The organism is Paenibacillus sp. 3LSP (genome assembly GCF_032465655.1).
GTDB lineage: Bacteria > Bacillota > Bacilli > Paenibacillales > Paenibacillaceae > Fontibacillus > Fontibacillus barengoltzii.
The window spans coordinates 1-57,671 of sequence record NZ_JAWDJI010000072.1; the positions used below are offsets into that span (position 1 = coordinate 1).

At 51.1% G+C, this 57,671-nt stretch carries 50 protein-coding genes; 11 read left to right on the forward strand and 39 right to left on the reverse strand.

Features of this window, described 5'->3' with window-relative positions; all coding sequences use genetic code 11:
• Nucleotides 1-158, reverse strand: a 158-nt coding sequence (locus tag RW092_RS05325; RefSeq protein WP_028537956.1) for a transposase, incomplete at its 3' end; no start/stop codon positions are given.
• Nucleotides 159-484: 326 nt separating this feature from the next.
• On the opposite strand from RW092_RS05325, the gene RW092_RS05330 reads away from it, so the two are divergent.
• Nucleotides 485-661 (forward strand): YjfB family protein, encoded by a 177-nt coding sequence (locus RW092_RS05330; protein ID WP_016313137.1) that lies wholly within the window; start codon nt 485-487, stop codon nt 659-661.
• A 4-nt stretch (nt 662-665) separates the two neighbouring features.
• Here RW092_RS05330 and RW092_RS05335 read toward each other — a convergent pair whose 3' ends face one another.
• The 3 genes from RW092_RS05335 to RW092_RS05345 all read right to left on the reverse strand — a co-directional run bounded on the left by RW092_RS05335 (nt 666) and on the right by RW092_RS05345 (nt 3,174).
• Nucleotides 666-1,109, reverse strand: a complete 444-nt coding sequence (locus RW092_RS05335; RefSeq protein WP_316009712.1) for an ASCH domain-containing protein — start codon at nt 1,107-1,109, stop codon at nt 666-668.
• Nucleotides 1,110-1,145: 36 nt separating this feature from the next.
• Nucleotides 1,146-1,943, reverse strand: coding sequence for a patatin-like phospholipase family protein (locus RW092_RS05340; RefSeq protein WP_316009713.1), 798 nt, complete (start codon nt 1,941-1,943; stop codon nt 1,146-1,148).
• Between the two features lie 145 nt (nt 1,944-2,088).
• The gene (locus tag RW092_RS05345; protein WP_316009714.1) at nt 2,089-3,174 is read right to left on the reverse strand and encodes a stalk domain-containing protein; all 1,086 of its coding nucleotides are present in this window, start codon (nt 3,172-3,174) and stop codon (nt 2,089-2,091) included.
• A 725-nt stretch (nt 3,175-3,899) separates the two neighbouring features.
• Here RW092_RS05345 and RW092_RS05350 point away from each other — a divergent pair.
• The gene (locus RW092_RS05350; RefSeq protein WP_316009715.1) at nt 3,900-4,571 is read left to right on the forward strand and encodes an SOS response-associated peptidase; all 672 of its coding nucleotides are present in this window, start codon (nt 3,900-3,902) and stop codon (nt 4,569-4,571) included.
• Between the two features lie 74 nt (nt 4,572-4,645).
• Here RW092_RS05350 and RW092_RS05355 read toward each other — a convergent pair whose 3' ends face one another.
• Entirely contained in the window at nt 4,646-4,918 is a 273-nt protein-coding gene (locus tag RW092_RS05355) for a DUF6171 family protein (protein ID WP_316009716.1), read from the reverse strand.
• A gap of 6 nt (nt 4,919-4,924) precedes the next feature.
• A complete protein-coding gene (locus RW092_RS05360; protein ID WP_316009717.1) occupies nt 4,925-6,421 on the reverse strand; it encodes an alpha-N-arabinofuranosidase in 1,497 nt (498 codons plus the stop codon).
• Nucleotides 6,422-6,608: 187 nt separating this feature from the next.
• On the opposite strand from RW092_RS05360, the gene RW092_RS05365 reads away from it, so the two are divergent.
• Nucleotides 6,609-7,514: an ArsR/SmtB family transcription factor gene (locus RW092_RS05365; RefSeq protein WP_028539569.1), complete on the forward strand. Its 906-nt coding sequence runs from the start codon at nt 6,609-6,611 to the stop codon at nt 7,512-7,514.
• A gap of 90 nt (nt 7,515-7,604) precedes the next feature.
• On the opposite strand, the gene RW092_RS05370 is transcribed toward RW092_RS05365, so the two are convergent.
• The 12 genes from RW092_RS05370 to RW092_RS05425 form a co-directional block, all read right to left on the reverse strand.
• Entirely contained in the window at nt 7,605-9,851 is a 2,247-nt protein-coding gene (locus RW092_RS05370) for a glycoside hydrolase family 95 protein (protein WP_410055512.1), read from the reverse strand.
• 53 nt (nt 9,852-9,904) lie between these two features.
• Complete coding sequence (locus tag RW092_RS05375) at nt 9,905-10,924, reverse strand: zinc-binding alcohol dehydrogenase family protein (protein ID WP_316009719.1); 1,020 nt, start codon at nt 10,922-10,924, stop codon at nt 9,905-9,907.
• Complete coding sequence (locus tag RW092_RS05380) at nt 10,921-11,886, reverse strand: aldo/keto reductase (protein ID WP_316009720.1); 966 nt, start codon at nt 11,884-11,886, stop codon at nt 10,921-10,923. Before RW092_RS05380 ends, RW092_RS05375 begins: the two co-directional genes overlap by 4 nt.
• Before the next feature lie 4 nt (nt 11,887-11,890).
• Complete coding sequence (locus tag RW092_RS05385; RefSeq protein WP_316009721.1) at nt 11,891-12,736, reverse strand: amidohydrolase family protein; 846 nt, start codon at nt 12,734-12,736, stop codon at nt 11,891-11,893.
• 18 nt (nt 12,737-12,754) lie between these two features.
• A complete protein-coding gene (locus RW092_RS05390) occupies nt 12,755-14,863 on the reverse strand; it encodes a glycoside hydrolase family 36 protein (protein WP_316009722.1) in 2,109 nt (702 codons plus the stop codon).
• A complete protein-coding gene (locus RW092_RS05395; RefSeq protein WP_085278401.1) occupies nt 14,860-15,600 on the reverse strand; it encodes a response regulator transcription factor in 741 nt (246 codons plus the stop codon). Before RW092_RS05395 ends, RW092_RS05390 begins: the two co-directional genes overlap by 4 nt.
• The gene (locus RW092_RS05400; protein WP_316009723.1) at nt 15,581-17,332 is read right to left on the reverse strand and encodes a sensor histidine kinase; all 1,752 of its coding nucleotides are present in this window, start codon (nt 17,330-17,332) and stop codon (nt 15,581-15,583) included. The genes RW092_RS05395 and RW092_RS05400 overlap by 20 nt, the downstream gene beginning before the upstream one ends.
• Nucleotides 17,333-17,465: 133 nt before the next feature.
• The gene (locus RW092_RS05405) at nt 17,466-19,037 is read right to left on the reverse strand and encodes an extracellular solute-binding protein (RefSeq protein WP_016313152.1); all 1,572 of its coding nucleotides are present in this window, start codon (nt 19,035-19,037) and stop codon (nt 17,466-17,468) included.
• A 63-nt stretch (nt 19,038-19,100) separates the two neighbouring features.
• Nucleotides 19,101-19,982: a carbohydrate ABC transporter permease gene (locus RW092_RS05410; protein ID WP_016313153.1), complete on the reverse strand. Its 882-nt coding sequence runs from the start codon at nt 19,980-19,982 to the stop codon at nt 19,101-19,103.
• 16 nt (nt 19,983-19,998) lie between these two features.
• Nucleotides 19,999-20,982 carry an ABC transporter permease gene (locus RW092_RS05415; RefSeq protein ID WP_016313154.1) on the reverse strand — a complete coding sequence of 328 codons (984 nt, stop codon included), beginning with the start codon at nt 20,980-20,982 and terminating at the stop codon, nt 19,999-20,001.
• Between the two features lie 151 nt (nt 20,983-21,133).
• Complete coding sequence (locus RW092_RS05420) at nt 21,134-22,555, reverse strand: family 43 glycosylhydrolase (RefSeq protein WP_316009724.1); 1,422 nt, start codon at nt 22,553-22,555, stop codon at nt 21,134-21,136.
• Nucleotides 22,552-25,005, reverse strand: coding sequence for a glycoside hydrolase family 31 protein (locus RW092_RS05425; protein ID WP_157268828.1), 2,454 nt, complete (start codon nt 25,003-25,005; stop codon nt 22,552-22,554). Before RW092_RS05425 ends, RW092_RS05420 begins: the two co-directional genes overlap by 4 nt.
• Nucleotides 25,006-25,120: 115 nt before the next feature.
• On the opposite strand from RW092_RS05425, the gene RW092_RS05430 reads away from it, so the two are divergent.
• Complete coding sequence (locus RW092_RS05430) at nt 25,121-26,011, forward strand: helix-turn-helix transcriptional regulator (RefSeq protein WP_127575905.1); 891 nt, start codon at nt 25,121-25,123, stop codon at nt 26,009-26,011.
• Between the two features lie 102 nt (nt 26,012-26,113).
• Here the strand turns inward: RW092_RS05430 and RW092_RS05435 are convergent, their stop codons facing one another.
• The 6 genes from RW092_RS05435 to RW092_RS05460 all read right to left on the reverse strand — a co-directional run bounded on the left by RW092_RS05435 (nt 26,114) and on the right by RW092_RS05460 (nt 34,280).
• Nucleotides 26,114-27,256, reverse strand: coding sequence for a glycoside hydrolase family 88 protein (locus RW092_RS05435; protein ID WP_085278404.1), 1,143 nt, complete (start codon nt 27,254-27,256; stop codon nt 26,114-26,116).
• A gap of 22 nt (nt 27,257-27,278) precedes the next feature.
• Nucleotides 27,279-29,099 (reverse strand): heparinase II/III domain-containing protein, encoded by a 1,821-nt coding sequence (locus RW092_RS05440; RefSeq protein ID WP_316009725.1) that lies wholly within the window; start codon nt 29,097-29,099, stop codon nt 27,279-27,281.
• Nucleotides 29,100-29,146: 47 nt separating this feature from the next.
• Nucleotides 29,147-31,012 carry a DUF2264 domain-containing protein gene (locus RW092_RS05445; RefSeq protein ID WP_316009726.1) on the reverse strand — a complete coding sequence of 622 codons (1,866 nt, stop codon included), beginning with the start codon at nt 31,010-31,012 and terminating at the stop codon, nt 29,147-29,149.
• A gap of 34 nt (nt 31,013-31,046) precedes the next feature.
• Complete coding sequence (locus RW092_RS05450) at nt 31,047-31,886, reverse strand: carbohydrate ABC transporter permease (protein ID WP_016313161.1); 840 nt, start codon at nt 31,884-31,886, stop codon at nt 31,047-31,049.
• A gap of 12 nt (nt 31,887-31,898) precedes the next feature.
• The gene (locus RW092_RS05455) at nt 31,899-32,837 is read right to left on the reverse strand and encodes a carbohydrate ABC transporter permease (protein WP_085278407.1); all 939 of its coding nucleotides are present in this window, start codon (nt 32,835-32,837) and stop codon (nt 31,899-31,901) included.
• A gap of 99 nt (nt 32,838-32,936) precedes the next feature.
• Complete coding sequence (locus RW092_RS05460) at nt 32,937-34,280, reverse strand: ABC transporter substrate-binding protein (RefSeq protein WP_085169911.1); 1,344 nt, start codon at nt 34,278-34,280, stop codon at nt 32,937-32,939.
• A gap of 331 nt (nt 34,281-34,611) precedes the next feature.
• Between RW092_RS05460 and RW092_RS05465 the strand changes: the two genes are divergently transcribed.
• Together RW092_RS05465 and RW092_RS05470 are read left to right on the forward strand one after the other, a co-directional pair.
• Entirely contained in the window at nt 34,612-36,333 is a 1,722-nt protein-coding gene (locus tag RW092_RS05465; RefSeq protein ID WP_316009727.1) for a cache domain-containing sensor histidine kinase, read from the forward strand.
• A gap of 53 nt (nt 36,334-36,386) precedes the next feature.
• A complete protein-coding gene (locus tag RW092_RS05470; RefSeq protein WP_316009728.1) occupies nt 36,387-38,009 on the forward strand; it encodes a response regulator in 1,623 nt (540 codons plus the stop codon).
• Here RW092_RS05470 and RW092_RS05475 read toward each other — a convergent pair whose 3' ends face one another.
• The 11 genes from RW092_RS05475 to RW092_RS05525 all read right to left on the reverse strand — a co-directional run bounded on the left by RW092_RS05475 (nt 38,010) and on the right by RW092_RS05525 (nt 49,143).
• Nucleotides 38,010-38,981, reverse strand: coding sequence for an ABC transporter permease (locus RW092_RS05475; RefSeq protein WP_164744137.1), 972 nt, complete (start codon nt 38,979-38,981; stop codon nt 38,010-38,012). It abuts the gene before it with no gap.
• A gap of 421 nt (nt 38,982-39,402) precedes the next feature.
• Complete coding sequence (locus RW092_RS05480) at nt 39,403-40,491, reverse strand: Gfo/Idh/MocA family protein (RefSeq protein WP_016313166.1); 1,089 nt, start codon at nt 40,489-40,491, stop codon at nt 39,403-39,405.
• The gene (locus tag RW092_RS05485; protein ID WP_016313167.1) at nt 40,488-41,522 is read right to left on the reverse strand and encodes an AraC family transcriptional regulator; all 1,035 of its coding nucleotides are present in this window, start codon (nt 41,520-41,522) and stop codon (nt 40,488-40,490) included. Before RW092_RS05485 ends, RW092_RS05480 begins: the two co-directional genes overlap by 4 nt.
• A 38-nt stretch (nt 41,523-41,560) precedes the next feature.
• Nucleotides 41,561-42,550, reverse strand: a complete 990-nt coding sequence (locus tag RW092_RS05490) for a Gfo/Idh/MocA family protein (protein ID WP_316009729.1) — start codon at nt 42,548-42,550, stop codon at nt 41,561-41,563.
• Between the two features lie 242 nt (nt 42,551-42,792).
• Nucleotides 42,793-44,412 (reverse strand): chaperonin GroEL, encoded by a 1,620-nt coding sequence (gene groL, locus RW092_RS05495; protein ID WP_016313169.1) that lies wholly within the window; start codon nt 44,410-44,412, stop codon nt 42,793-42,795.
• Nucleotides 44,413-44,469: 57 nt separating this feature from the next.
• Entirely contained in the window at nt 44,470-44,751 is a 282-nt protein-coding gene (gene groES, locus RW092_RS05500) for a co-chaperone GroES (RefSeq protein WP_016313170.1), read from the reverse strand.
• Nucleotides 44,752-46,137: 1,386 nt separating this feature from the next.
• Nucleotides 46,138-46,896, reverse strand: coding sequence for a twin-arginine translocase subunit TatC (tatC, locus tag RW092_RS05505; RefSeq protein WP_016313172.1), 759 nt, complete (start codon nt 46,894-46,896; stop codon nt 46,138-46,140).
• A 107-nt stretch (nt 46,897-47,003) separates the two neighbouring features.
• Complete coding sequence (locus tag RW092_RS05510) at nt 47,004-47,225, reverse strand: twin-arginine translocase TatA/TatE family subunit (protein WP_016313173.1); 222 nt, start codon at nt 47,223-47,225, stop codon at nt 47,004-47,006.
• A 168-nt stretch (nt 47,226-47,393) separates the two neighbouring features.
• Nucleotides 47,394-47,879, reverse strand: a complete 486-nt coding sequence (locus tag RW092_RS05515) for a MogA/MoaB family molybdenum cofactor biosynthesis protein (protein WP_009226288.1) — start codon at nt 47,877-47,879, stop codon at nt 47,394-47,396.
• Between the two features lie 135 nt (nt 47,880-48,014).
• Entirely contained in the window at nt 48,015-48,479 is a 465-nt protein-coding gene (gene moaC, locus RW092_RS05520) for a cyclic pyranopterin monophosphate synthase MoaC (RefSeq protein ID WP_036625173.1), read from the reverse strand.
• Nucleotides 48,466-49,143 (reverse strand): 5-formyltetrahydrofolate cyclo-ligase, encoded by a 678-nt coding sequence (locus RW092_RS05525; protein WP_316009730.1) that lies wholly within the window; start codon nt 49,141-49,143, stop codon nt 48,466-48,468. The genes moaC and RW092_RS05525 overlap by 14 nt, the downstream gene beginning before the upstream one ends.
• A gap of 264 nt (nt 49,144-49,407) precedes the next feature.
• Between RW092_RS05525 and RW092_RS05530 the strand changes: the two genes are divergently transcribed.
• From RW092_RS05530 to RW092_RS05545, 4 genes are all read left to right on the forward strand, one after another.
• Nucleotides 49,408-51,375 (forward strand): ABC-F family ATP-binding cassette domain-containing protein, encoded by a 1,968-nt coding sequence (locus RW092_RS05530; RefSeq protein WP_316009731.1) that lies wholly within the window; start codon nt 49,408-49,410, stop codon nt 51,373-51,375.
• A gap of 547 nt (nt 51,376-51,922) precedes the next feature.
• Nucleotides 51,923-52,804: a hypothetical protein gene (locus RW092_RS05535; RefSeq protein WP_316009732.1), complete on the forward strand. Its 882-nt coding sequence runs from the start codon at nt 51,923-51,925 to the stop codon at nt 52,802-52,804.
• Nucleotides 52,805-52,965: 161 nt separating this feature from the next.
• Nucleotides 52,966-53,910: a cysteine synthase A gene (cysK, locus tag RW092_RS05540; protein ID WP_016313178.1), complete on the forward strand. Its 945-nt coding sequence runs from the start codon at nt 52,966-52,968 to the stop codon at nt 53,908-53,910.
• Between the two features lie 48 nt (nt 53,911-53,958).
• Nucleotides 53,959-54,309 carry a rhodanese-like domain-containing protein gene (locus RW092_RS05545; protein ID WP_016313179.1) on the forward strand — a complete coding sequence of 117 codons (351 nt, stop codon included), beginning with the start codon at nt 53,959-53,961 and terminating at the stop codon, nt 54,307-54,309.
• Nucleotides 54,310-54,410: 101 nt separating this feature from the next.
• Here RW092_RS05545 and RW092_RS05550 read toward each other — a convergent pair whose 3' ends face one another.
• Nucleotides 54,411-54,950, reverse strand: a complete 540-nt coding sequence (locus RW092_RS05550) for an NAD(P)H-dependent oxidoreductase (protein WP_316009733.1) — start codon at nt 54,948-54,950, stop codon at nt 54,411-54,413.
• A 227-nt stretch (nt 54,951-55,177) separates the two neighbouring features.
• Between RW092_RS05550 and RW092_RS05555 the strand changes: the two genes are divergently transcribed.
• Nucleotides 55,178-55,558, forward strand: a complete 381-nt coding sequence (locus RW092_RS05555; RefSeq protein WP_316009734.1) for a winged helix-turn-helix transcriptional regulator — start codon at nt 55,178-55,180, stop codon at nt 55,556-55,558.
• Between the two features lie 15 nt (nt 55,559-55,573).
• On the opposite strand, the gene RW092_RS05560 is transcribed toward RW092_RS05555, so the two are convergent.
• The 3 genes from RW092_RS05560 to RW092_RS05570 are packed head-to-tail and all read right to left on the reverse strand — an operon-like array spanning nt 55,574 to nt 57,413.
• On the reverse strand, nt 55,574-56,383 hold the full coding sequence (locus RW092_RS05560; protein WP_016313182.1) for an AAC(3) family N-acetyltransferase: 810 nt from the start codon (nt 56,381-56,383) through the stop codon (nt 55,574-55,576).
• Between the two features lie 21 nt (nt 56,384-56,404).
• Nucleotides 56,405-56,953, reverse strand: a complete 549-nt coding sequence (locus RW092_RS05565; RefSeq protein WP_028540181.1) for a pyridoxamine 5'-phosphate oxidase family protein — start codon at nt 56,951-56,953, stop codon at nt 56,405-56,407.
• A gap of 46 nt (nt 56,954-56,999) precedes the next feature.
• Nucleotides 57,000-57,413 carry a DUF6157 family protein gene (locus tag RW092_RS05570; RefSeq protein WP_028540182.1) on the reverse strand — a complete coding sequence of 138 codons (414 nt, stop codon included), beginning with the start codon at nt 57,411-57,413 and terminating at the stop codon, nt 57,000-57,002.
• Between the last annotated feature and the right edge of the window lie 258 nt (nt 57,414-57,671).

The window sequence follows — 57,671 nt, forward strand, 5'->3', positions numbered from 1 at the left end:
ATCTCCACTCCCTTGTATTTGCACAGACGCTTAAATATTTCGATCAAATCTCTCCTCACTTGATTATAGATCTCTTTCCGTCTATACTTCGGGGTGAACACGATATGGTATTTGCACATCCACTTCGTGTGAGCTAAACTATAGCTCTTGTTTGCCATCTAAGACCATTCCTTTCTTGAATTGAGCCTGAACATCTCAATTTTTTGGGAATGGTCTTGTTGGTCAAACCTTCGTTCCTCCACCCGCATAGCGGGTGGTTTTTTGTTTCGCACGCTTCGCGAGCTCAACTGGCTAAAGCCATAAAACGGAAGAAGCCACCCCTGGTACGGGGTGGCTTCTTCATATCTATATCAATTAAAGAAGAGGGAGTATCTAAAGAATAGCACCCGTATCTTAAAGGAACATTACAGAAACCTGAAGATCAGCTTAAAATTAATTATCAATTGAACTCCGTTTACCGATATAATTCCCAGGAGGTGACAAAATGGATATTGCAGCATTGTCTACGGCCATGAGCCAAAGCGCGCTTTCCCAAGCCGTAAGCATCCGTGTGTTAAGTATGGCTAAGGATCAGGCTGAAATTCAAGGTCAAAATCTCGTACAAATGATGTCCCAAAGCCAGCATCCGACGCTTGGCAAGCACCTAGATCTGAAAGTATAACCTATCAACGGTTCCATAAGCCTTGTTTGCCCAGGGCAGGAATCGGCTCTCTGAGCCGGCGTAATTCCGTTAGTTCCCAAGCGTATCGTCCCAGCGCATAATCGCCAAATCGGTATTCTTGCCCTGCGGCTTCCAAGCGTCGCTCCCCTGCCTCCAACCATGCGGTTCGCCCGTCGTTTTGCACGACAGGGAGGCAGTCATTCAGCCGACAAACCGCTACGATTGCACCCATCGGCAATTGATCAACAGATCGATATCCGTGCTCCGCTAAGAGAGATCGAATCGGCTCCGTCTCACAAGCCTTCCGATCCACTTGCTTGCCAGCGTGAATGCCAAGCTCCCCGCGGTAATTCGTTCTCCAGCTTCTCGTTTCCAACCGTTTAGCCCCAATCGCAATCAATGTTGCCCATGGCTGTCGTATCGTGATGCAGCGCATTAAATCCCCCATTTTCGTTCTATGATCCTCTGTCAAATCCTATCATCTTCAAGTGAAGTCCGGCTTTACTCGCTTTACCTCTGCCTTGAGCTCAACCATCATGCCCTCGGCCGCTTCTTCTCCTGCCTTGATGCAATCAGCCATTTTGGAGAAATCAAACGCAGACACATGCCCCACATCCGGTCGGATGACGATATCCGCCAGCCGCAGGCTGGTATGCTTCCGTTCAGCGGTCATCAAACTGTAGGAGCGATACACGACCTCAATCATATTGCGGGGCGGCTTCTTCTCATGCTCGCGCGTCACATCCACCGCAATAATCAGCCCTACGTCCTTCCGCTTCAGTTCCTGTACGGGCAAATTGTTAAGCACCCCGCCGTCAACCAACACTTGTTCCTCTCGTACCAGTGGCGCAAATACCCCTGGGAACGCCGTCGTTGCCCGCAGTGCCGTCCCTAAATCGCCCTTATCCAAAATCACCTGCTTGCCTTGCATCAAATCCACAGCAACCGCCTTAAATCGAATGGGGAAATCCTCGATCTTTAGCCCATCCTTCCCATGTTGTCGCAAAAGATCGTTGACGGTTTGGTAGATTTTGTTCCCGCCGATTAGCCCGCGTTGGCGAATGCCTAGATCCATCAGCCGGTATTTGGGCGTGTGATATAACAAATCCTCGATGTCCTTTGCAGGAATACCTGCCGCATACAGGCCTCCGATCGCACCGCCCATGCTCGTGCCAACGATCGCGTCCACCGGGATTCCATGCCGTTCGAACGTCTTCAACACGCCCAGATGAGCGAGTCCCCGCACGGCTCCGCCGCCTAACACCAAACCCACTTGTTCCATGGATGATCTCCCCGCTTGTCGTCGTTTTACTAAAAATACATATTCTTTAGCATAGGCGGAAGTTCCTTCCGGTTAAACACGACAGCCCCGAATCGATAAAGGCATCGACCCGAGGCTGAACGAAAACCTGCTTCAACTGAAGTAATTATTGAAAGGCTGAATAAGGAATAACAAATTCCGGCATTCCCGCCGCATAAGGTGTATATTCATATTGCGTAAAGTAAACAACCACCCCGTTCCGGTTCAGGAAAAAGTCGCGATCCGCTTCAATCGTTTCAAACGGGGTAATTAGTTCCAGCTTGCGTTCTTTGATTTGCTCCTTAATCTTGCTGTTTATGATCGATACATAATTCGCGTTGTTTGCGACTTCTTTCAAGGTCAGCACATTGCCAGTCGAGAGATCGAAGGTGTACGGTACACGGGAAGTCACACCATGCGCCCCGCCAAAGTCCACATAGTAATCGACATAAAGGCTCAGACGACCTTTCTCGTTATAAGTCACCGTAAAGCGGCCATCCACGCTGAGCTGACGGTTTGATGCGCTCGAGTTCGGGTCGAGCGTTTGATCATTTTCTTTTACAGCAAGACCAACTTCCTTCGCCGCCGCAGCAACATGCTGATCCGCCTCTTTTTTAAGGAAGGCATTGATTTTCTCTTGAGCGCCGCTGTCAGCCAGTCCGGAAAGGACCGGATAGTACACCCGCAGCGCCTTCCCGTTCCCCTCTGCTGCAATCGCCTTCGCGCTAATCTTCACCTCGTTCTCTTGAATGCCTTGAAGGGCAATTAACTTCGTAGCAGAATCATAACCAACTACATATCCCATTTGTTCAAGAATAAAACGCAGCGGCAAATAGGTCGTGTTATCTTGAACCACAAGCTGCGGTCCCCATAGGAGCTGGTCGTTTAGTTTAAAAGAAGAAGCCTTTAAATTGATCTCCAGCAATCGATTCTTGCCGGTCACCTTCGCCACCTGGGCAGCTTTATCGAAATCGATGCCCAGCCCAAGACCATTGCTCAAATCCCGCAGGGCGATATACGTAGTGCCGTCCAGATTGATGGTTTTGATCGTGGTTTGGACTCCAGCAATGCTAAAATTCTGAGGAGACACTGTATATTTGGCTTTCGTTGCAGCTTCCGCCGACTGAGCCGGGAACGACACGGCCAAAGGGGCAGCTAGAATGGCAGCAGCTAACGTGAAGTTCATCCATGTGGTGCGTTTGCGTTGATTCATGGTTCAAGATCCTTTCTGGTGTGGGTTGTATTTCTTTTCTTCGAACTTGATAACACTGGAATAAACGAAGCAGAAGTTGGAAAAGTTGCGTCTGAGTTGTGAGATATAGCAGAAAGAAGTTTGCGAGATGTAAAAGTGCATTTTGAACTTTAGCCATATCGCGCCTGTTGGTCACCTTGAGATGTAAAAGTGCAGCTCAATTCAGTCCAATCGTGCTTAAGGTCACCTTGAGACGTAAAAATGCAGTTCATTTCAGTCCAATCGTGCTAGGATCTCTTTGAGATGTAAAAGTACAGTTCATAACTACCAAAATGCGCATTTTGACCTCCTTAAGCTGTAAAAGTGCAGTCAAAAACTTGCTAAACACCCGGAAATTGCTCAAATACGCCAAAATGAACTGTACTTTTACATTTAAGTCGCCTGAAAACCCGCTTTTGAGGAAAATGAACTGCACTTTTGCATTTAGGTGAACGAAATAAGCGACTTTAGTGACTTTAGTGGCTTTAGCGAGCTAAACGACATAAGTAACATCAGCGACTTTAGCGATTAGCGACATTGGAGGCAAATAGTGACACTAGCGTCATTAGCAATGAGCAGCGTACTTCAAGTGTGACTGGCAGGCCCGCAGGCAAATCGATTACAATGATTACATCCAAATACGTCTTGCGAAACGAGTCCGAAGAACTTGAATAGCACAAATAGATCCTTACGATGGAGGTCTCCTTATGTGCGGCCGCTTTACGATTACACTTCCTCTGGACGAGCTGATTGTCCGGTATCTCATCATGGAAAATCGGCTGGCGAAATTCGCCCCAAACTATAATGTAGCCCCGATGCAGTTCATCCCCTCCATTATTGAAGGCAAGCAGGGCAACCGGCTGGGTGAGCTGCGCTGGGGCCTGGTGCCGTCCTGGGCGAAGGAGGACAAGATCGGTGCCAGCATGATCAACGCCCGCGCTGAGTCGCTTCCAGACAAACCGGCGTTTCGAAAGCTGCTGACGACCCGGCGCTGCCTCATCCCTGCCGACGGATTCTACGAATGGCAGCAGCGGGCCGGAGGCAAGCAGCCGTATCGGATCGTCATGAAAGACGGGAGCCCCTTCGCCTTCGCCGGTCTGTATGACATTTGGACCGGTCCGCAAGGCAACAAGCTGGCGACCTGCACGATCATCACCACAGAGCCCAACTCGCTGATGGCCGAGATTCATAGCCGGATGCCCGTGATCCTGCGACCTGAACACGAAGCCGAATGGCTTGCCCGGGACAACACGGATACGGACTCGCTGCTAAAGCTGCTGCAACCTTACGATGCCGCGAAAATGCGGGCGTACCCGGTCTCGTCTGCCGTCGGGAACGTGCGCAACAATACAAAGGAATTGTTGGAGGAAGCGAAATAGTTCTAAAAAAAAGGCTCCGCCTTTATGCACAAGCAAGGAATCACCCTGCTGCCATAAAGTCGAAGCCTTTCCTATTACGTCTCAATGCTCGCCCACAATCCTCCGCCCGGCAGCGGACAATGCCGTTCCTTGAGCCAGGCGATTACCGGAATGATACAACCGCAGACTGTGCAAGTCATCCCGTCCATCAGCTTCGGACACGCTTCGCATGCGCGAAGTCTGTCCTGATACTGCACCTCACTCACCCTGCGTTCGGGCGCAAACGCCGTCGTTTTCAGCAAACGTTGGATCTGCTCCTCCGTCACCCGGTAATCGTCCCGGCACGCTTTGCATGAGGTATCCGCCATGTAACGTTATCCCCTCGCAGCCAATTTCAGCGTCGTCACCGATTTCGCCGGCAAATCAACCGTCAGCTTACCGCCATCCAGTTTAAATGCTTCAAACGGCTGCGGCTTCACGACTTCAGGCTGCGCAAACGTATTATGGGCGTCAATCGAATCGCCGGTTAATGTGGTGCCAGTCACCGCCAAGCTGTTGCCGGCCAAGCCCCGGATGTCGATCGTCACCTGTGTATTCGCATGAGGCTGCAGGTTACAGAAGCTGAGATGGATTTTGCCTTCTGCATCCCGCGATGCGGTAGCCGTCACCGCCGGAATTTCGCTGTCTTCCAGCTTGTAGCTGCCTGTTTCCAGCGACAGATCCAGCAGCTCAGCGTCCTGGTGAACCTTATACATATCGAACACATGGTACGTTGGCGTCAAGATCATTTTCTCGCCTTCCGTGAGGATGACGGCCTGAAGCACGTTGACGGTTTGAGCGATGTTCGCCATCCGTACGCGCTCGTTATGTTTGTGGAAGATGTTCAGTGTAAGTCCGGCGACAAGCGCATCGCGCATCGTATTTTGCTGATACAAAAATCCAGGATTGGTCCCCGGCTCCACGTTGTACCAGGTTCCCCATTCATCCACAATCAAACCGACTCGGCCCTCCGGATCGTATTTATCCATGATCGTGCGGTGACGAGTGATGAGCTCATCCATGCGAAGGGCTTTTCGCAACGTGGCAAACCAGGCAGACTCGTCGAACCCGGTCGCCGCCCCTTTATCCTGCCAATTATCGTTGGGCAGCGTATAGTAGTGCAGCGTGATGGAGTCCATAAACCGTCCGGCTTCCCGCATCAACACATCCATCCAATTATAGTCGTCCGAATTTGGACCACAGGCGATCCGGTGAATTCGATTATCCCCATAGTTACGGACGTACGTCTGATACCGGCGATACTCGTCAGCATAATATTCCGGGCGCATGTTGCCGCCGCAGCCCCAGTTCTCATTGCCAACGCCGAAGTAGGTCACCTTCCAAGGCTCCTTGCGTCCGTTTTGCGCCCGCAGCTCAGCCATCGGCGATACGCCGTCAAAAGTCAGATATTCCACCCACTCCGACATTTCCTGAACGGTTCCGCTGCCCAGGTTGCCGTTAATGTAAGGCTCGCAGCCCAGCTGCCGGCAAAGCTCCATAAACTCGTGGGTCCCGAAATGGTTATTTTCCACCACGCCGCCCCAATGGGTATTGACCATCCGCTTACGGGCTTCCTTCGGCCCGATGCCGTCCTTCCAATGATATTCATCGGCAAAACAGCCGCCCGGCCAGCGCAGCACCGGAATTCGAATTTGTTTAAGCGCTTTCACAACATCGTTGCGAATGCCATTGGTATTTGGAATCGGGGAATCCTCTCCAACCCAAAATCCCTCGTAAATACAGCGACCTAAATGCTCAGAGAAATGACCGTAAATATTGCGATTAATCGTTCCTTTGCCGGAATCGGCATTTAACACTCCATGCAGTGGCATCTGTCATTTCACTCCTTATTTAATATAAATATTAATTAAATAACTACTTACTTAATATTATAGGCAAACGACCATAACCCCGTCAATTATTCTACCAAATTTTACAACTACATGGAAGATGCTTGTCAAACAATACATTTCTCGTTAATATAATGATTAACTAAAATTCGGGTGAGGTGAAGGCATCTTGAAGCTTGATTTATCTGAACAATCGCTGCCCGTGTATGAGGCACTGGCAAGTCCAGTTCGTCTGCATATTCTGCGTCTGTTAGCCAACCGCCCGATGAACATTAAGGAGTTAGCCGCAGCCGTAGGGCTATCCAGCGCGATTATGACCATGCATGTGCGCAAGCTGTCAGAATGCGGTCTCGTCGCCACCCATATGGCGCCTGGCAAGAGCGGTTTGCAGAAGATTTGTTCACTCGCTGTCTCCGGCGCAGAAATTCAGTTTCCTGCCCAAACGGCAGTCGAGCGCAAAAGCCACCGGGTTGAAATCCCGGTTGGCCATTACTCCGATTTTCACATCGAGCCAACCTGCGGCATTGCAACAACTGACAAAATCATCGGCAGCTTTGACGATCCTCGGTATTTCTGGGACCCGGAGCGGATTCATGCTGCGATTCTCTGGTTTGGCACGGGGTATATCGAATACAAAACCCCTAATTACTTGCTGTCTTCCCAGAAGCCCGAGGAGCTGGTCTTTACGATGGAAATCGCGTCCGAAGCTCCCGGAACCAAGGACGATTATCCTTCGGATATTACGTTTACCTTGAATGGCAAGGTTTTGGGCATCTGGACGAGCCCTGGCGATTACGGAGAGCTGCCTGGAAAATATACCCCTGAGTGGTGGCCAAGACAGGCGAATCAATATGGCCTGCTGAAACGTCTACGAATTACGTTGGACGGGACGTATATGGACGGCTTGAAGATGTCCGACGTCACCCTTCACGACATTGACATTCGGCAGAAGCAATGGACGCTGCGTCTATCCGTGGAGCCGGACGCCCGTTATCCAGGCGGTTTGACGTTATTCGGCAAGGGCTTCGGGAACTATGGTGAGCATCCAAGCGCGGAAGTGTTTTATGTGGAATAACATCATATCCCATATATCCCCCTCATGGATGTTGATGCTCCGGCAGCTCGTTATCCACCCGCCGGAGCATCACATTATTCGCCCTTCGCCTTATTGCCGAAATACGTAAGTTCGCCCTGCCTCCCCTGCAAATGTCACAGGTTCAAGACCAGGGGCAACCAAACGACATGTCCCTGTTACAGAACACGTGACCTGTGCTTCCGTCACTTTGCCCGCTGCCCAAGTGAAATCAACTGTAAATCCTCCCCGGGCCCGAAGTCCGCTTACCTTCCCCTCATTCCAAGCCTCAGGCAACGCAGGTAATAACTGAATAACTCCTTCATGACTTTGCAACAGCATCTCGGCAATCCCTGCGGTTCCACCGAAGTTCCCATCAATCTGAAACGGAGGATGATTGTCGAACAGATTAGGTAAAGTGGAGTGTTTAAGCAACTCTTTTACATTTTCAAAGGCCTTCGAGCCATCTCGCAGTCTGGCCCAGAAGTTAATGATCCACGCCCGACTCCAACCCGTGTGTCCTCCGCCATGAGCTAATCTGCGTTCCAGCGTTTTTCTTGCAGCCGCAGCAAGTTCCGGTGTCCGATCCACGCTAAAGCCTTCACCCGGATAAAGGGCGAATAGATGGGAAATATGACGATGCCCTGGCTCCAGTTCCTCGTAATCCTCCATCCACTCTTGAATTTGTCCATATTTGCCAATTCGCGGCTCAGGCAGCCGTTTCAGTGTAGTAACAAGTTCCTCGCGAAACGCCTCGTCCCGTCCAAGGATTTCCGAACTGCGGATGCAAGCTTCAAACAGCGCTTCAATAATCTGAAAGTCCATTGAAGCCCCGGAGCAGAGCACGCCCGTTTCCCCGTTCGGCAGCTTATAGCTGTTCTCCGGCGAGACCGAAGGACAGGTGATCAGACGCCCTTCTTCGTCTTCAACTAAATAATCGAGCAGAAACAACGCCGCTTCCTTCATCGTCTCATAGGAACGCTCCAGAAAGGAGGCATCTTGGCTGAACCGGTAATGCTCCCATAAATGCAGGCACAACCATGCGGCGCCCATTGGCCAGAAAGAAGCTGGAAGGTACGTGTCCTGCGGAGCGGTGTCAGCCCAAATATCTGTATTGTGATGCGCCGTGAATCCGCGACAGCCATACATCGTGCGGGCTGTCACCCGTCCGGGCTCTCTCATCCGTTCAATCAAATCGAACAGCGGTTCATGACATTCAGCCAAGTTGCAATTTTCAGCCAGCCAGTAGTTCATTTGGGCGTTGATATTAATCGTGAACTTGCTGTCCCAAGGTGGGGTGAAGCTGTCGTTCCAGATGCCCTGAAGGTTAGCTGGCAATGATCCGGGCCGACTGGAGGAGATCAGCAGATAACGTCCAAATTGGAAATAGGTAGCGATCAGTCCATGGTCCTCTCCCCCCTTCCGGAGACGGTCCAGCCTCTCATCGGTAGGCAGTGCTTGAAGTTCCGGGCTCTCCGGAAGCTCCAGATTTACTCGCCCATACAGTTCCTGATAATTTGCGATATGCCGGACTCGCAACTCCGGATAAGTGAACCGACTCAGTTCAGTCAACTGTTGTTTGCAGGAAAGCTCCGGATCGGGCTGGCGGAACGTTGTACCCGCCGCGAGCAGCAGAGTGATCGCGTCGGCCCCTTCCACTAACAAATATTCTCCCAAAGTCCGGCAAGTCCCGCCTTCGGGAAGCGCCTTCAATACAGCGCAAAAAGAGCTGCCTCCTTTACCACCGCACTCCCCTCGCATCACTAACCCGTTTTTCTCCCATTTGGCTGTCTGCTCCAAATATCGCCATTCCCGGCGATTAAATCGGGCTTTGAGTGATACAGCCGCCTCCTTGTCCGCGGACACCCGAATGATGATCGCCTGATCCGGATAACTGGCAAACATCTCACGAGTATATCGCACCCCGCCAATTCGATAGCTGACCCGGGCTACCCCGTGCTCCAAATCCAGCTCCCGTACATAGTCCTCGGCATGCTCCCCATGATGACCGAAAGAAAGGAGTAAATCCCCAAGCGGCAAATAGTGTCGCTGCGCTTCCGGCGTTCCGGCCATCGTCATCGCCGCCAGTTCTTCAGCCTTCTGAAGTTGCCCTTCCAGAATCAACCTGCGAACTTCAGGCAAATGAGGCAAAGCATCCTCATTATTTCGATTGCGAGGCCCACCGTACCATACGGAATCCTCGTTAAGCTGCAGCTTCTCCTCCGCTATACCTCCAAAAATCATTGCACCTAGTCTGCCGTTGCCGATAGGTAAAGCCTCGTTCCATTCTGAGGCGGGCTTACCGTACCACAATCGGTGCTTCTGTTCCGTACTAGCCATGCTCGTCATGCTCTTCCTCCTGTCCGCAGAATGTGCGAAAGTGCTTCATTCGGTTATTCCAGCTCCACCAGTGCTTTAATCACCCCGGATTCAGGCTGGAGCCATTTCTCGAAATGATCGATCATCTCTTCAAATGCACAACGGTGGGTGATATAAGAGCCGATGTCAATGCTGCCTTCAGACACCGCCGCAAGCACGCGCACAAAGTCCTCTCTCGTCGCGTTTCGACTGCCCTGTACGGTCATTTCGCGCGCGTGAAAATCGGAATCGTTGAAGGTGATCGTGTTTTTTACCAATCCGACAAATGTTAAGGTTCCACCATGGCCGACAAGTCCAAAGGCGCTTTCCATGGACGCAGCATTCCCGGTGGCATCGATCACAAAGGCTGGAAAATTGCCATCCGTATGGTTAGCTAACCATTCCTTTGGTGCCTGCAGCGCATTTACGGTATGTTCAGCTTTTGCCCACACCTTGCAAAACTCAAGACGTTCTTCGTTCACATCCATCGCAATCACCTTCGCACCGGCATAACCAGCCATGGCCATAACGCCTAACCCGATCGGACCAGCACCGATGACCAGCACTTCATCGCCTGCCTTTAGTCCTGAACGTCTGACGGCGTGAGCGCCAATCGCAAGCGGTTCCAGCATCGCGGACTGATCCAACGTTAGTCCTTCCGTTCGAATCAGATGTGATATCGGGACTGCCACTCTTTCCCGCATTCCGCCGTCAAGATGAACGCCAAGCACCTTCATTTGTAAGCAGCAGTTCGTTTTGCCGCTGCGACAGGCACGACATTGGCCGCAATGAAGGTACGGAATTACACTTACCTGATCCCCGGCTCGAAACCCTTCCCGATTCTCCCCAATGTGCTCAATCGTTCCTGACAACTCATGCCCTAATATCCGCGGATACGTAAAATAAGGCTGGTTCCCCCGGTACGCATGCAGATCGGTTCCGCAAATCCCCACTCTACGGATCTTCACAATCGCCTCCCCTTCCCCGATTTGCGGCTCCGGAAGGTCTTCTCGAACAACGAACCGTCCGATATCTTCGCAGATGATCCCCTTCATGAAGTTCGCCCCCCGTTCTGATGTGCAGGCGCTCCGCCCCATTCCGGGCTCCCGCTTGACCAAGTTTTACCGTCAATTGGCTTCAGGATCTCCAGAACCTCCTTCAGCAAGGATTCATCCAGGGGTTCTTCCGTCCACATAATGTTGTTGCGAATATTTTCCGGATTTGCCGTACTAACCAGCGTCGTCGTGATGCGTTCATTTGCCGTCGAATACTGAATGGCCAGCTTGGCGATATCCGTACCTTGACTTCGGCAAAACTCAGCAGCACGTCGGCATACCGCTTTGATCTCCTCGCTCGCAGGATGCCATTCCGGCACATCCCGATTGCTCAGCAATCCCATAGCTAACGGCGAAGCATTGATCAAACCAACGTCTTGCTGTTCCAGCAGTGGAAGCAGTTCTAGCAGCGTAGAGTCGTTCAAGGAATAATGACAGTACGATAAAATCACGTCCAGCGTCGTATGGGACAACACCATATTAAAAATATTCAAAGGCAGCCCTGATACGCCAAAGAAGCGAATTTTCCCGGATTGCTTCAGCTGTTCGAGTGCGGGAATCCCTTCCTCCAGCACTTGCTTCACCGAACCAAATTCGATGTCATGCAGCAACAGAATGTCGAGATAGTCCGTCCCAAGGCGCCGCATGCTTTCCTCCGCACTTTGAATCACCCGATTCGCCGAAAAATCAAACTCGTCTTGTCCATAACGCCCTGCTTTGGTGGACAACACATAACGGTCCCGAGGAACCGATCTCAGCGCTTCCCCCAGCACCGTTTCCGCTTGAGTCAAGCCGTAATAGGGAGAAACGTCAATCAAGTTGATTCCCATATCGATGGCGGTATGAACCGTACGGATTCCCTCCTCCTTCTGAACGTCTCGAAATACACCCCCAAGCGAAGAAGCTCCAAAACTTAACGCCGATACGTCCAATCCCGTCTTTCCCAGCTTCCGGTATTGCATCGCGTCACCCTCCCATGGATAACAACTTGTAAAATTTCGCAGCGTTGCCGCCAAAGACCGCTTCAGTCTCTTCCGGTGTCAGCCGATCCCGCACGGTATACCGGAACAAGTCCACCACCTCATCATAGGTCGCTGCCAGAAGACAGACCGGCCAATCGCTGCCGAACATGATACGTTCCGGGCCGAATAAATCGAGAACTTCGTTGACATATGCGGTAAAATCTTCTTTCTTCCAGAATTCTCGGTTCGCCTCCGTCACCATACCAGAGAGCTTGCAGTAGATGTTTGTATGCTTCGCAATTTCAGCCATTTGGCTTCTCCACGGCTCAATTTCCCCTGAAGCGATGAGCGGCTTCGCCAAATGATCCACAACTCCTCGAAGATGCGGAACCCGCTCCAGCAATTGAACAAGCTGCGGCAATTGGTGAGAAAGGACCAGTAAATCAATCGGTACATCCTGATCCGCAAAATAAGAGAGCGCTTCAAGATAAGCGGATGATAATATGGTGTTCGGGTCCTCCATGTCCTGTATCATCACGCGAAATCCTATAAATTTAGGATGTTGGGCAAAGCGCTCATATTGCTCCCTGTAAGACGGCGCCTCAAGATCCAGCCAGCCCACGACGCCAGCGATAAAATCCGCGGTTTCACTTAATTGAAGAATAAATTCAGTTTCCTCTAGAGTTGGGGCCGCCTGGACCAATATGGTCTTATCGATTTGATGCTTATGCAAAGACGGTTCAAGATCGGTGGGCAAAAAATCACGGTAAAGGATCGGCAGTTCCGGTGTGATCCAGCCATAATCGCCGCGATCGATCTTCCAGAAATGCTGGTGCGCATCAATACGCATTTCATCACCTCATTCCTTTCATTCTGCATCGGACTTTTCCGTAAGAAGTAAACAGACGGCAGAAAAGGGTTGACTTAAGCGACAAATGAGCTCGCTGCCCTCCACGTTGACATCCGCGTTTCCATCTGAAAAGACCTGCTTGATTTGGTAGTGCCCAGCTCCAGGAAGCGGAAGTCTGATCCATTCCGGATTGTCGCCTCCAAAGGTATGAATGACCGCCAGCAATTGAGATCCGTCTACAGAGGTGCGTGTGATCCCTTGCCATCCTCGAGGATGGCGATAGCTGGGCACCCGAGGTCCGAAACGATTCGTCGTTCCTTCCTTAATGATTGGAGATACAAGCTTATAGAAGGAAATCGCCTCATCTACCTTATTCCACTGTTCCGGATTCAGCTCATGAATGTCGCCGGATAAGCACATTCTGCCAAGCATTGTACTGGCGAGCGAGTATACCAATCGCTGCAAACTGTCATTTTTCCTGAGCACAGCCCAGATCTGACTTTGTCTCGGTAAAATCACTCTATGCATATTTGCCGCAATGATCGGGATTTCCTCACATTCGTGTGCATCCGAGAAGGACGACATGCTTGTTAATCCAACCATGGTAGGCTCCAGACGGTGTCCACCAGAGGCACAATTTTCAATGACAAGATCCGGCACTTCCTGTTTGATTAACCGGAAGAAGTCCTGGACTGCCTGCATCTGCTGACGCAATCCTTCACCAAGCGATTCTGCACCGTCACAACCGATCCCGAGGCTATCGTTATAGTCGATTTTCAGATATCCGAAGCCATAATGTTTGATGAGACCAATCACTTTCTCTTTCAAATAGGCAAAGACAAAGGGATCTCGGAAGTCCCAGAACCGCCGCCCCCCCGTCGTAATCGGCAATCCATCACGTTTAAGAAGATGATCCACCCAATGGAATGCCGTGGACTCCGCACCACATACCTCGATCTCGAACCAGATCCCGGGAATCATCCCGCATTTTCGAATATGTTCGACAGTGGGCTTGAATCCTTCGGGAAATGCGATGGGGCTGATATCCCAATCCCCCATACTGTTGTACCAGTTCGTTCCTTCTTTCTTATACCAGCCGCTGTCGATCACAAGATAACGAATCCCTTTATCTTTGAGTTGTTCGGCTATTTGATGAAGATTTTCGGCTGTCGGGGAGCCCCAGGTTGTGCAATACTCGTTAAAGATAATCGGTAAATCTTCTTCCACAGCCGGACCATGGAGTAGTGAACGGGCTTGAATCCCGGTTAATCGCGCGGCAGCACGGTCCACACCGCCTGCTACGGTTGTAAGATAAGCACTGGGGGTTTGAAACGTCTCACCTGGTTCGAGCGTCTTGGTCCAATGGCCAAATTCTCTGTCCGCCAATCCACCCGACATTGATAAAGCCTGATCTGTTCTTCCGACTTCGATCTGCCAAGAGGCAGGATGAGCGATTTGAACGCCCCAGGTTACGCCGGAACCGGTATCTTCCATAAATGCAACCGGGAAATATCCGCGTACTGGCATGGAACCTACTTGGCCGAATCGCAGGCATCGTGTTCCAAACGGTGCCCAAGCCGGTTCAAGATTCAAATCTTCAATGGCGCTGGACACGAGACGTCCTTCCGCAGACCATGAGCTTAATAAACGGTGAAAGAAGAGAGTTTCAGGAGCATCATCTTCTGCAAACGGAGTGAGTCCTGTGATCGAAAAGGAGGAGAGCATTTCTAAGGTCACGGGCACCTCGCTGTCGTTCCGGATGACCGTGTAAGACTCCAATGCGTGATATCCTTCATAATGGAGTAAGTGATGTTCGATCCTGCATGAATTGGAGCTGCGCCATCCAGCAACGACGGTTGTGCCGTCGTCGCGCCCAATTTCACGGAACTCTTCAAACTTCAGCCCGTCGATCGTTCCGCTGCCTCGCATGGAATGACCGTGAGCAAAAGCACCAGGATACGCATCTCCGACAAATTTGAGTTGCACTAATGGATCGATCTTAAATTTCTTTGGGCGTACCTGCGATACTGTCGTTTGCGGTAATAACATTAACCCGACTTGCTCCGTATGTTCATCTTTCACATAGCGCGCAATCATATCGCCGAAAGTATGATCTTTCAAGATCATGATTCCATCCCCCCTTCAATAAGACCTAAGTGCTCGCTATTTCGATAGGCGCCCGGCGTCGTGCCTGTATACTTCTTGAACACCTTCGTAAAGTAATGCTTGTTATCATATCCGACCTGTTGCCCAATGGCACTAACCGGAAGGTCACGTTTTGCCAATAGCAGCTTCTGGGCCTCTTTAATCCGGAGCATATTCAGATAATTCACGAAGGTGTGGCCGGTTTCTTTTTTGAACAAACTGCTGATATAGTTCGGGTGAAGATTCATCATATCCGCTAGATGGTCAAGTGAAAGATCCTTCCTGAAATGCGTTTTCATGTACGCCAGAATACGTTGGGCATGGCAAGTGTATTCCGCATCAGTTTCACTTGGCAGTTCTCCCTGGACACGCTCCAGTAAAGAAGCGATTTCAACCTTGTCAATCGGTTTAAGCAAGTAATCAACCACTCCGGCACGCAGCGCTTTACGTACGTATTCAAATTCATCGTAGCCCGTTAGGATAATGAAACGATCGCACCATCCGCACTGTTTGGCTTCCTCAATAAGCTGAAATCCATTCTTCTCAGGCATATTGAGATCGGTTATCGTAACATCCGGCACAAAGTCCTTCATTAACGCAAGCGCTTCATACGCATTTAGCGCTTCTCGCACTTCAGTCCCTGAAGGCGCAGCTTCCCGGATGATCTTGACTAATCCGTTTAGAATCAATGGTTCATCATCAACCGTCAATATTCTCATCGTTAGCCTCCATCCTTTTCGTGATGAAGATCCAGAGACTCGTCCCTTTTCCCGGTTCACTCGAGATCTCGATCCTTGAATCACCGCCAAAGAAAGACTTGATTCTCTCATTCACGTTCATAAGCCCCACCCCTCCTTCGGACTGGGCTTCTGTTGCCACGTGATGACCTGATAGCCGAGACTGTATGACAGCTAACTTCTCCGCAGAAATTCCATTCCCGTTATCCTGAAGAACGATCCGTATCTCTCGTTCGTCCTCGCTGGCATGAAGACGGATGTGTACTGGGCGTATAATGGCGGAAGCCCCGTGGATGACACTATTCTCGATCAACGGCTGTAAAATAAACCGGGGGCAAACGATAGAATCCGCGTTGACAGCAACATCAATCTCGTAAGTTAACCTGCTTTGTAGCCGCATTTGATGAATATTGAGATAAAAAGTGACCATTTCAATTTCCTTCTCGAGAACGGTTACATCTTGCTCGGACGTGAGACTATAACGCATCAGCCGCCCGAACCAAAAGGAAATATCGGCTACTTCTTTGTCATTGTTGGACTCAGCAATCATTCGAATCGTTTCCAGGGTATTGTAGAGAAAATGCGGTTTAATTTGAGCTTGCAGCACTTTGTAAGCGGCTTCTTTATTTCGTAGCTCAGCACGATGAACATTGTTAATCAGTTCATCCATCCGCTGGAGCATCGCATTGTACGTTTCCGTCAAGAAACCAATCTCATCATTGGAGTTAAGCCGATCATGCTTGATCATACGCTGCTTCAGATTTTCATCATCTAAGTTGCGCATATGTCGAGCCAATCTTAAAATGCGCTTGGTAATGTTGGTAGCCAGCATATAATAAGTTACTGACAACACAAGCAGCAGCAGTACAATGATCATCACCATGACTTGCTCTCTCTGCTTGATGGATTGAAATACGTTGTGAACTTCCCCAATGACAAACAGGCGAACCCCAAGCTCATCTATTTCAAGTTGGTTGATAATCGTCTTCCGATCAATCGAGAACGGACTCTCCTCTGCTTGTAATTGCCGCAGTGTCTTCTCGTTGAAATTGATTCCACCTATGTTCGCAATCCGCGGTTCGCCTTCCTTGGGGAGGAGTACGGCTGCCCAGTTCCCTTCAACACCTGCCCCTTTATAAAAATCAGCAATGAGGCGGCTGCTGACCCGCATCTCCAGAAGTCCGATCCTCTCCGTGTATTGAGTATTGTATAAATATTGATAATAGATCAACTCCGACGTATTCGAATCAGCAAAGACCCATATCCCGCTCCCCGCCTTCAAATCGCGGACAATCTCCTCCCTCTGCGGGTCGAGTTGGGATCGGTCCAAAAAATGATCCGGAATGGGGAACACATCGTCCTTCATATTGTAGATCTCAATCGATTTGATTTCCGGATGGGCAAAAAACAACTGGGTATATAACGGACGGATATAACGAAGAAACACATAAACGTTTTCAGCATCTGTCTGGTATATCCCATCCAGGTAATCTGTGACATACGGGTTGTATTGGAGCATTCGTTGCACGGATTGAATACGGGTAAAATCCGTTTTGAGATTGGCATAAGCCTGCTCTAGTATTTTCTGTCGGCTTTCAACAAATTGCTTCGTCAAGTTGTTATAGATTTGAGAATAGTATAGGTAACCAAAGACAATGACCGGAATAAAGATCAGAATCACATAACCGAAGATCATCTTACGCATGATGCTCATGGCCCCATTCTCCCCTCACGCAATGAAACTGCACTGTAATGTTACCTTACCATGAGCATTTCATTTCAGGAAGAAGTCTGCAGCAGATAAAAGTGCGGTAGGGACATTAAGTCCCTACCGATAACTCACATTATTAGAACAAATCCTTTTTCTTCTGATAGATTTCATTCGCCCAATCAACCAGTTCCTGAAGTCCCATCGATTCAGCCGTTTTTATCATGTTCTGATAATTAGCCACGGCTTCCTCTTCGGAATTGGCGAGGTAAATCTTCACTTTTTCGTTCTTGATCATCTCGTCTATTTTGGTTTTCGTTGTCTTCTCCTTGGAATCCGGTTGCGTCTGGATCAATCCAATTTGAGGTTTGTAGATCGTAATCTCTTTTCGTTCCATTAAGGCTTGCGTCTTTTGGGTACCTGGAACATAGCTTTGCAATCCCTCCATAACGCCATCGTTGTACAAGTACCACCACTTGATACCATTGCTATTAATGAAATCTGCGTCCGATGGGTCATACTTCAAGTCCGGGTATCCTTCTTCATTCCAAGTCCAATGCTCACCTTCGATACCAAACATCGTTAATTTCTTGCCTTCGTCGCTGGCTAAATATTGAAGGAATTTAATCGATTTTTCTGGATCTTTGTTTTTCTTGGTAATAAAGGTACCCGCAAAGCCAAGTCCCGTACTGACGATTTTCGCATTTTCTGACAAAGCGCTAGGCAACATTTTGAACTTGTATGGTTTCCCATTATTTTGCGCTTTAATATTATCCGCGTCCGCTACACTAACGGTATGACTATGAGCAAATGCCTTTCCGTTTAGGGCGTATTCATCATCAAGCTGATCATTCGTATAGGTATAGTTTTCAGCGAGAATATACCCATTTCGATAAAGACTGTTCATAAATTTGAAGAATTCCAGCATCTCCGGTTGTCTGATGGCATAATCCACTTTGCCGTCACGTTCATACCATCCATCCAACAGCGCCTCGACGCCAAACTGTTGCAGGAAATATTGCTCGAGCCAGTCCTTATCCATAATGAGAGGAACCATGTCAGGGTACTTCTCTTTAACCATACCCAGTACTTTGACGAAATCATCCAACGAGTTAATCGGCGGATTGCCAAGCTCTTGCAGGATATCCTCGCGAACAGCAATACCAGGGTTTCCGTCGCTGCCGATGGCGTATTTGTTCTGTTCCATTTCTTCCTGTGTCGCAAAGGAGTTGCGCACAGTATAGAAATTGCCATCATCCATGGTATGGATGGCAATACGAGTTTTATCAATTTGGAAATCCGGCGCATATTTCTCGATCAGCTCGTTCCACGGATAGGAGAGCTTCGAATCCGACATCCGGTCAATATTGGCATAAGTAAAGACGAGATCCGGGAGGTCGCCGGAAGAAATCATCAGCGGAAGTTGCTTATCGTCCGTAGCAACGGTTACTTTCAGTTTGACTCCTGTTTTTTCCGTGATTTTCTCAGCTATCGGTCCCTTCCATTCTTTGACTGGATACCATGATGCATCAATAAATAATGAAAGCTCTGTGACTTCATCAGACTTCGCAGATGACGATGTATTGGTAGAACCACCTTCTTGCTGACTGCTGCTATTCTCTTTACCACCACCGCATGCAGACAGCAAAGCGATGACCAACACAAAGGTCAGCGATAATAGTGTAAATCTCTTGCCCCTGTTCTTTTTCATCTAAACACCCCTCCAAGCTTGTAGTTTATATTAAAGCCAAAGCTTTAATATCAATTGGATTAATCAACCCTTCACAGAACCAAGCATGATACCTTGAATAAAAAACTTTTGCAGGAATGGATAAACGCAAACAATAGGTGCGATAGAGATGACCATGGCGGCAACCTGTAGGGAGTAACTCGTGACACCCGCCGACGCGCTGTTAGCCACGGCGATTGCGTCCATCGGCGCATTACTTCTGTTGATGACTTCCATCATGCGGAAGGCAAGGGTCCGTAATTCTTCCGATTGAACGAAGTACGCAGAGTCAAGCCAGGAATTCCATTGGCCCACCCCCATAAACAACGCCATGGTGGCGATCAGCGGCTTCGATACGGGAAGAATGATCCGATAATAGATCACGAATTCGTTCGCACCATCAATATGAGCCGATTCTTTGAGTTCTCCAGGAATTTCACGAAAAAACGAGATCGCGATGAGTAGAAAAAAAGTACTTAACATGGACGGAATAATGTACACGCCAAAGGAATTCAACAATCCAACCGAGCGAAGAACCACATAATAAGGAATAAGGCCGCCCGAGAAGTACATCGCGAAGATGATCACGGTGAAATAGAATTTATGAAGAAGCAAATCTCGATGAGAGAGACCATAAGCAACTAGACAAGTGAATAAAACACCTAATATGGTACCTGATAACGTTCTTGCAATCGTCACTAGAAAAGCCTGGTACCAATGAGGATCGCTCAAGAATTGGGAGTAGTTCTCCAAAGTGAACGTTCGAGGCCAAAGATACACCCCTCCCAGAAGCGAATCGGTCCCCTTGTTGAATGAGAGGATCAGAACGTAATAGAACGGATAAAGCATGCATAGCATGATGATGAATAAGATGAGGTTTACTACGGTATCCATTATCCGGTCTTTTTGTCTTTGACTTAGCGTCAATGTCTTCCTCTCCCTTCTAGAATAGACTTGATCCGGACGTTCGCTTCGCGATGAAGTTACTAGAGAAGATCAGAACGACCGAGATAACGGATTGGATCAAATCAATAGCTGCGGCGTAGGAAAACCGTCCATCTTTTAACCCGACTTTAAATGCGTAGGTTTGTACGATTTCGGATGTGGGATTGTTAATACTATTTCCGAACAGATAAGCTTGCTCGAAGTTGGATCCAACTAATCCCCCGCCTAGAATACTTCCGATGGTAAGAATGAGTACGACAACGATCGTTCCTTTCATCCCCGGGAAGGTAATATGGCGAATACGCGCCAACCTTCCGGCGCCATCAATTTGCGCGGCTTCATACAAAGCGGGATTAATGCCTGCGATGGCTGCCAAGAAAATGATCGTCCACCACCCCATTTCTTTCCACACGGCCGTAGTCACCGCCAAGCCCCAGAAATAATTGGGATTGGTAAGTATATCTAATGGCTTGTCAATCAATCCGAGGGACAACAGCACCTTGTTGACCATTCCAACATCTGTAGATAACAAAGCAAAGGAAATCCCGACAACAACGACCCAAGAGATGAAGTGCGGCAAGTAACTAACGGTTTGGACAACCCGCTTAAATCCAAGATTTTTTGCCTCGTTTAACAAGATAGCCAAGAGGATCGGAGCCGGAAAAGCAAATATGACCTTCAAGAAACTCAAGACCAGCGTATTCCTTACAATGTTGCCAAACTGATAATCGTTGACGAATTCGCTAAAATGCTGAAGACCAATCCACTCACTTGTAAATATTCCTTTGATGCCTGTGGAGATCGAATAATTCTTGAATGCCATGATGATGCCGAACATCGGGGTATACGAGAATATCAGCAAAAAAATCATGCCCAGCCCAACGAAAAGATGCAGGACCTTTTGCTTTTTAAAACGCTTCCAAAATTGTGATGCCTTCTTGTTTATTCCGGTCGGTCCTGCCAATTGTGTATCTACATCCATTTGTGTCCCTCCCTTGTTAATAGGTTACTCCCTGACGAAGGGACAGAGTAAGCCAACATTTTTAAGAAAGCGTTGTCATTTTTTAATATCTATCTCTTATCCGATGATAAAAAATACTCCTTCCTGTTAACAGAAAGGAGTATTTAGCTCATTACTCAAGGGTAAAGGAGGCGAAGCTTGCACTTCCTTCACCTTTAAAGGTGAAATACAACGCCTGCACACCGTCAGGAATACGGATGTCAGCGGAGTACTCCGTCCAAATATTTGCAAACTGAATCGGAATTTCTCCGAGAACAGGGCCGTCCCAAGCCGTCTTGATTTCAAAGACACCCTTGGAGTATCCCCGTACTTTGATTTTCACCTTCTTGATCCCTTGGCAATGAAAGTACTTGAAGCCAGCCGTGGCAGAATCCGTCATATTGGCGATATAACCGACCTCTTCATCCCCATCTTTCCCATCCTGAGTAATCTTGGGGAATCGGCTGTCCAACCATGCCCCCGAACCAAAACCGCCAGTATACACCGCTTCATCCTTACAGAACAGATTGCATGCTAGATAAGCAGGATATTCCCCTTGTCCGAGCAACGGCCCTCCATTGGGGCCGCAAGATGTCATTTCCGCCTGCGGGATTGTCCCATCCTCCCGGAAGACAATCGGTTCGATACAGCCTTGTCGGCAGTACGCCGTACCATTGGTATGACGATGATAAAAGATGTACCACTGATCGCCAATTTGCTCGATGCTTCCGTGGTTATTTCCGCCGTAATACATCGGCTTCTCCGCCGGTTTGTAGGTATCGATATGCAGATCGTTATTGCTGATGATCACGCCTCGGTAGACAAAGCCGCTGGTCGGGGATTTGCTGGTTGCATAACACAACTCGTGCATCACGATTGAAGAGTATATGAAGTAGTAAGTGTCCCCTCTTTTGCGGATCGAAGGCGCTTCAAAGAATTCATGTCCTTCAAATCCGGTGCCCTGGCTGTAAGGCTCGCTTGGCGCCACAAATACCGGCTCTTCCACGATCGTCAGCATGTCCGGCCCAAGTACCGTCGCCATGGCTCCATGTCTCGATCGATCACCAATAGCGCAGAAACCGGTGTACAAATAAGTCCGATCGCCTTCCGTCAACACACCTGGATCAAACTGCGGTTCATCGCCTGCTCTTTCCCCTAACCGTTGGCCGTCGGCATAATGGACATACCCGTAAAACTCATATTTTCCGGCAGGAGTGTCACAGACGGCAACGGAAACGACGGAAACCTTGTCGAGAACATAATAGAGATAATAACGCCCATCCGGTCCACGCGTGACGTCCGGCGCAAACAGGTTCATCCGCCCATCCGGATTTAAAGGGTCATCGGTTTTCTTGTAAATCACGCCTTCATAGCGCCAGTCGCTCAAGTCGTCCACGGGGGCGGACCAACATACATAATCGTTTAAACAAAACACATGGCCGTTAAAACGATCATGCGATCCATAAACGTAAACTCGGTCGCCAAAGACATACGGTTCTCCGTCCGGGATATACTCCCAGGATGGGAGGTAGGGGTTTAGTCCTTGTTTTTTCATAACACTTCATCTCTCCCTTGAACTTTGAATTCGGTCGCCTGAACGACGACTGGGGTTCCTTGATAAGAAACGACGATTTGACCCGCTCTCCCGGCAATTTCCACCATGAACTGTCTGTGCTCCGGCATCCCTGGAAAGCTGCCGATGCGTTGCCCTATCGTCAATCTGCGGTTCGTATCGTCCCAGCTCATCTCGATCATCGAATAAGCGCCATTCTCGTAATGATAGGTGTCCCCCTCATCTTCGTAGAGCGTAAAACTTCCATCTTGGCCGGGATATACTTTCAGCAGAAGCATCGCTTCCGGTTGTTCCCCCGTGTGTTGGACATCTGGCCCCATGGGAATGATGGATCCGGCGCGCACGAAAAGTGGAAGCGTATCCAAATCCGCTTTCGCATCGATCGTCTTCCCGCCCTCAAGATGTTCATCGGTCCAAAAATCATACCAACCTCCACTCGGCAGGTAGACTTGTCGCATCTTCCTCACATCGTGAAGCTTACGGGAATTGGGTCCATAATACATCGCGGTTGTCACGGGCGCAACAAGAAAGGCAGGTCCAAACAAGAACTGGTCATCGATATCATGTACTCTCGGATCTTCCCGATAATCAAAAGCGAGTACTCGATACATCGTATAGCACCGGTGTGCCACCGCCCCCGCAAGCGAATAAATATAAGGCATCAGCCTATAACGAAGCTTCAAATATTTGACCAATGCTTCGTAGAAGAGATCCCCTGGTTCACCAAATCGCCAGATCTCTCTAGGCGTGTCCGTCCCATGGGAGCGGAAGATCGGGAGAAAAGCTCCAAATTGGAACCAGCGGACATACAGCTCGCGGTATCCCAAATCCGCAACTCCCTCGTTGTAATCGCCGTTCCAGAACCAGAGATTCTCTTGGTTCCGAACGAAAAATGCACCAATATCCATCGTCCAGTAAGGTGACCCGGTCACACAAAAGTTAAGTCCATCTGCAATCTGTTTCCTCAAGGTCTCCCAATTGGCGGATATATCTCCTGACCAAGTGATCGTGCCGTAGCGATGCTGGCCTGCATAGGCAGAGCGCGTTAAATTCACTACGCGTTTATGATCGGTTACAGAGCGTTGACCTTCATAAATTCCTTTGGAATGCAGCAATGAGTAAGCATTGATATATTCCGGATCAAGATAACGCTTCGCTTCAGCCGTATTGATCAGCATTCGCTGTTCAGGCTCCGGCTTGACCTGTCCTGTCCAATCCGCTTCAAACGGTTCAGTGCAGTCACACCACCATGCATCGACTCCATGGGAGAATAGCCCCGCATGAACCTGCTCCCAATATAATCGTCGGGCTCCATCTGTGAACGCATCATAAGTGGCCTGATTTCCCAGCAGATATCCATGCTCGCTCATCTCTCGATGGTTATCGCCCCCTTCTTTCATAATCGGCCAGATCGATACCATCAGCTTGACGTGTAACGCATGCAACTGCCGCATCATTTCCGAAGGGTCTGGAAAGCGCTGCGGATCCAATGTCTTTTGCCCCCATAGCTCTCCTGTCCAGGACTGCCAATCCAGGACGATCCCATCAATCGGCAGCTCTCTCTCTCGATATTCCCGTGCGATATCGATCAACTCTTCTTGGGATATGTAGCGCTCCTTCGATTGGATGTAACCGTATGCCCATTTGGGCAGCATAGGTGCGTCTCCTGTCAAATGACGAATCCCCTCGATGATTTGATCAAATTCCGGACCGTAGATAAAATAGAAATCCATTTCATCGTCCACATCAGTCCAAATGTACGACCCAAAGGAATCGTCGTGAAAACTCATTAAAGAATAGCTGTCCATCAGGACACCATACCCTCGGGTAGAGATTAGGGCTGGAACAACCGCCTTCATATTTTGTTGGTACAAATATTGATGTTTGCCTCGAAGATTCATCATGCCCTCTTCATGTGAACCAAGTCCGTACAGCGCTTCGTCCTCCTGCCATTCGAACTCAAGTTTCGTATGGTAGGCGGTCCTGTCAAAAATTTGGTTGCTTCCCTCTGCACGTGCACGGAACCCGTCTGCCCCGCGATCCGTTGCAACTTCACCGGCTGAGACATCAAAAATCGTGCGGTAGACATCGGTACGTTCAAGCGTTTTTCCACCTCGGGGCGGCTCCTTCGTCAGCAGTCTGCCGCCGGCCTCCCAATAGCTAAATGCACAAGTTGTTTTGTTTACTCGGATCGTAAGCAGCTCTGTGGTGATTTCCAGATCGTCTGAGTGGTCTATGATCTTAAATTGCACATTGCTACTCTGCGAGCGCTCCACCGTCATGAAGCTCGGTTTCCTGCTAAAATCCGAATCCAAGGTATAACGAATTCGAGCAATTCTCGGTGTACAAAAGACGACTTGCATGATTCCATTAGTAGTGTCCAATCGAATTCCATTTGCTTCGGCCTGCCATCGAGTCAGCTTCAGAATCATCGCTACCTTTCCTTATAGATTTGCTTTAATATAATGATATTATTGATTTTCTTGGATCATCTAGCAGATAATCCGGTTTTTATATCACAATATTACGATCCTAAGGAGGGTATCCATGTACGAGCATCGTTACCGGGAAGATAAACTGCATGGGGTTCCCGAATTTCCAATGCACATTTACAGGGTAGAGCATCCCGCAGGAGCCCATTCCATTCTCCCCGTTCATTGGCATAATGAAATGGAAATCATCTATTTGGCTCAGGGTTCCGCAACGTTTCGCATCGAAAACCACGAGTTAGCCCTTTGTCAGGGGGAAGCGCTCATTGTTCATCCGGGCGAGCTGCATTCGGGAGTGAACGATCATGAGGCTGTATGCTATTATTCAATTGTTTTCAAATTGTCCTGGCTGTCCTCCTATCAAAATGATCGGATTCAGCAGCTATTTCTCGGGCCTATCCTTCAAGGAACCGAGAAACTCCCCCTCTTGTTGTCCTCTTCTAGAGGGACACCGTCTGAATTGTTGGAGTATATCCGGCAACTCATACTTCGCTTTGAGCATCCGCTGCCTGCCTACGAGTTGGCTGTGAAAGGCATTCTCCTGCTGCTGATTGCCGATCTTCGCCGGTACGGACTCATAGAGAAAAATGATGCTCTCGGATATCCCCATAGACGTAAAGACAACGAGCAAATTAAGAAAGTATTGACTTATATCGAAGAGCATTCCCACGAAAAACTCGACTTGGATCAGCTTGCGGCTGCCGTCTCCCTCAGCCGTTCTCACTTTTGCACCTTTTTTAAGACGCAAACGGGGATGAGACCGATGGAGTACGTCAATTTTATCCGTATCAATAAAGCTGCAGAATTGCTGCGCACAGGGAGATATAACGTGCTTGAGGCTGCCTTGGAGTCAGGATACCAGCATGTAAGCTACTTTTCGAAATGGTTCAAGTTTTATATGAATATGACACCTTCTGAATACAAAGCTTCCTATGCATCCGGATTATAGTGTTCACTTATCACTAGTTCCCTGATCATGACAAAAGCTCTGATCCTATCCTTTGATCAGAGCTTAGCATCATTCTAGCTTCACTTGAACCCGGTACTTCCTCTATTCCCAATACGTCGACCCGCCGCTCTTCAGCCGGGCGAGCCCTTCCACAAAGAAATAATCGCCGTAGATCAGCGGAACATCGATGTTTGTCCCTTGCGGATAGTTGCTCGTCCCGTGCAGGATCAACCCTTCTTCCCCCGGGTCGTCCCATGCGCCGTAATTTTCGTACAGCGACTTCAGGATGCGTTCACCGGCTTCACGATACTTTGCGGCAGCTGTTCCTTCACCGCCAAGCTTCTCTGCCAGCAGCAACAGCCCACTAGCTGCGCAGGCACCGGCGGACGAATCCCGCAGCTCGCGCAGCTCTTCCGGTGCGCGGAAATCCCAAGCCGGCACCTGATCATCCGGCAGTTGATCAAGGAAGAAATCCGCGACCCGCTGCGCAGCGGACAGATACTCCGGCTTGCCGGTATGGTGGAAGCCCAGCGTCAAGCCGTAAATCGCCCAGGCAGCTCCGCGCGACCAGGCCGACTCCGGCGCGTAACCTTGACCGCCTTGCGGGCCAACCCGCTCGCCCGTGACCGGATCAAAGACCACGATATGATAGACCGAGCCGTCATGGCGGACAAAATGATGGAGCACGGTGTCCAAATGCGCTTCGGCAACATGCGCGAACCGGGGATCGCCGCTCTCCCGGGATGCCCAGAACAACAGCGGCAGGTTCATGCAACAATCGATGATTGCCCAGCCTTCGTTCCGCTCCCCTTCCGTCCACGGATTCCAGGCTCGAATGTAACGCCCCTTCAGGTTAAAGCGCGCCGCCAAATAGTTCGCCGCCTTCAGTGCCCGCAGCCGTGAGGTTTCATTCCCCGTCAGCTTATAGGAAGCGATGCTGGTCAGCGTCCACATGAATCCCAAATCGTGATCCAGCCGCACGTAACCGTCCAGCACCTCATCCAGCTTGGCTTCGCATGCTTGTGCCAGCGCTTTCAATTCCTCCCGGCCGCTTCCTTCATACAGCAGCCACAGCAGCCCCGGCCAGAACCCCGCCGTCCACCAGGCCGGCTCAGCCAGATCGTAGACCCCGCCCTTGCTGGCGTGGGGAAATCCCGAGCCAATTCTCGCCGTGTTTCGCAACGTTTTGTCCAACGACTTCGTCCAGGCCGCTTCCACCCATGCCCTTTCGTTTCCGATATGCATATGATCTCGTCCTCCATTTTCCTTATTGCCGCGCGAATTTAAAAAGAAAATCAACGCCAATTCCCACATCCGGTTGCTTCACCCGAAAATCTAATGCGTACCATACCGCATCCTTCCCGTGATGATCCCGGTAGGTCCGTTCCTCCATCTCCGCCTCCAGTTGATCTGGGTCATAGTACAGTTCCAGCACAAACTGGCCGCGGTGAAGGCGAAGCTGCCCCGGGCGGGTCATCTCCGGCTGAATTGGGCTCACGAACCGCTCAACCAGACTTTCTGGCGCTTCTGTAAAGCGAAAGTCGTCTCGAAGCGTTAAGCTGGGCAACTCCGTCTTGTTCCAAATCCAACTTCGGTTAAAAGACTGCAGATTATCATCCTCATAGGCGCTGGACAACTCCAAGGCAAACTCGCATGCCTCCGCAGTCATGTCGCAGCGAAGCTTCGACGCTGCCCTTTCCTGTCCCTCCCGCTGCACGCAGCCGTTGATGATCGGCACGGAATGCCCTTGTGAGCCGTTACAGTCATAACGATACCTGCCCTCGCCAAAGTAATCCCGCGTATACTCCCCGCACCCGAGATCGGACAGGAAAAACGCGCCTCCGCCCGCCAGCATGAAATGGCCCAGGTCGTTGTGGTTATGCGATTCGCCGTTGTGCCCGCCTTTTGCGGCAAAACCAAACGTATCCCCCGCGGCAGTAATTCGCGAGATCAGCCAGCCGGCGTCTTCAAACCAAAAGTCGCCGTCTCTCCACTCCGCCGGGCCTGCCGCAGTGCGGTCCCGCCAGATCAGGTTGCGCAGCGCCGGCGCCCAGCGGCTGCAGTGATCCTCGCGGTAATCCGCATAGAGCAAGACAGGCGGAGCCTCGACTTCCGCATACCGCTCCGCAAGGTAATGCGACAGCCCGGGCTGGACGCTCCCGTACGGCAGCGCGTCAGAGAAGTTGGCGACTAGCCGGCCGCCTAGAAAACACTTCTGCTGGAACTCGGCAATTCGCCGCACTTTATCCTCGCTGAACCAATCCCGCTGCCCCCGGCTTCGCTTTAACAGCAGGTCAGCATAATACACAAAGTAGCCAAACCCATAGTTCCAGTAGCCCAGCCCTTCCGGACAACACCCATCCTCGCCGAATCCCTGCAGATAGAAGCCCATGCTGCGCTCGGTTTTCTCTAAGATCCGAGCCAGCCGGGCGAAATCCTGCGGTTCGGTCATCAGCAGCAGCGCAGCCGAACCAATCGAGCCGGCGCAAACCGCCGACCAGTTGTTCGTCAGTTCCTCCCAGTGATAAGGGCCATGCTCCAGAAAAGGCTGGAACAGTCGTTCATCCACCAGTTCGGCGATCCGTACCCGCAACAGCTCCGGCAGACGCGAGCCCAGCAGCAAAGATAACTCCGCCAACGCAAAGCCCGTCTCCGCCGAGAACAGGTCGATGGTCTCGGAGACCGGACGCTTCGCCTCCACATGTGCGGGCAAGCACCAGGTAAGTTCGCTGCAGATCGCCCAGACGGCATCCCGCAGCGCTGCTTCGTACACTGCCGACTCCGGTTCAAGCAGCGACAGAAAGGCGAAGGTGTTCAACCGCCGTCGCTTCTCAAAATACACCCGCTCATACTCCAGCCGCGAGCCCTGAACGGCAAATAATGAAAACAGCGAATAAGTCAGCTCTTCCGCCGGGCACTTTAGCAGCCGTTCCCCCTCGCTGCGGATTACTTCAAGCTCGGCCTGAGCCTCCGACGCTTCACGCAACGATGTCCAAAACGCCTGTCCGCCGCCGGGCGGATAATAATCCTCTGCCTTCAAAGGGATGAGACTTTCGGCCAGCTGCTCCCAGCCTTCGCGAACGGTCATCCGTGTTCCTCCTTCCACCGCAGCCCAAAACGACGGCGTTGACTAAGCTAAACCAATCCAATCCGGATGTCATTGCCGGAGCAGGTTGTGATCACAATCGCCCGCTCCCCAATCGTAAGGTTTAACGCTTCAGGCGCCGCCGGCTGCCATGAGGCTCCCGGCGACGGATCGCCGTAAACCGCCGAAGCAAGCAGATGAACCCCCGGTTCCAGGGAAGCAAGCAGCGTGGGAAGAACAGTGCGAGGGTATAGAACGTTCGTATTGGCGTTCGGGCGAATCAGCTCGGCCGATTCGAAGCCAAGCAGACTTTGCACTCCGCTGGCTCCAACGGGACTGGCGGCTCCGGCAGCGATCCGACCAGCTTCCGCCCCCCCTGTCCGTTCCCCCTCGATCCACTCCGTTAACTCCGTCTCCACTCCCAGCGCGAATCCTCCTTCCGCGATGTCCAGCGCTCGCTTCGTCTCGATGCGATGAATCCGCACATGCCAGGGGAGTCCGGCAACGATCCAGGTGTGCACCTCCACGTTCGACCAAGGCTTCCATACCGCATACAGCACGTTATCCTGGATCGATGTCTTCTGATTGCGGCGTCTTACCCGGTACAGGTTCTCCCCGCGTTCGCTGAGTGCCAGCATGGAATCAAACGCACCTTGGGACAAGCCCCACTCCGCGCGCGGTACGCTAAACCCAAACCCGGTGGAATACACGAACTTCTCGTATTTTGCCGAGGTATGGGTGTGCTCGTTCGTGCCGCGATGACCGGTGTTGAAGGCTGCTACGTGGCCGGACGCAGGATCACGGGCCAGCACGAGATGTGCCGGTCGCTGGACCTTCAGCGCCGGCAGCTCCGGCAGCGGCAGCTCCTCCGCCGTCCAGAACGGATGGTCCTCCGGCAAGGCCAGCGGCAGGAACGCTTTCAGCGACCAATATGGCGAACCCGGCGCATTGTAGTTCTCCGCCATCACCAGGTTCGGATAGGCATAGCCCACGGTGAGCAGCCCCTCGGAACTGCGAATGGGCTGACTTAACCACCAGCGCAGATTGCGCAGCACCAGACCTTTGATTACCCCCATCGGCAGCACGTCTACACCGGCATAGGCCAGTGCGCTCCAAAAGGCGGATTGGGCGAAGCGGTAGGTTAAGCTGCGCCCGTACGGCAGCGCGGCACCGTCCGGGGCGAACCAAGCAAGAAACTCGCCTGCGAACATCGCGGCCCGCTCTTTATACACTTGCGCACGCCGCGGATCTTCCTGTTCCATGATCCGTGCGTAGAGCAGCCCGTAATAGTGAAATGCGAACGGGACGTAATAATCGCTGTGTCCCCCAACGCCGTCGCTGTACCAGCCATCTTCCAGATAGAATACGTCCAGCCGGTTTAGATTTCGCTCCAGCTGCTCCGCATCGTAAGGCAAGCCAACTTTACGGAAGCCCACATTCACCAGCACGTTAAAGAACAACCAATTGCAATCGTGACAGGGGTGCTGATTTATCTGATTCAGCCAGCGGTACAGCCGATCACGTTCCTCCGGGTGAAGCGGTTCCCAAATGTGTTCCGGGATCAATGCCAGCGCGTAGCCAAAAACCGCCATCTCCACGAGCCGTTGATCATAATCGCCGACCTCGCCCCAATACTCCGGATGATCCGGGTTCGTGCCGCAGCGGATTCCGTCCAGAACAACGTCCCATAACTCACTGCTGCCGCCGCCCGCAAGCAACGGTACTAATCCCCACAGCACCCGAGAGAACCCTTCCATCTCCGCTACAGCCGCCGGGTAGGATACCCCGCTCTTGCCAAGCCCAAGCCGGGCGCCGCCTTCACTATAGAACGGCCGTAGGGGATGCACCAGTTCTTCCAACACGTTCACCATGTCGCTGCGCGTTTGGAGCGGGGCATTAACGGTCAAACTATTCATTACTTCAGCTCCTTTCATCCGAGACTACCATTTATTACCCCTTGATGCCGGACGAGGCCACACCTTGGACAAAATATTTTTGCAGCGCGAGGAAGACGATCAGCACCGGAATGATCGAAATGACGCTGGCGGCCATAATTAACCCATATTCAGCGGAATATTGCGTAATGAACATCCGCAAGCCGATTTGGATCGTTTTGAGCTCCGTCTTGGTCAAGTAAATCATCGGCCCAAGGAAATCGTTCCACGTATTGACGAACGTGAAGATCGTCAGCGTGGACAGCGCCGGCTTTGAGAGCGGAAGCATGATTTTGGCCCAGATCCCATATTCATTAAGTCCGTCAATCCGTGCCGCTTCGCAGAGCTCATCCGGAATGCCTTGATAGAACTGACGCATCAAAAACACGCCAAACGCCGAAAACGCCTGTAGAAAAATAATCGCAAGATGGGTGTTGTTTAACCCCATGGAACGCATCATGATAAACTGCGGAACCATGTAGGCTTGCCACGGAATGGCAATAGTCGCAATATAGCCGAGAAACAACGCATGTCTCCCTTTGAACCGCAGCTTCGAAAACGCATATGCCGCAAAGCTGGAAGTCAGCAGTTGCAGCAAAGTAACGATCACCGAGAGCTTCGCGGTGTTGTATATAAACCGGCCGAGCGGGATCCGCGTCCAGATCTCCACGTAGTTCTGCCATCTTGGAGCATCCGGGATCCACTGCATCGGGAACGAGAAGACATCCTTATTTAATTTCAGCGAGGACGACAGCATCCACGCATAAGGAACAAGCATGCATAGCACAACGACCGCGAGCACCAGGTACGCAAAAATCTTGGCAACGGTTTTGACTTGTTTGTTAGCTCCTGTCATTTTTGCATCCTCCTATTGTCCGTACTTCTTCTCGCCCTGGAACTGAATCAGTGTAATCCCCAGAACGAGCAGGAACAGCACGATCGCCATAGCGCTGGCGTACCCGTAATCCAGCGAGCGGAACGCGGTATTGTAGATTTGATAAACAAGTACCCGGGTCGAATTGTTCAGCTGATTATCGGCACCGGCGAACAAGTTAATAAAGATGTCGTACACTTTAAACGAGTTGATAATCAGAATCATCAGGACAAAGAACGTGGTAGGGGCCAGCTGCGGGATCGTCACGTTGGTGAATCTTTTCCAAGGGCCTGCCCCGTCCAGCTCGGCAGCTTCATACAGCTCGGGATTTACTCCCTGCAAACCTGCCAAATAAATGACCATGTAGTAACCCATATTTTTCCACACTGTAAAAAGAATGACCGTAAACATCGCCCAATCTTTATCTGCCGCCCAGCGGGGCAAATCCTCAATGGGGATGCCGGTGATCGAGTGCAGCAGATTGTTCACCGGCCCCATCGTGGGGCTGAACACGAAATTCCAAACGGCTGCCACGGCAACCAGTGAAGCGACATAGGGGAAGAAGAACACGGTTCGCATAAAGTTGCGGCCAAACAGCTTCTGATTAAGCAGGATCGCCAGTGCCAGCGCACACACCATCGTTAACGGCACCACGCCAATCGTATAAATAATGGTGTTCCAGAACGCCTTGTGAAAGGTGCTGTCCTGCAACAGCCGGGAGAAGTTACGCAATCCCACGTACTCCATCGGGTTAGCCCCGTCCCATTTCACAAAAGCGAGTACAAACGCATAAACCATCGGCACCAGCGTAAACACGGCAAAGCCGATGAAGTTGGGGGCAATGAAGCTGTACGCCACCAAATGATCTTTGACGTTCTTAGACAACGCGCTTCTTTTAACTGCTTTGGTTCCTAACACGGGTTCATTCTGCATGATTTCTCCTCCAAACCTACTTGTGCTAGAGCATTGGGAAAAAAAGGCGGGCTCATAAGGCCCGCCCCTGGCAGCATCGAAATCTCATGCGAGATCAGATTAGTTATTAAGTACCTCTTGCACCCGTTTCTCCATATCTGCCAATCCTTCGTCGATGGTCGCATTTTTCGTCATGATGTTGTCGTGTGCTTCGTTCAGAACGACCTCGATGTCCGCACTCTTCTCATGCAGCGGCATTTCCAGATAAGTTCTCTCGGTCGTGAGAGCTGCTTTGCTGTTCTCGTCCGTCGGGAAGCCGTCCATGGAAGCGATGGAGCTAACCACTTCATCGTTCTTGATCGCCGGAATCGTACCTGTGGATGCGATCACTGCTGCACCTTCTTCACCGGTAACGAATTTCAAGAAATCTAAAGCGGCATCTTTGTTAGCGGACTTTTGGTTTACAGCCAGGGAAGTAATGGTCCCCAGCGTTGTTCCGGCAGGTACGCCGTCCGGATGCGGATATTTCACGATCCCCCAGTTGGTAGCCTGGGATTCGCCGCTCTTCACTTTCTCAATTTGCGTAGCGATAAACCAGCTGCCCATGTTCATCATCGCAACGGAGTTATTGTAGAATACGCCGGAATAGTGAGTGCTGGAGGTTTTTAACGTAGCGTAGTCCATCACGATGCCGTCGTCTTGCTGTTTCAGAATTCGTTCGTAAATTGGTTTCAAAAATTGATAATTTCCATCCACGATGGTGTTCTTGCCGTCCAGGATGCCGAACAACTGTACTGCACTGCGCCAAGTGTGGTAGTGCGCGCCGTATACTTTTTCCGAGCCGCTGCCGGACGTCATTTTCCGGGCCAACTCGTCGTATTGATCCAGTGTCATATCGTTGGTAGGATAAGGAACTCCGGCTTTGTCAAACAGGTCCTTGTTATAGTAAACGACCCAGAAGTCACTGCGGAAAGGCAGTGCGAACACATCGCCGTTCATTTGAATTTGTTCTACCGTTCCGCCATAGAGGGAAGTATCAATGCCTTGAGTGTCAATGAAGCTCTTCAGCGGTTCCAGATGGTTCTGCTTCACCAGGTTGACGTAGCCCGGGATGTCCTTGATGGTCAGAATATCCAGGTCAGCCCCACCGGAGAGCTGCGTACTGAGCATCGTCATGTAGTCGGTAGAGCCAAGGTCAACATATTCGATCGTTACGTTCGGATGGTCTTTCTTATAAGCATCGATCAAAGGCTGGTAGTAAGCAGTGGCTTCCCAATCCCACAGCGCCCATTTCAGTGTGACCGGCTTATCGCTTGTCTCATTGGAAACGCTTGCAGAATTGTTCGTTTGAGGCTCTGTGGTATTCGCTTTGCCTGAGTTTCCGTTGTTGCCGGAACAACCTGCCAGCAGACCTATAAGAAGAACGGCCGCCAAGGTAATACCGAATATTTTCTTTCGTCTCATCTTCAAACCCCTTTTCCTCCTGTTTTGAACTTGCAGATCGGCAGCGCCGAATCCTTAGGTTCATGGTATCGAAATCTAAAATGAAAGGGCATACATTTTTACGTTCTTTTCCTACACTTTTCTATTTGGTTCTTCAAGAAACGAATGAAAAGCTGTAAAATCATACTCAAAAGATGTAAAAATGGTTGTTTATGAACCTTACCGCTACCGACGATGTCAACTCATGTTATTGTTATCTATATCGGTTAAAACTCGCATTGATCTTACTCCGGATGAGGTGATCGACACGCGCGCAAGAAAAGCCACTATCAAAAGCCGGATCATCCTGATCATGACCGTGTTTGCCTTGCTGATCGCAGGAATTCTGTCTTTTTTCAGCTACGAGCTGATCTCGTATTTTCAACGGAAAACCACCATTCAGGCGACAGAATTTAACCTGCAACTCGTCTCTCATATCATCGATCAAGATTTAAATAACTTGTATACTTTGGCTTTGACCAGCAGTACGAACTCGCCTACCAATCAGCTGATTCAGGACTATTTTATCTCACCGGAAGCCAGCGCCAAAGATCGGCTGAATGCCTTCTTGTCAATGCAGGAGGACTTCCGGGTGAACCGGTCCAACAGCTACGTGCGACGCCTGATCATCACGGATCACCAAGATAAGTTCATTCAGGTCGACAATTCTGGAAGCGCTTCAGTTCCGTTGAATATTCATAATATAACCCAGCTTCCCGGTCTGGTCCCAGATGCGAAGGAAGCTTGGGAGCGCGTGATCCAGGACCCGTTCTCCCGCTCCAGCGGCATCCCCATCGTTCTGCCAATTTACGGTGAACGGGCTGCACGCATTGGGACGGTCTATCTTCTGGCGAACACCTCCGTGATCACCGATAAGCTTAAAGGCTACAGTCTGCCGGAGGGCTCGGAATTGCTGCTCTCCCTTGGCAGCCAAACGTACCGGATCGAAGGGGACAAAGTGCAGGAAATCGAAAGCCCTTACACATTGTTGCCGTATGATCAAAGTGAAGCCACCGGGGCGCTCACCAAGCTCGAGTGGATGGAGCAGGACGGGGAACGCCTCATCTCGGTGTCCTATCCGGTGCGGGAAGGCGTCAGACTCGCCCAAACGCTGGACAAGAAGCAATTTGCTCCACAGCTCAACGCTTGGCTACTGCTGATGATTGGCGTTTCTGTGCTGGTGCTGGCATTAAGCGGATTTATTATGTTGTATTTAACCCGCACCATCAGCCTGCCCGTGGAGAAGCTGCGCAAACGGATTGATAAGATCGCGCAAGGCAATTTCTTTATCGACCGGAATATTGAATGGAACAGCGAGCTCGGGGATGTGGGACGCGGCATCAATCGGTTGTCCCAGGATATTTTGACGCTGATGGAATCTCGTGTCGCGGACGAGAAGCAGAAGCAGGAACTGGAATATCGCATGCTGCAAAGCCAGATCAGTCCTCATTTTCTCTATAATACCCTGAACTCGATAAGATGGATGGCTACGATTCAGAACGCTACGGGTATCGCAGATATGGTCACCTCCTTATCGCGGCTGCTGCGCAGCATCGCCAAAGATCAACGCAAGCTGGTTCCGCTGCAGGAAGAGCTTAGCCTGATGAATGACTATTTCCTCATTCAGAAATATCGCTACGGCGGCACGATTACAATGGAACAAATCATTGATAACGAGGAGCTCCTTTCCAGTCTGGTTCCCCGCTTTACACTGCAGCCGCTGGTGGAGAATGCGATTTTTCATGGAATCGAACCGAAGGGGCGCGGCAACATCACGGTGTCTGTGGCCAAGAGCGGGTATGACATGCGGATTACGATTGAGGATAACGGCGTGGGAATGAGTGAAGCCCAAATTGAGGCGATTTTGTCCAAGCAAGAAGAACCCGGCTCCAAAGGCCTGTTCGAAAATATCGGGCTCCGCAGCGTACACGATCGGCTGCGTCTGACCTTTGGGGATCGATACGGCCTCTCGATCGAAAGCAAGTTGAACGAATTTACGAGAATGCATTTGCTGTTGCCCTGCCGGAAGTCTTGACCTCCAACTTTGACAACTTGTCGCTATCGTAAACCACGGGAGGAAGTGATCGTATGATTAAAATGCTGATTGCCGATGATGAGGCACTCGTCTGTATCGGCCTGCAGTCCATGCTCAAATGGGAAGATTATCAGATCGAAATCGTGGGCATTGCCCACAACGGTGCTCAGGCAGAGGAAATGATCGAATCGTTGCGTCCTGACCTGGTCATTTCCGACATTAAGATGCCGGTCAAAACCGGTCTGCAGGTCGCTGAATCCGTACGCGACAAATATGGCCGGATACCGCTCTTCATCTTCTTAACGAGCTATGAGGAATTTGAATACGCACGTCGCGCCATTCATCTTCAGGCAGCGGATTATTTAGTCAAGCTGGAGCTAACCCCGCAGATCCTGGCCGAATCCGTTCAGAAGGCCGTTGCCATGTTGGGGGAATACCAAACCGTGGAGAGTTACCCGAGTATGCTGTACCGCAGCAATTTGCATGCGCTGCGCGATAAATTTTTTATCCGGCTGTTTAATCAGCTGTTCGAGAACAAAAATCAGTTCCTGCTGCAACGAGACGATCTTGAGCTGGATTTATCCGCTCCTGCCCACCTCGTCTGCTCCTGCCGGATTCAGGGACCGGAGAGCGTCCCTCCGCGCGGGGATAAGCTGGTCGCTTTGTGCTCCAGCACGGTGCAGATGGCTAAGGATACACTCGCCTCGTCGCGGCCCTGCTTCGTAACCAGCCTGGATTTGCGGAACTTTGCAATTGTGCTGCCCCTGTCAGATCCAGATCCGAACCACTGGATGCCGGAAGTGGAGGAGCTCCTGCACCATATGGCAGAGGTGCTCCATTCCTATTTCAATGTAAAAATCATCGGCGCGGTTGGGAATGCCGTGGAGGACCCGTACCTGCTGCATGAAAGCTACCTGGCTGCCCGGCGGGCGTTGCCGTTTGCCCTCGATCAGCAATCGTTTGTCTTCTTCACCCAGAGCGAAGCGGAGAATCTCGCTTCCCCAGGAGTCGATGCCATCGTCTCCCGTTCGGAGATCCGCCGCGCCTTTGAAGAACTGGATACCCACGCATTGCACACCATGATCACGAATCTCATTGATCGGTTTAATGGCCGGCCGGAGTTAGTTGTACCCGCTACCGATGCGGCTTGCAATATTTTATATATGGCCACCTCTTTGCTGGCAGACGGCGAGAACGTGGTTGAGCAAATTTTCGAGAATGAGCCGGAGGGGTACCGCGCGATCTATAAAAAGCAAACAACCCAAGGCGTGATCGATTGGCTCGTGCAATTTCGGGACGGTTGCTGCGAAATCCTGTCTTCCCGCAAACAAAGTTACAAGGAGCAAATCGTGCGGAACGTGCAGGACTATGTGAAACGGAACTTGAACAGTAAGCTGTCCTTAAATCAGGTGGCGGATGTTTTTAACTTCAGCCCCAATTACTTAAGCCATCTCTTCTCCAAAACGGCCAAAATCAATTTCGTGGAATACGTCACGGAGACTAAAATCGCAGCCGCTAAGGAAATGATGGTTCGCGGTGAAGGGCGCATTTATGAAATCTCGCAGAAGCTGGGGTATGAAAGTGCGTTTTATTTCAGCAAAGTGTTCAAAAAAGTAGAAGGCATATCGCCGCGGGAATTTATTCAGCGCATGAACAGCTCGCTGCCTTCCAGCTGATCAACGCCGCAGAACGCTTTTTCGATGAATCTTCACCCGAGGATCGACGATTGTATAGAGCAGGTCAGCCAGAAAGTTGGCAACCACCACAAATGCAGAGATGATTAAGATGATCATGAGCAACACGGGATAGTTCCGGGATTGCGCGGAAAATACCGCCAAGCTTCCTATACCTCCCCAGTTAAAAACATTCTCGACCACCGCGGCACCCGATATCAGGGTCGGCAAATCCAGCATGATGATGGTAATGACGGGGACTACAGCGACTCTTAATGCATGTCGATAGGTGACTCTTCGTTCCGAGACCCCTTTCGCGCGGGCCAGACTCAGAAATTCGGAAGGCAGCACCTCAATCATGCTGGTGCGAACCATTTTCATATAATAAGCAATCAGTCCGATCGTAACTGTGGCCACGGGAAGAACCATGTGGTAGATAAGATCAATCCAGTCCCCCTTTTTGTTTGGAGCATGCATGCTGCTTGGCGGGAACCAGAACAATTTGAAGGCAAAGATGTCCTGCAGCCAGTGCCCCAACACAAACACGGGAATGCTGTAACCAACCAGGCTCAGGATCAAACCTAGTTTATCCGATAGCCCGTCCTGTCGTTTACTGTTATAAATGCCCCACGGTATAGCAATCAGCAAAGCAATGAGAAATGACGTACCCAATAAGTAAAAGCTATTCCAGAAATATCCCCAGATATAACTACTAATCGGTGTGTGATAATAATCCAGACCAAAGTTTCCATGCAGAAGGTCATTGATCCACCGGAAATATTGCTGGTAGATCGGCAAGTCCAGACCAAAGAGGTGCTTCTGTTCGTTCGCAAATTGAATTTGCTCTTCGGTCATCCCAATGCTAAGGGTCCACATATTCCCTGGCATCAGGCGCATCGCACAAAAACAAACGCTCATAACGATAAATAACACAAACACCGATTGAATAGCTCGACGAATCAGATAAGTCCACATTTGCATCCTCCCGAACCCCAATTTGTCACTTATTCTAACATAGATCATTTGAAATATGGCATTTATTTTTGTAAATCAAGTGTTAAATTTTCAAAGTTTTCATAATATGTTAGATGAAAGAGAGTTCCAAAGACGATGTAAAACCAGCACTAAAGCAAAATTTGTTGATTAATAGGTTATTTGCATTGCCTCACTGCGTCTTTTTCTCTTCACAACTCCATCGTGATTATGTCAGAATACTTCCCATAGTTAGAATGGCTGTGTTATCTTAAATATCCCACCTTTTCCATGAGATTCCTTATATTATTCAACATGAAGCCGGTTGAATCCTGCATTCCCCCTCATTTTCTGCGACATCGCATAAACAGCCCCTGCCATGAAGCGCAGGGGCTGTTGAGATAAAACGAATATAGATGAAAGATTAATCATTCCGCGGGAGTTCTACAGACACCTCGCGCCCCGCTTCAGCGGAACGCAGCACGCCGTCGATGATCGCTTGTTGGATCAAAATCTGCTCGCCGGGGATTGGCGCAGGACGACCGTCGCGCACCGCTTCAGCAAAGTCCCGGACCTTCTCATCGAACAAGTTCAGTTTGTGCTCGATAAGTGGAATCGGCGTCTGAGTATTCCGACCGTATTCGTCGTGGTACAGCGTAACCGATCCTACCGCACCGTCCCATACACCGGACCAAGGACCGCTGCCTGCCGGTGTAACCTTGAGTCCCGCATCGGTACCGAGGAACATCGTTGCGCCTAATGTGTCCATGTGCATGGCCCAGGAGATTTTGAACTGCAACACTAGATCGTTCTCGAAGCGAACCATCGCCACACCGAAATCCTCCACTTCAAACTTGGATGCTTCGGGATGGTAAAGCGGATTGCGGCCGAAATGGTTCGACGTAAAAGCAGATACCGTGAGCGGGCGAGGATAACCCAGCGTATTTAACGCCATATCCAATGAGTAGCAGCCGATATCCGCCATCGCCCCGGCCCCAGCCAGCTTCTTGCTGATAAACGTGCCTCCCGGCATTCCACGCCGGCGGCCGCCGCCCGTCTCGGCGTAATAGACCTTGCCTAACCGACCGGATTGCACAATTTCCTGCAACAGCTTCATATTCGGGTCATAGCGGGGCTGGAACCCGATCGTCAACATGTTGCCGGTGTCGCGGGCCACTTGCGTCATCTCCAGCGCCTCGGCCAACGTGACGGACATCGGTTTTTCCAACAACACTTGCTTGCCTGCCTTCAGCGAATCCACCGTTGTCTCGTGATGTGAGACGTTTGGCGTACAGATGCTGACGGCGTCCAGCTCTTGCTCGAGCAGCTTGCGATGGCCGTCATAGGCTGCCGCTCCGTCCAATTGCAGCGCCTCCACGAAATCCGCGGCTTTGCCGGGAATCACGTCGGCGACTGCCACGATCTCTACGAACGGAAGCTTCCGGTAAGCCGATACGTGGGCTTTGGCAATTCCGCCGCTTCCGATAATGCCGATACGTACATGTTTACTCATATGCTCGCTTCCTTCTCTCGTTTGGAATGGGGCGCCGAATGCTCGCCCGCATGCATTTTGCGGTACGCGCTTGGCGTTACTTCATACTTGCTCTTGAACACTGGGTACAGATAGTTTGGATTCGCGAAACCGTGGGCAATGGCGATCTCCTCAATCGCTTTGTCCGTCAGGAGCAGGTCCGAACAGATCGCGGTCAGCCGCGTATGCTCCAAATAATCGCGGAACGTCGTCCGCCCTTCACTTCGGAAGATCCGCTGAAGCTGCCGCGGGCTGATCCCGATGGCTTCTGCAACCTGTTCCAGCGAGATTGGCATGCTCTCGTTGTCCTGAATATATTGCGTGGCCAACTTGTAGCGATGGAAGCTCATATCCCGCTCAGGAATTCCCGTTCTGTCATCGGCCCGGTCCAGCACGCGAACGGTGCGCAGCAAAATCTGCACGATTTCCTGCTTCAGCAGCGTGTAGAAGCCAATCGGTTGTTCCTCCAAAATACGATACGCTTCCAAAAAACCACTCATCGCGTGGAACCGATCAACGACCGGTGCAACAGGCAATCGATCCAACGAGGTGATACACTCCTCCGCCTCCGCTGCCTCCAACTCGTCTCCCCAGCCGCCAGGTTGGCTGTCCGCCTCCAGCGGCTCGATCTCTAGATGAAGGCATAGCTCATACATCGGATCTTCCGGGTCTGACTCCTGGTAATGCACCAGATCCGGTCCGGTCAAATAGAACATCCCCTCGTGGAGATCATAGGTCTGGTCGACGAGAATGACTTTGCCTTTACCTTTCGGAATATAATGAAATTCATAGCCCGAGTGCTTATGAAACTGAATGATATGTCCAGGAGGAAACGAGGCCAGATGGCAGCGCAGCACGCGAATGCCGTAATCCCCCCAGCGGAATTGCAGCTCCAGCCGGTCGAGTGCATCCTGTCTTTCCGCCATTCTGGCGTACGGAAAAGGACTCGCGCTCCCCGCCGTTTTACGGTCAGTCGGCTTCTTCCCTGTCGATTCGCGATGATCTGCCCGCATCTTGATCCCTCTTTTCCTTCAATGGTCATCCTTGATGATTATTCAGCCAGTTCGTCGATCCGGATCGGCCGGCCTTCCGCTACCGAGCGATTCGATGCTTCCATGAGTTTAGTCAGATCCACAGCCGCTGCGATATTGTCCCTCGCCTCGGTGCCTAGTTTGATATGTTCCACCCATTGGCTGAAGGCATAAGGTAATCGGTCATCCAGTTCCAGCTTCTCCCACTGTTCGCTGCCGCCGTTGTAACGAACGACTGGAACTTCATCCGGGAATCCGTACAACAGCGTGCCTTCCGTTCCGTGGAGCTCGATGGAGAACGGCGAGTGGCTGTTCACAAAGCCCGCTTCAACGATGCCAATCGCCCCTTCCGCATAACGCAGAATGGCTACGGCGTTGTCTTCAACTTCCTTCCCTGTCACATAGCCGAAATTCGCACTTACACTCTCTGGCATCCCCAAGAAACGCCGCACCAGGTACATCGGATGGCAGCCCAAGTCGATAAGGGCACCGCCGCCACATTGCTCCTTCGAGAAGAAATGTTCAGGCAGCCAGTTCGCCGTCGCGCCGTTATGCGACAGCCGCACCCGCGCCATCGTCAGCTTGCCGAGCTTACTGCCTTGGAGCACCCGATCAATCGTCTGCGTGTAGCCGTCATACAGGCGCGGCAGCGAAACCATCAGCTTCACGCCCGCTTTCTGAACCGCAGCGAGTATATCCGAAACTTCCTTCGCCGTAGGGGCGATAACTTTCTCCGTGAAAATATGCTTACCTGCCTCCGCCGCCTTCACCATGACGTCGCGGTGCATATTCGTTGGTGCATCCACAATAACCGCGTCGATGTCGTCCTGCGCAAGCATCTCATCCAGTGAAGCATAGTACGGTACTCCATACTGCGCCGCTTTGGCCTGCCCGCGTTCGGGAAGTTCATCCCAAATCGCAGCCAGCTCCGTCTCAGGATGCTCTAGTGCCTGCTTCGTGTAGTCTTCTGCATGTACGTGCCAATAGCTGATTTTGCCAATACGAATCATTCGTTAGTAAGCCTCCTTGGCGTTTGACTTAAAATATACGACAACATAGACAGATTACACAACTTTTATAGCCATTATAATGAGTTTTCGTGCCATTTGAACTATAAATTGACGACATGGTGATAATCGTGGATTGGATCCCGCTGTAATCTACACGGAGCGTCCATTTGCATATTATAAGAAGACAAAAAAAGAGGCCTCTCAAAAGAGAGACCTCTTTAGGCTAGACTTTAAAGCCTATCTTACATCATGCCGCCCATACCGCCCATGTCTGGAGCAGCTGGTTTTTCTGGTTCTGGTTTGTCCGCGATCACGGCTTCAGTTGTCAGGAACAGGCCTGCAACGGAAGCTGCGTGTTGCAATGCGGAACGAGTTACTTTCGCAGGGTCAACGATACCTGCTTCGATCATGTTCACCCATTCGCCAGTAGCCGCATTGTAGCCGATGCCAACTGGTTCTTTCTTCAGGCGATCCACGATAACGGAGCCTTCTTCGCCAGCGTTTGCAGCGATCGTACGAACTGGCTCTTCCAGAGCGCGAAGCACGATGTTAACGCCCGTTTTTTCGTCGCCAGTTGCTTCAACCGCAGCTACTGCATTGTATACGTTCACGAGGGCTACGCCACCGCCGGAAACGATACCTTCTTCAACAGCTGCACGCGTAGCGTTCAGTGCGTCTTCGATACGCAGTTTGCGTTCTTTCAGTTCAGTTTCCGTAGCTGCACCAACTTTGATAACGGCTACGCCGCCAGCCAGTTTAGCCAGACGTTCTTGCAGTTTTTCTTTGTCGAACTCGGAAGTCGTTTCTTCCAGTTGCGCACGGATTTGGTTTACGCGAGCATCGATGTCGGCTTTGTCACCGCTGCCGTCCACGATGGTCGTATTTTCTTTCGTAACGATAACTTGACGAGCGTTACCCAATTGCTCGATCGTCGTGCTCTTCAGATCCAGACCAAGTTTCTCTGTGATCACTTGGCCGCCAGTCAGAGCAGCGATATCTTGCAGCATCGCTTCACGACGGTCGCCGAAGCCAGGAGCCTTAACAGCTACCGCGCTGAACGTACCACGCAGTTTGTTCACGATCAGCATGGCTTGAGCTTCGCCTTCGATGTCCTCAGCAATGATAAGCAGCGGTCTGGATTGTTGTACGATTTTCTCCAGAATTGGCAGGATTTCTTGCGTGCTGCTGATCTTCTTGTCGGTGATCAGGATGTATGGATTTTCAAGTACGGCTTCCATTTTGTCCGTATCTGTAATCATGTAAGGAGATACATAACCGCGGTCGAATTGCATCCCTTCAACCACTTCAAGCTCCGTTGCAAAGCCACGGGATTCTTCAACCGTGATTACGCCGTCTTTACCTACTTTCTCCATCGCTTCAGCGATCAGTTCGCCAACTTCTTCGTCAGCCGCGGAGATTGCAGCAACTTGAGCGATCGATTGTTTGCCTTCGATCGTTTTGGAGATCTTCTTCAGTTCTTCGACTGCAGCGCGAACCGCTTTGTCGATCCCTTTACGCAGGCCGATTGGGCTAGCGCCGGCAGTAACGTTCTTCAGACCTTCACGGATCAGGGCTTGTGCCAGAACCGTTGCCGTTGTCGTACCGTCACCGGCTACATCATTGGTTTTCGTCGCAACTTCTTTAACGAGCTGAGCACCCATGTTTTCAAAGGCGTTTTCCAGTTCGATTTCCTTTGCGATCGTTACGCCGTCATTCGTGATGAGCGGGCTGCCGAATTTCTTCTCCAGTACAACGTTGCGGCCTTTAGGACCGAGCGTTACTTTTACTGCGTTTGCCAAAGCGTCAACCCCACGAAGCATCGCGTGGCGGGCGTCTTCACTGAATTTAATCTCTTTTGCCATTGTTCAATTACCTCCCATATAGTTGTGTAGATATTCGTTCAGATACGAATCGGCGGATTAGCCGATGATCGCGTGGATGTCGCTTTCTTTCATAATCAAATATTCTTTGCCTTCGTATTTCACTTCAGTGCCAGCATATTTGGAGAAAATAACGCGGTCTCCTTCTTTCACTTCCAACGGAACGCGGACGCCATCTTTCAAAGTTCCGCTGCCAACGGCGATGACTTTACCTTCCTGTGGTTTTTCTTTGGCTGTGTCTGGAAGCACGATGCCAAATGCCGTTGTCTCCTCTTGCTCGATCGGTTGCACGAGAACGCGTTCACCTAAAGGTTTGATCATGAAAAAACAGCCTCCTTTAAATATGTGGTGTTATGTGTAGATGTTGTCATTAATATTAGCACTCGATCATCCCAAGTGCTAACAACCACTTTTATATTACTCAAGTTGCGAATAGATTTCAAGTTCCTTTGTACAAATTTTTTTCTTTGTTTCATAGGATTAATAGCGTGCCCTTCCCATTGTATCCTTGCGCTTGGATAAATATTCCGAAGGAATGGACGAGCATGGTCTGCGGGCTTGGTGCCGGGGGATTGGGCCGCAAAAAAGAGGGGAGATCATCGTACAAAGTTCACGTCCATCTTGGGGGGTTTAGGGCGGCGAAAAGGGCTAGTTTGCAGCCCTCTTCAGGGTTAAGGATGCACAACACCCCCTGTTTTAGACGAAATAGCGTAGCTGGCAAGCGTTGGAGCGCAGGTTCGCTGTGGCTGCAGGTGTCTCGGCTGTTGTTGCTGTTGTTGCCACAGTCACAGTCACTGCCAATAGTCACTGTCACTGCCACAGTCACTTCTGTCACTATTCCTGCAGTTCTTCTGTTGTTGATCCGCAAGTGACTCTGATGCCGCTAATTTTAGTTACTCCGCGAGTTCCCAATTGCCAACTCATTACGCTACCGCCGCGCAAGTTACTTTTACTGTTCTAGTTGCGCCTGACTGCGCTTACCCGCACCCGCCGGGCGCCGTGATCTGTTCCGGCTAACGCTTGCCACAGCGCTTATTTCGGCCAAATGAGGGGAATTTCTTTTCTAACGCTTGCCAGCGAGCTTATTTACTCCAAATAGCCCCGTTTCGAGGGCGAAACGGGCAAATAAGCTCTCTCATCAGCGTTAGATTCTCATCGCCCCCGTTTTGGGCCCAATAGCGTTGCTGGTAAGCGTTAGCGCGCAGCTTCGCCTCTGCGCCTGACTGCGCTTACCTGCTCCTAACCCGCCGGGCGCCGTGATCTGTTCCGGCTAACGCTTACCACAGCGCTTATTTCGGCCAAATAAGGGGAATTTCTTTTCTAACGCTTGCCAGCGAGCTTATTTACTCCAAAGGGCCCCGTTTCGAGGGTGAAACGGGCAATTAAGCTCTCTCATCAGCGTTAGATTCTCATCGCCCCCGTTTTGGGCCCAATAGCGTTGCTGGCAAGCGTTAGCGCGCAGGTTCGCCTCAACGGTGTTCGCCGGAGCCCATCAACGCACACAAGTTCCCTCACCGAGTCAGCGGCCCCCTCACCGCGAGATCGACTCGCTTACATGGCAGCGGCTCGCTCAGGCTACAGGGCTTTCTCGCGCGCCGGACGGCGACTCCCCCTCCACTACTGCCGCCCACACAGCACTCGCCAACCAAGCCAAGCCCTGCCCGGCCAAAAGAAAAACGCGCCCCACTTACGCAAAGGCGCGTTCTTTCATTTATACATTTCCGCTCGTGCCGCATCCGCCGCCTGCTGCTTCGCATATACCCGTTTGGACAAGAGCACGCTCAGCTCATAAAGCAGAATCAGCGGGATCAGCACCAGGAAGGCAGAGAACAAATCCGCCGGCGTGATCATCACCGAGATGACCACAAGTGCGAAATACGCGACCCGGCGCATCTTCTTCAGCCGCATCGGCGTTAAGATTCGCAGCTGCGTCAGAAACAAAATAATCAACGGCAGCTCGAACAACAACGAAATCGGCAGCACGATATTGGTCAGAAATTTGAAATAGTCCGCCATTCCGTAGGTCTCGACGAGTCCCAGCTCTTTATTTAATGAACCGGTGAACGTCATCGCCAGCGGGAATACCACATAGTAACCAAAGGCCAGACCTGCCAGAAAAAAGACGAACACATACGGGATATACCTCGCGGTCGCTCGGCGTTCCTGGGGCTTCAAGCCGGGGCTGACAAACGCCCATACCTGGTACAACGTAAAGGGCAGCGTGATCCCAAAGGCAACCAACATCGCAATTTTCATATACACGCCAACGCCGTCCCAGAACGAAAACGCGTTCAATTCGATGGTCACGCCGGATAGGGCGTTTCTCGTCAAGAAGTGATAGATCGGATCAACGACGAAAAAAGCCGCCACCAGCACCACGACAAACACGATGCAAACCGCTACCAATCGTCGCCGCAATTCGGTTAAATGATCTACGAGACTTTGCGCTTTGTCTTTCTCCGACATCTCAGGTTCTCCTTTCCCCGCCGGGCTTCCCTTCCCATCTCAAGCAAAATCCCTCCGCTAAGGAAGGGATCAAGGTTACGTCTATGCAACTGATTGGCTGCTCCCGATTATTCGGGAAGACGGCGGTCGTCCGGTTTGGGACCCTCTACCTGTGGTTGCGGTGCGGGCTCCGCTCTTCTGGCTTCCGGCTGATCATCAACGATATCCCGGGTAGCCTCCTTGAATTCACGGAACGTGCGTCCAACCGCCCGCCCCAGATCAGGTAATTTATTTGGACCAAATAACAGCAACGCCGCGATCACAATCAACAAAAATCCGCCTGCGCCCATGGGAATTCTCCTTTCGTTACAGCATTGAAATCGACAAGGTCTTCCAATAAAAATCACTCGCCCACATCATACCATAACGAATATCACAGTTACAGTCTATTTCTTTAACAACTTCGCGAAGTAGTAGAAAAATAAGTCCCGTAATTGTGTAACGAACAGAACATCGAACTATAAACGGAATTGTCCCGTTACCATCAGCAGCGCTTCCGGCAGTTGATCCATGATCGCTGCCAAATTTTCATGCACTCCTTTAGGCGTTCCCGGCAAGTTCACAATCAGCGTCCGTCCGCGAATGCCCACGATTCCCCGGAACAACATCGCCGCAGGGTTCTTCTGCATTAATCGGTACCGCATGGCCTCTGCCATCCCGGGCACTTCACGTTCGATTACCCGGCGGGTGGCTTCCGGCGTCACGTCCCGAATCGCCAGCTCCGTCCCCCCTGTTGTCAGCACCAAATCAGCGTGAAAATAATCGGTCATTTCAATCAATGCGGCGATAATTTCATCCGGTTCATCGGGGACAATCCGGTATTCCACGATCTCGCCGCCCAATTCTTCCTCCACCAGCTCACGGATTACTTGGGCACTCGTATCTTCACGTTCTCCCCTTGCTCCTTTGTCGCTGGCGGTAAGGATCGCTGTTTTCCAAACCATGAAGTCACCCTCCTCATCCATATAGGAACTCCCTTTGAAGTCCAACGTAATGCCGGATCATGTCGATTCATGCTGATTTTCAACTGCAAACTTATCTTCTTTATCTATATCAAAATCTAACAGCCGCCGCAAATATTACGAACGCACATAATCTCCGCTCTTGCCGCCGGATTTCGAACGCAGCAGCGTCGGACCGATAACCATGTCCTTTTGCAGCGCTTTGCACATGTCATACACGGTCAGCGCCGCAGCCGACACCGCAGTGAGCGCCTCCATCTCCACGCCGGTCTTGCCTTCCGTCTTCACCGTGGCTTCAATATACAGCTCGTCCCGTCCGTTGTCGCCAAACGTAATGTTGACTCCGGTGAGCGCCAGCGGGTGACACATCGGAATCCAATCGGACGTCCGTTTGGCCCCTTGAATCCCAGCGACCTGGGCGACGGCGAGCACATCCCCTTTGCCAATCCGACCTTCCTTAATCGCCTCGAGGGTGGGTGGGAGCATGGTGATTTTCGTCTCTGCCACGGCAACGCGAACGGTTGCAGATTTCCCGGAAATATCCACCATCCGGGCGCGTCCTTGTTCATTAAAATGCGTCATGCCTTGCCCTGATTCCGAGTTTGCCAAGCTTATCACTACTTTCCTTCATATATATCGTTCCTTTTGCCGTAAACAGCAGATCCAGGCGGAAGTCATGTGATTCCATCGGGATCGCCTCCGGCAGGATCAGCTCTTCCAGGGCGAGGGCGCCGAGGACAACCTGGTTTAAGCCGCCGCTGCAGCGAGCCAATTCGTCGATCAGGCGATCGTAATACCCGCCGCCAAATCCGATGCGCCCTCCCTTCAGATCAAAAGCCAGCCCCGGAACCACAATCACATCGATCTCGGGATAGCGCTCGGGAGGCCAGATGACCGTATGCGAAGCCGGCTCCAGAATCCCCCAGGTACCTGGCACTAAGTCAGCCATTCCGGTCACCTCATGCAACGTTAGGCTGCGCTGCGCACCAATCTTCGGCACAAGCAACCGGTCTCCTTGGGCCTGGCAGCTGTCCATGAAGGCCAGCGTATTCGGCTCATCCCGGAAAGAAACGTAGCAGAATACGTTTAACTTCCCGCCGCGCTGCGCCCGCAAGGGGCTCAGTACCTCCAGCTCCGCCATTCGGCTGGCGGCCAAGGATTGTTCCGTACGGGAAGCTTCCGGGATTTCGGCGCGAACCGCCAACATCCGCTGGCGCAGCTCTTTTTTGGCATCCGCTGGCTCCATATGAAACCTCCCTTTCCGCTCCTGCCTTCCATTAGCCGGCCTTCGTTCAAGTGGCTTGGACGAACCCGGCTGATCTCTTCCTTAGTGTATCATTGTTATATCAAAATGAAAACTAATGCATCCGCTTTGCAAAAGCTGAACTTTCAAGCAATCAGCGATGCATTTCGCGTTGGTTTCATGTACACTGAAGGTACGTGTTTCACCAAATCTATCACATTTATCATGCACGGACTGCAAATCTTTTTTTGGAGGATCGAAACCGTTATGCTGCTTCAAGCTTCGAACATTACAAAATTATACGGCGTGACCCCCGTGCTGGAAGGCATAAACCTTCAGGTGCTTGAACGGGACCGGATCGGTCTTGTAGGCGTCAACGGTGCGGGCAAATCGACGTTTCTGCAAATTTTAGCCGGCGAGCTTTCTTATGATGGGGGACAAATTTTCAAAGCCAAAGAAACTACGATCGGATACCTAGCGCAAAACAGCGGATTGCAATCGGATCGCACCATCTGGGAAGAGATGCTGGCGGTGTTCGCCCCGCTCATCGAAACGGAACGTGAGCTGCGCCGAATGGAAGAACAGATTGCTGATCCGGAGCTGGCCCGGGATGAGAAAGCGCATCAGGAATTGCTTGACCGCTATGCGCTGAAATCCGACTGGTTCAAAGACCACGGCGGCTATGAAATGGAAACTCGCATCCGGATGGTACTGCACGGCATGGGATTTGGCGATTTTCCGCCGGACACGCCTATCGCAACATTAAGCGGCGGACAGAAGACCCGGCTCGCTCTTGCCCGAATCCTGCTTCAGGCCCCTGACCTGCTGATGTTGGACGAACCAACCAACCACCTCGATATCGCAACGTTAACCTGGCTTGAAGATTATTTGCGCAATTATTCCGGCGCCCTGCTAGTCGTCTCACATGACCGTTATTTCTTAGATCGGCTCGTCACAGCCATCGTAGAGATTGAACGCCATCAATCGCGCCGCTACACAGGCAACTACAGCTGGTATATCGAGTTGAAGGCGGCGGAGTACGAAAGCCAGCTGAAGCAATATGAGAAACAACAGGATGAAATCGCCCGGATGGAAGCATTTATTCAGAAGAACATCGTTCGAGCTTCCACAACGAAACGGGCGCAAAGCCGACGTAAAGCGTTAGAGAAGATGGAAGTTCTCGATCGTCCGCTCGGCGACCCAAAACGCGCAAGCTTCTCCTTCGAAGCCGAAGTGATGACGGGGAAAGAAGTACTGCACGTCAACGGCCTGTCCTACGCGTTTGCGAACAAGTCCAAACCGCTGTTCCAAGACGTCAACTTCGACCTGTACCGCGGCGAAACCGTTGCTTTGATCGGACCAAACGGGATCGGGAAATCTACCTTATTAAAAATTCTGACTGGTGAGCTGAAGCCAACCGATGGGACCATTACCTGGGGAGCTAAGGTCAAGATTGGCTATTACGACCAGGAGCAAACGCATCTGAACCCGGCCAACACCGTATTGGAGGAAGTGTGGAGCGCATTTCCACATATCGAAGAAGCCCGAATTCGCAGCGTACTGGGCAATTTCCTGTTCAGCGGTGACGACGTGCTTAAGAAAGTAGCAGCGTTAAGCGGCGGTGAGAAAGCTCGGGTGGCGCTGGCCAAGCTAATGCTGCTAAAAGCCAACGTCCTGATTCTGGACGAACCGACCAACCATTTAGACCTATTCAGCAAGGAAGTGCTGGAGTCCGCATTAATGGAATACGATGGAACGCTCCTGTTCATCTCCCATGACCGTTACTTCCTGAACAAGATGGCCGAGCGGATTGTCGAATTGCATCCGAACGGGGCAGAACATTTCCTGGGTAATTATGATGATTATTTGGCGAAAAAACAGGAGCTGGCTGAACTCGCCGCCGATCAGGCGATAAATGGAACTGCGAAGGTGTCCGTAAATTCCGCTCAGAAGCAGGCCGAGCCGGAGGCACCTGCCGCCAAGTCCGGTGCTGCTTCCTATGAAGCCGATAAGCAGGCCAAACGGGAGGAACGAAACCGCCAACGCCGCATCGAGCAGCTGGAGGCGTTGATCTCCAAGTTGGAGGATGAAATCGCCCAACTCGAAAGCGAACTGGCCCTTCCTGAGGTGTATCAGGACTATACCGCAGTTCAAGAGCGACAAGACGAGATTGACCGTCGGAAAGAGCAGCTTTCCTCCGCATATGAGGAATGGGAAGCGCTGGCCGAGGGGTAGGCTCACAAATTTTTAGCAAATGTTCATTTTTTCTCGTTCAAGTTATTCACAACTTTATCCCCATTATGCAGAATCGTTGATACTTCAAAACGGCCCGCTGGGCCGTTTTTTTGCAGGGATATCGTCGTTTTTTGTCGCATGCTAGTTTTATCCACTAAATTATTCACATTATCCACAATTTTCTGAAAACATAACTTATTGTTTTCTGAAACCAGATTCATCGACCGACACACCGCGCTTTCATTTAATTTTCACAAAGATAGCTAACAAGCTGTGGATAACCTTGTCCACAGCTTGACAAAACTTTCGTCTTAGGTCTATCTCCTCAACTTTCTCCAAGCTCATGCTTTGCTTCCCAACCATCCCAAGCTTCTGATGCTTCCCTCCCATTTTTCTTCCATTTCGCCATCATCTCCGCTTCGCGCCCTTTGAAACCATTCGAAATGCCTATTGCCCTGCCCATTTTAAAATCTTTATGATCTCTAATAGAGTTGCGGCCGAAAAAACACATACGCCGTCAAATATTCACCGAAAAGGAGAGAATGGAATGAAATTTGTCAAATGCGCTTCAATCGCCGCACTAGGCGTCAGCCTCATCTTTGTGGGAGGATGCCAAATGCTTGGCACATCTAAAGGCGCTTCTTCCACGACATCCCCTTTTACGGAATCCAAGCTGCCTGGCGGAGGGCTGGCCCTTCCGGAAAATGAACGGCTTCATCTGTCAACGAATAAGCAATGGATCGAAAGGGAAGGTCATCTGTCCGACCTGATTCGTCTGCAATGGACAGGAGACCGCGCCAAACCGGCTATCGCCTGGGCCGATGAGCAAGGCAAAGACAAAACCGCGATTATCTCGCATGATAAAGCGAACAATCCGGAACAACATGACCATAAGCATATTTCGATTGAAACCACGATGTCGCCGACTGGGGAATATAAAGATCAGCTGTTTACCCGCCTGGAGATTCCTTATGATACCGACGTTGCGGAGATTCGTACCCATTCGTCCAACTTCAACGTCATGGATGGGATTTTGCGGGTAGCCGGCGAAGGCAATCGGGACGTACAATTCGCCGTCACCGGCAAGGATAATGCCACGACTCCGCTTTGGAGCCTGCGCGCCAACAGCGCTGAGCTTAGCGGCAATAACGTTGGAGCAGATTTTAACCTGATCCGTTACTCGGACGAAGGAGAAGCGATCGACAGCGCGCTTACGGTCAAACGGGAGAACGGCCAAGTTGGCATCGGCACAGACGACCCACAAAGCGCCTTGGATATCCAAGGGGATCGCATCCGTATTCGCGAATCCCACACTCCGGCTTCCTCCAAGGCCCCGGGGAATCCTGGAGATATCGCTTGGGATGAGAACTATATATACATCTGCGTGGCCAAAGACACTTGGAAACGGACCGCTTTATCCACTTGGTAAAGCGAACACTTCAATCTAACTCTATCCGAATCTGCCGGGCCCCATACGTTGGGTTACCCGGCTTTATTCTGCTCTAAAAAGGCGCTTGCTTGAAACCATAGGAGGTTCCCGAGTAGAATAATAAAATAACTTTAAATTTTAGAGATAGGGGCCAAACCGCCATGACTCGTAAAACAGTCCAAAACGTCACCGAGCTGATCGGCGAGACTCCGGTCGTCAAATTAAACCGGCTCGTCTCACCGCACGAAGCAGACGTCTACGTCAAGCTGGAGTTTGCTAATCCGAGCGGAAGCGTCAAGGACCGGGCGGCTGCCCATATGCTGCGGACGGCTGAACAAGCAGGCCTGCTCGCCCCCGGCGCTACGATTATCGAGCCGACCAGCGGGAATACGGGGATTGGGCTGGCGATGAACGCCGCAGCCAAGGGGTACCGGATCATTCTGGTCATGCCGGACAACATGACGAAAGAACGGATTCGCCTGCTGGAGGCATACGGAGCTGAGGTCGTGCTCACGCCTGCAGCACAGCGGATGCCCGGGGCGATTGCCAAAGCCAAAGAGCTGCTCGCCCAGATCCCCGGCAGCTTTATGCCGCAGCAGTTCCAAAACCCGGCAAATCCGGACATCCACCGGCTGACGACCGGGCCGGAGATCGTGCAGCAAATGGAAGGCCGTCTCGACGGGTTTGTCGCCACGGCTGGCACAGGCGGCACGATTACCGGAACCGGGGAATATTTACGGAGTCAAATCCCGAACCTCCATATCACCGTCGTTGAGCCGCAAGGATCTCCAGTGCTGTCCGGCGGAGAACCGGGCCCGCACAAGCTGGTGGGAACCAGTCCCGGGTTTATCCCGCCTGTGCTGAATACCGCCATCTATGATGAGATCGTCCAAGTCAGCGATGAGGATGCCCTGGAAACGACGCGGCGCTTGGCCGCTCGCGAAGGGCTCTTAGTTGGACCGTCGTCCGGGGCATCGGTCTGGGCGGGGATCCAATTGGCCAGACGGTTAGGCCCAGGCAAACGCGTGTTATGCATCGCACCGGATACCGGAGAGAGATACTTGAGCATGGGGATTTTTGACGAGCCGACAGGTGCCGAAGGTTAAACGAAAGAAGAATCTACTATCCTACTCATGGAAAAGAGGACTGATACCATGCCCCAAATGATCGGAGGCATCTCCCATATCGATAAGGACGAGTTGCACGCCTTGCTTCAGGATCCCGCCAACGAGACCATCGTAATCGACGTGCGTGAACCATTCGAGTATGAAGCCGGCCATATTCCCGGGATTCCCCTGATCCCAATGGGGGAAATTCCGGAGCGGATGGATGAGCTCGATCCGAAGCAGGAATATGTGTTTGTGTGCCGCAGCGGTTCACGCAGCTATGAGGTTGCCCGTTTCTTGCAGGCGCAGGGCTTTGAACGGGTTCACAATTTCCTAGGCGGGATGCTGGGTTGGGACCTTGAGGTCGAGTACGAATTCGACGAGAATTCATCACATTAATCATCGCCATACCCAGCAGAATATGATCCGCAACCAAAATTATAGGGACCGTCCCGAAGAGCGCTTCTAAGCTCTTCAGGAAGGTCCCCTTTTTTTAAAAATCAATGGACGAGCACGGCTCGGGGGGACCGGATGAATTCCATGTACTTTGCGGCCGTTTCGGTCAACTCCGCCGCACTGGCATGCTTGACACCATAAGCCACAAATGCCGGAAGCAGGATCCCGTTGCATCGGGTTAACGTCTTTTCGATCGGTCGCAAGAACTCGCTGATCGTATACGAGTTATCGCCGCCTGACCTGTAGCTGGCTTCCGTTCCGCCAGTCGTAATGGCGAGCATAAACTCTTTGCCAAGCAGGTTCTCTCCCCCAGGGCCATAAGCCCAGCCGAAAGTCAGGACATCGTCAAACCATTTCTTCAGCAGCGGCGGGCAGCTATACCAATAAAACGGGAACTGGAACACAATTCGGGCGTATTGGAGCAGCATCCGTTGTTCCTTTTCTACGTCAATGTGCCAAGCCGGGTATTCCCGATAGAGATCCCGAATATGAAAATCCCCCTGTTTGCGAAGTTCCTGAATCAGCGCCAGATTGGCTCTAGACTGATGTAAATGAGGGTGTGCCGCAATCACCAAAATGTTCATCGTATCATCCTTTGCTTGGGTTTTGCAGCATCGCGATTCTGCACCCTCTATTATCAGCAAGGAAGTGAAGCTTGCAAAGTACGCTCTTTTTTCATACAAAGTACCCTAAACCTACTATTAACTCCCAAAGGACAATCTATCCATAGTACGATTTACCGTACCAAGTACCCAAAATGTTCGTACTGTTCGATTTCCCGATACTCTGATAAAGTGACATTACGCAAAGGATGAAACATAATGTGGAGGCGGAGCACATGCATGATGAAATTCGAGAACCCAATCATCGTACCCAAGGGATTTTAGCAACGCTGCACGCCATCGGGGGAAAGTGGAAGCCTTTGATCCTGTTTATTTTGCTGCATGACGGAACCAAGCGGTTTGGGGAAATGCGCCGACTGCTCCCGGAGATTACGCAAGGAATGCTCACCCGCCAGCTGCGGGAGTTGGAGCAGGAAGGGCTTGTGGTGCGCCGAGTCTACCAGGAAATCCCGCCAAAGGTCGAATATTCGTTATCCGATCATGGACGGACACTAAGCTCAGTTCTGAACGATATGTGTGCATGGGGGTACAGTCATATCGAATACACGAAACAATTTGAAGCGGAATAACCCGCTACCCGCTATTTATGAAATCCGATGGCGCTCCAGCCATCCTACTGCATAATCCACCAGCTCCCGTTGAGGCATCAGGAGCGCAGTGGCCCCGGCAACTTGTCCCTGCTTCACCAACCCGGTGTCCCGCGCAAAGTCGGCGCCCAACCGCTCAAAATCATCCGAATTGTACTCCAGCTCGGTAAACTCTACCCAGCGTCTTTCCCCATGAACCCGCATCGGGGCCTTAGCCGTGTAGATCTGTTTGCCTGGATAGTTCGCCCGACATTCCGCCAAATGGATCGACGTATTGTTTTCGTGCCCCACACCAAGCAGCAAAACTTCTCCACCCAGCTCGTAAATTCGCGCCAGCGGCGAGCGCTCACCGAGCCCATACTCCAAACCGTGATCGGCGGTGATCTTCAGCGCCTCGCGGCCTCTTGCCGCAAACGACACCTGCGGATGACCGCTGCGTATTGTACCTTGCTGCCGACGAAAGGTGTCCGGAATGACGCCCATGTACCACAGCGGAGTCAGATCGGGATCGTATGCCGGCATCTGCTCACGGATCGTATCCCACCATGCCTGAGGTACCGGCGGATTCTGCCAGCGGGACGGATCGCCAAGGTCGTTGGAATGGGTAGGCATCACCAAGGTGCCTTGCTCCCCAAGCGCTGCCTCCAAAGCGAGCACAACCGCCGTCGGACCACCGCACACCCATTTTCCTAACGATTTAAACGAGGAATGAACAAGCAACGTGGTGCCTTCCTTTACGCCCAGCGCCTTCAAATCCGCCCGCAGCGTCTCCACTGTGTACAATTCCCCTTGAATTTCCTCCACCATGTTTTATCTCTCCTATATACTTTATTCCGCAAAAGACGACGGCAAGCCGTCCAAGCTGACCGCGTTCTTCTGGCGGCGGTAATCCGCTAGCCCGGTGTCGCCTTTGTTATCTGCCCATTTGATTAAGGTTTCGCGATCCCCTTCATAGCTGAACAGCGGAACGCCAAAGCCGCAGGAGGTTTGAACGCCGTAGACGGACACCAGAATGATTTGACGTGCTCCATTCAATTTAGGAAAAAGTCCCTCAAGTCGATCCCAATCCTCCGATCCCGGCAGAATCACCCGGCCTTTGCCATATAAACGCAAAATCAACGGTTGGCCTTCGAAGGCGGCAAACATGATCGTTATCCGGCCATTCTCCATCAGATGGGCTGCCGTCTCGTTCCCGCTGCCTGTCAAATCCAGATAAGCAACCTCGTTAGGCGAAAGAATCCGCAACGCATCATACCCTTTGGGCGACAGGTTCACATGCCCCTCGGCACTTAGGGGGGCGGAGCCCACAAAAAAGAGATGCTGCCGGTGAATAAAAGCTTCATGTTCCGGCAGCAACGAATCAAACATTTTCCCCATTCCAATCCCTCCACAACGGCTCTAATGTTTGCCAACTATAACGAGTTTACTTCCGGCTCGACCTCATTGCATTCAGCTGCTGAAGCTCGGTTGAGGCGGCAAACCGTTGGTACTCCAGCGATTCCATGCCATAGATCGCAATCTTCCCTTGCTCATCGTAATGAACACCCCAGCCATATTTCTTAGGGAGCATCGAAGCCCGCAGGCAGGGGTGAGACTTGCTGAACAGCTCCTCCCATATCTCTTGTCGGCGTTCCTGCACGAGCGTCTCCGGAATTTGCTTGTGACGGATATAGACCTCGAACAGCAGTTCCTCATGATTGTACCGGTACGGAGCTTGGGAGAGCAGCTCATATTGAATCAGATGGGCTGGTTTTGCAGCTCTTGTCGACACTGGGACAATCCCGCGGTCGACGGGACAATCGGCTGATACGCGAATAAAGGCATTTTTGTAGCTCAAAGCTCCCAGCCTCCTTCGGTTTTTCCTTATTATACCTGAAGGATGAAATTTAAAGAATATGCCCTCTACTCCGCCCTATTGTACTCGATTTTTCGCATAAAAAACGGTGCCGAAGCGCAAAAAACCAAAATGTACTCGATTTTTCATACAGATTTTCTGCTTTTGGCTCCTTGGGGGTCAAATCTACATGAAATTTCATATATCTTCCGCCAAAATCACCGAAAACGTCAAAATGTGCTCGATTTTTCGCATAAAAAA

Excerpts from the sequence above, each read along its gene's own strand:
- RW092_RS05335 (WP_316009712.1), bottom strand. The coding sequence starts at position 1,109 with ATGGGGGATTTAATGCGCTGCATCACGATACGACAGCCATGGGCAACA.
- tatC (WP_016313172.1), bottom strand. The coding sequence starts at position 46,896 with ATGTCGGAGAAAGACAAAGCGCAAAGTCTCGTAGATCATTTAACCGAA.
- RW092_RS05470 (WP_316009728.1), top strand. The coding sequence starts at position 36,387 with ATGATTAAAATGCTGATTGCCGATGATGAGGCACTCGTCTGTATCGGC.
- groL (WP_016313169.1), bottom strand. The coding sequence starts at position 44,412 with ATGGCAAAAGAGATTAAATTCAGTGAAGACGCCCGCCACGCGATGCTT.
- RW092_RS05460 (WP_085169911.1), bottom strand. The coding sequence starts at position 34,280 with ATGAGACGAAAGAAAATATTCGGTATTACCTTGGCGGCCGTTCTTCTT.
- RW092_RS05420 (WP_316009724.1), bottom strand. The coding sequence starts at position 22,555 with ATGAAAAAACAAGGACTAAACCCCTACCTCCCATCCTGGGAGTATATC.
- RW092_RS05380 (WP_316009720.1), bottom strand. The coding sequence starts at position 11,886 with ATGCAATACCGGAAGCTGGGAAAGACGGGATTGGACGTATCGGCGTTA.
- RW092_RS05445 (WP_316009726.1), bottom strand. The coding sequence starts at position 31,012 with ATGAATAGTTTGACCGTTAATGCCCCGCTCCAAACGCGCAGCGACATG.
- RW092_RS05450 (WP_016313161.1), bottom strand. The coding sequence starts at position 31,886 with ATGACAGGAGCTAACAAACAAGTCAAAACCGTTGCCAAGATTTTTGCG.
- RW092_RS05395 (WP_085278401.1), bottom strand. The coding sequence starts at position 15,600 with ATGAGAATATTGACGGTTGATGATGAACCATTGATTCTAAACGGATTA.
- RW092_RS05430 (WP_127575905.1), top strand. The coding sequence starts at position 25,121 with ATGTACGAGCATCGTTACCGGGAAGATAAACTGCATGGGGTTCCCGAA.
- groES (WP_016313170.1), bottom strand. The coding sequence starts at position 44,751 with ATGATCAAACCTTTAGGTGAACGCGTTCTCGTGCAACCGATCGAGCAA.
- RW092_RS05555 (WP_316009734.1), top strand. The coding sequence starts at position 55,178 with ATGAAACATAATGTGGAGGCGGAGCACATGCATGATGAAATTCGAGAA.
- RW092_RS05355 (WP_316009716.1), bottom strand. The coding sequence starts at position 4,918 with ATGGCGGATACCTCATGCAAAGCGTGCCGGGACGATTACCGGGTGACG.
- RW092_RS05465 (WP_316009727.1), top strand. The coding sequence starts at position 34,612 with ATGACCGTGTTTGCCTTGCTGATCGCAGGAATTCTGTCTTTTTTCAGC.
- RW092_RS05385 (WP_316009721.1), bottom strand. The coding sequence starts at position 12,736 with ATGCGTATTGATGCGCACCAGCATTTCTGGAAGATCGATCGCGGCGAT.
- RW092_RS05480 (WP_016313166.1), bottom strand. The coding sequence starts at position 40,491 with ATGAGTAAACATGTACGTATCGGCATTATCGGAAGCGGCGGAATTGCC.
- RW092_RS05425 (WP_157268828.1), bottom strand. The coding sequence starts at position 25,005 with ATGATTCTGAAGCTGACTCGATGGCAGGCCGAAGCAAATGGAATTCGA.
- RW092_RS05510 (WP_016313173.1), bottom strand. The coding sequence starts at position 47,225 with ATGGGCGCAGGCGGATTTTTGTTGATTGTGATCGCGGCGTTGCTGTTA.
- RW092_RS05515 (WP_009226288.1), bottom strand. The coding sequence starts at position 47,879 with ATGGTTTGGAAAACAGCGATCCTTACCGCCAGCGACAAAGGAGCAAGG.
- RW092_RS05535 (WP_316009732.1), top strand. The coding sequence starts at position 51,923 with ATGAAATTTGTCAAATGCGCTTCAATCGCCGCACTAGGCGTCAGCCTC.
- moaC (WP_036625173.1), bottom strand. The coding sequence starts at position 48,479 with ATGACGCATTTTAATGAACAAGGACGCGCCCGGATGGTGGATATTTCC.
- RW092_RS05340 (WP_316009713.1), bottom strand. The coding sequence starts at position 1,943 with ATGGAACAAGTGGGTTTGGTGTTAGGCGGCGGAGCCGTGCGGGGACTC.
- RW092_RS05405 (WP_016313152.1), bottom strand. The coding sequence starts at position 19,037 with ATGAAAAAGAACAGGGGCAAGAGATTTACACTATTATCGCTGACCTTT.
- RW092_RS05330 (WP_016313137.1), top strand. The coding sequence starts at position 485 with ATGGATATTGCAGCATTGTCTACGGCCATGAGCCAAAGCGCGCTTTCC.
- RW092_RS05440 (WP_316009725.1), bottom strand. The coding sequence starts at position 29,099 with ATGACCGTTCGCGAAGGCTGGGAGCAGCTGGCCGAAAGTCTCATCCCT.
- RW092_RS05360 (WP_316009717.1), bottom strand. The coding sequence starts at position 6,421 with ATGCCACTGCATGGAGTGTTAAATGCCGATTCCGGCAAAGGAACGATT.
- RW092_RS05345 (WP_316009714.1), bottom strand. The coding sequence starts at position 3,174 with ATGAATCAACGCAAACGCACCACATGGATGAACTTCACGTTAGCTGCT.
- RW092_RS05475 (WP_164744137.1), bottom strand. The coding sequence starts at position 38,981 with ATGTGGACTTATCTGATTCGTCGAGCTATTCAATCGGTGTTTGTGTTA.
- RW092_RS05390 (WP_316009722.1), bottom strand. The coding sequence starts at position 14,863 with ATGATCTTGAAAGATCATACTTTCGGCGATATGATTGCGCGCTATGTG.
- RW092_RS05565 (WP_028540181.1), bottom strand. The coding sequence starts at position 56,953 with ATGGGGAAAATGTTTGATTCGTTGCTGCCGGAACATGAAGCTTTTATT.
- RW092_RS05525 (WP_316009730.1), bottom strand. The coding sequence starts at position 49,143 with ATGGAGCCAGCGGATGCCAAAAAAGAGCTGCGCCAGCGGATGTTGGCG.
- RW092_RS05435 (WP_085278404.1), bottom strand. The coding sequence starts at position 27,256 with ATGCATATCGGAAACGAAAGGGCATGGGTGGAAGCGGCCTGGACGAAG.
- RW092_RS05485 (WP_016313167.1), bottom strand. The coding sequence starts at position 41,522 with ATGCGGGCAGATCATCGCGAATCGACAGGGAAGAAGCCGACTGACCGT.
- RW092_RS05400 (WP_316009723.1), bottom strand. The coding sequence starts at position 17,332 with ATGAGCATCATGCGTAAGATGATCTTCGGTTATGTGATTCTGATCTTT.
- RW092_RS05545 (WP_016313179.1), top strand. The coding sequence starts at position 53,959 with ATGCCCCAAATGATCGGAGGCATCTCCCATATCGATAAGGACGAGTTG.
- RW092_RS05415 (WP_016313154.1), bottom strand. The coding sequence starts at position 20,982 with ATGGATGTAGATACACAATTGGCAGGACCGACCGGAATAAACAAGAAG.
- RW092_RS05350 (WP_316009715.1), top strand. The coding sequence starts at position 3,900 with ATGTGCGGCCGCTTTACGATTACACTTCCTCTGGACGAGCTGATTGTC.
- RW092_RS05530 (WP_316009731.1), top strand. The coding sequence starts at position 49,408 with ATGCTGCTTCAAGCTTCGAACATTACAAAATTATACGGCGTGACCCCC.
- RW092_RS05560 (WP_016313182.1), bottom strand. The coding sequence starts at position 56,383 with ATGGTGGAGGAAATTCAAGGGGAATTGTACACAGTGGAGACGCTGCGG.
- RW092_RS05550 (WP_316009733.1), bottom strand. The coding sequence starts at position 54,950 with ATGAACATTTTGGTGATTGCGGCACACCCTCATTTACATCAGTCTAGA.
- RW092_RS05490 (WP_316009729.1), bottom strand. The coding sequence starts at position 42,550 with ATGATTCGTATTGGCAAAATCAGCTATTGGCACGTACATGCAGAAGAC.
- cysK (WP_016313178.1), top strand. The coding sequence starts at position 52,966 with ATGACTCGTAAAACAGTCCAAAACGTCACCGAGCTGATCGGCGAGACT.
- RW092_RS05375 (WP_316009719.1), bottom strand. The coding sequence starts at position 10,924 with ATGAAGGGGATCATCTGCGAAGATATCGGACGGTTCGTTGTTCGAGAA.
- RW092_RS05455 (WP_085278407.1), bottom strand. The coding sequence starts at position 32,837 with ATGCAGAATGAACCCGTGTTAGGAACCAAAGCAGTTAAAAGAAGCGCG.
- RW092_RS05370 (WP_410055512.1), bottom strand. The coding sequence starts at position 9,851 with ATGGCTAGTACGGAACAGAAGCACCGATTGTGGTACGGTAAGCCCGCC.